53 protein-coding genes (2 of these 53 running past the window's edge) are annotated in these 55874 nt (G+C 73.8%); 24 read left to right on the top strand and 29 right to left on the bottom strand.

Features of this window, described 5'->3' with window-relative positions; all coding sequences use genetic code 11:
• The 4 genes from ACGF1Z_RS12875 to ACGF1Z_RS12860 all read right to left on the bottom strand — a co-directional run.
• On the bottom strand, positions 1–27 hold the 5' portion of the coding sequence (locus ACGF1Z_RS12875; RefSeq protein ID WP_393003018.1) for a GH1 family beta-glucosidase. The gene continues 1419 nt to the left of window position 1, outside the view; the window shows 27 of its 1446 coding nt (coding positions 1–27); its start codon is at positions 25–27; the stop codon falls past the left edge of the window.
• Between the two features lie 75 nt (positions 28–102).
• Positions 103–981, bottom strand: a complete 879-nt coding sequence (locus tag ACGF1Z_RS12870; protein WP_393003016.1) for a carbohydrate ABC transporter permease — start codon at positions 979–981, stop codon at positions 103–105.
• A gap of 5 nt (positions 982–986) precedes the next feature.
• Entirely contained in the window at positions 987–1997 is a 1011-nt protein-coding gene (locus tag ACGF1Z_RS12865; protein WP_393003014.1) for a carbohydrate ABC transporter permease, read from the bottom strand.
• A 98-nt stretch (positions 1998–2095) separates the two neighbouring features.
• Entirely contained in the window at positions 2096–3445 is a 1350-nt protein-coding gene (locus tag ACGF1Z_RS12860) for an ABC transporter substrate-binding protein (protein WP_393003012.1), read from the bottom strand.
• A 282-nt stretch (positions 3446–3727) separates the two neighbouring features.
• Between ACGF1Z_RS12860 and ACGF1Z_RS12855 the strand changes: the two genes are divergently transcribed.
• Entirely contained in the window at positions 3728–4759 is a 1032-nt protein-coding gene (locus tag ACGF1Z_RS12855; RefSeq protein WP_393003010.1) for a LacI family DNA-binding transcriptional regulator, read from the top strand.
• 75 nt (positions 4760–4834) lie between these two features.
• Here the strand turns inward: ACGF1Z_RS12855 and ACGF1Z_RS12850 are convergent, their stop codons facing one another.
• The 3 genes from ACGF1Z_RS12850 to ACGF1Z_RS12840 form a co-directional block, all read right to left on the bottom strand.
• The gene (locus ACGF1Z_RS12850) at positions 4835–5581 is read right to left on the bottom strand and encodes a GNAT family N-acetyltransferase (protein WP_393003008.1); all 747 of its coding nucleotides are present in this window, start codon (positions 5579–5581) and stop codon (positions 4835–4837) included.
• A gap of 648 nt (positions 5582–6229) precedes the next feature.
• Positions 6230–7957: a glycoside hydrolase family 6 protein gene (locus tag ACGF1Z_RS12845; protein ID WP_393003006.1), complete on the bottom strand. Its 1728-nt coding sequence runs from the start codon at positions 7955–7957 to the stop codon at positions 6230–6232.
• Positions 7958–7972: 15 nt separating this feature from the next.
• Positions 7973–9529 (bottom strand): cellulase family glycosylhydrolase, encoded by a 1557-nt coding sequence (locus ACGF1Z_RS12840; RefSeq protein ID WP_393003004.1) that lies wholly within the window; start codon positions 9527–9529, stop codon positions 7973–7975.
• A 263-nt stretch (positions 9530–9792) separates the two neighbouring features.
• On the opposite strand from ACGF1Z_RS12840, the gene ACGF1Z_RS12835 reads away from it, so the two are divergent.
• From ACGF1Z_RS12835 to ACGF1Z_RS12820, 4 genes are all read left to right on the top strand, one after another.
• A complete protein-coding gene (locus ACGF1Z_RS12835) occupies positions 9793–12714 on the top strand; it encodes a glycoside hydrolase family 48 protein (RefSeq protein WP_393003002.1) in 2922 nt (973 codons plus the stop codon).
• Between the two features lie 215 nt (positions 12715–12929).
• Positions 12930–13415 carry a DUF1269 domain-containing protein gene (locus ACGF1Z_RS12830; protein WP_393003000.1) on the top strand — a complete coding sequence of 162 codons (486 nt, stop codon included), beginning with the start codon at positions 12930–12932 and terminating at the stop codon, positions 13413–13415.
• A gap of 76 nt (positions 13416–13491) precedes the next feature.
• Positions 13492–14586, top strand: a complete 1095-nt coding sequence (locus tag ACGF1Z_RS12825) for a chemotaxis protein (RefSeq protein WP_393002998.1) — start codon at positions 13492–13494, stop codon at positions 14584–14586.
• A 55-nt stretch (positions 14587–14641) separates the two neighbouring features.
• Positions 14642–15139 (top strand): DUF1269 domain-containing protein, encoded by a 498-nt coding sequence (locus ACGF1Z_RS12820; RefSeq protein ID WP_393002996.1) that lies wholly within the window; start codon positions 14642–14644, stop codon positions 15137–15139.
• A 186-nt stretch (positions 15140–15325) separates the two neighbouring features.
• Here the strand turns inward: ACGF1Z_RS12820 and ACGF1Z_RS12815 are convergent, their stop codons facing one another.
• From ACGF1Z_RS12815 to ACGF1Z_RS12805, 3 genes are all read right to left on the bottom strand, one after another.
• The gene (locus tag ACGF1Z_RS12815; RefSeq protein ID WP_393002994.1) at positions 15326–16249 is read right to left on the bottom strand and encodes a poly-gamma-glutamate hydrolase family protein; all 924 of its coding nucleotides are present in this window, start codon (positions 16247–16249) and stop codon (positions 15326–15328) included.
• 86 nt (positions 16250–16335) lie between these two features.
• A complete protein-coding gene (locus ACGF1Z_RS12810; protein ID WP_393004157.1) occupies positions 16336–16893 on the bottom strand; it encodes a TetR family transcriptional regulator in 558 nt (185 codons plus the stop codon).
• A 5-nt stretch (positions 16894–16898) separates the two neighbouring features.
• The gene (locus tag ACGF1Z_RS12805) at positions 16899–17261 is read right to left on the bottom strand and encodes a DUF1304 domain-containing protein (RefSeq protein ID WP_393002992.1); all 363 of its coding nucleotides are present in this window, start codon (positions 17259–17261) and stop codon (positions 16899–16901) included.
• Between the two features lie 199 nt (positions 17262–17460).
• On the opposite strand from ACGF1Z_RS12805, the gene ACGF1Z_RS12800 reads away from it, so the two are divergent.
• Complete coding sequence (locus ACGF1Z_RS12800; protein WP_393002990.1) at positions 17461–18108, top strand: exonuclease domain-containing protein; 648 nt, start codon at positions 17461–17463, stop codon at positions 18106–18108.
• A gap of 9 nt (positions 18109–18117) precedes the next feature.
• Here the strand turns inward: ACGF1Z_RS12800 and mmsB are convergent, their stop codons facing one another.
• The 6 genes from mmsB to ACGF1Z_RS12770 all read right to left on the bottom strand — a co-directional run bounded on the left by mmsB (position 18118) and on the right by ACGF1Z_RS12770 (position 25818).
• Positions 18118–19347, bottom strand: a complete 1230-nt coding sequence (mmsB, locus tag ACGF1Z_RS12795) for a multiple monosaccharide ABC transporter permease (RefSeq protein WP_393002988.1) — start codon at positions 19345–19347, stop codon at positions 18118–18120.
• An 8-nt stretch (positions 19348–19355) separates the two neighbouring features.
• Entirely contained in the window at positions 19356–20948 is a 1593-nt protein-coding gene (locus tag ACGF1Z_RS12790; protein WP_393004155.1) for an ATP-binding cassette domain-containing protein, read from the bottom strand.
• A gap of 20 nt (positions 20949–20968) precedes the next feature.
• Positions 20969–22078, bottom strand: coding sequence for a multiple monosaccharide ABC transporter substrate-binding protein (gene chvE / locus ACGF1Z_RS12785; RefSeq protein WP_393002986.1), 1110 nt, complete (start codon positions 22076–22078; stop codon positions 20969–20971).
• 3 nt (positions 22079–22081) lie between these two features.
• Entirely contained in the window at positions 22082–23008 is a 927-nt protein-coding gene (locus ACGF1Z_RS12780; protein WP_393004153.1) for a hypothetical protein, read from the bottom strand.
• A gap of 348 nt (positions 23009–23356) precedes the next feature.
• A complete protein-coding gene (locus ACGF1Z_RS12775; RefSeq protein ID WP_393002984.1) occupies positions 23357–24370 on the bottom strand; it encodes a zinc-binding dehydrogenase in 1014 nt (337 codons plus the stop codon).
• A 293-nt stretch (positions 24371–24663) separates the two neighbouring features.
• A complete protein-coding gene (locus ACGF1Z_RS12770) occupies positions 24664–25818 on the bottom strand; it encodes a mandelate racemase/muconate lactonizing enzyme family protein (RefSeq protein ID WP_393002982.1) in 1155 nt (384 codons plus the stop codon).
• 190 nt (positions 25819–26008) lie between these two features.
• On the opposite strand from ACGF1Z_RS12770, the gene ACGF1Z_RS12765 reads away from it, so the two are divergent.
• Both ACGF1Z_RS12765 and ACGF1Z_RS12760 read left to right on the top strand, forming a co-directional pair.
• Entirely contained in the window at positions 26009–26782 is a 774-nt protein-coding gene (locus tag ACGF1Z_RS12765; RefSeq protein WP_393002980.1) for an IclR family transcriptional regulator, read from the top strand.
• A complete protein-coding gene (locus ACGF1Z_RS12760; RefSeq protein ID WP_393002978.1) occupies positions 26779–27627 on the top strand; it encodes an SMP-30/gluconolactonase/LRE family protein in 849 nt (282 codons plus the stop codon). Before ACGF1Z_RS12765 ends, ACGF1Z_RS12760 begins: the two co-directional genes overlap by 4 nt.
• A 45-nt stretch (positions 27628–27672) precedes the next feature.
• On the opposite strand, the gene xylA is transcribed toward ACGF1Z_RS12760, so the two are convergent.
• Entirely contained in the window at positions 27673–28842 is a 1170-nt protein-coding gene (gene xylA / locus ACGF1Z_RS12755; RefSeq protein ID WP_393002976.1) for a xylose isomerase, read from the bottom strand.
• Between the two features lie 108 nt (positions 28843–28950).
• On the opposite strand from xylA, the gene xylB reads away from it, so the two are divergent.
• Together xylB and ACGF1Z_RS12745 are read left to right on the top strand one after the other, a co-directional pair.
• Positions 28951–30426, top strand: a complete 1476-nt coding sequence (gene xylB, locus ACGF1Z_RS12750) for a xylulokinase (protein ID WP_393002974.1) — start codon at positions 28951–28953, stop codon at positions 30424–30426.
• 357 nt (positions 30427–30783) lie between these two features.
• Positions 30784–30933 (top strand): hypothetical protein, encoded by a 150-nt coding sequence (locus ACGF1Z_RS12745; protein WP_393002972.1) that lies wholly within the window; start codon positions 30784–30786, stop codon positions 30931–30933.
• A gap of 230 nt (positions 30934–31163) precedes the next feature.
• On the opposite strand, the gene ACGF1Z_RS12740 is transcribed toward ACGF1Z_RS12745, so the two are convergent.
• Complete coding sequence (locus ACGF1Z_RS12740) at positions 31164–31625, bottom strand: MarR family winged helix-turn-helix transcriptional regulator (RefSeq protein ID WP_393002970.1); 462 nt, start codon at positions 31623–31625, stop codon at positions 31164–31166.
• Positions 31626–31846: 221 nt separating this feature from the next.
• Between ACGF1Z_RS12740 and ACGF1Z_RS12735 the strand changes: the two genes are divergently transcribed.
• The 6 genes from ACGF1Z_RS12735 (at position 31847) to pcaD (ending at position 37358) form a co-directional block, all read left to right on the top strand.
• Positions 31847–32599 carry a CoA transferase subunit A gene (locus ACGF1Z_RS12735; protein WP_393002968.1) on the top strand — a complete coding sequence of 251 codons (753 nt, stop codon included), beginning with the start codon at positions 31847–31849 and terminating at the stop codon, positions 32597–32599.
• Positions 32596–33318 (top strand): CoA transferase subunit B, encoded by a 723-nt coding sequence (locus ACGF1Z_RS12730; RefSeq protein WP_393002966.1) that lies wholly within the window; start codon positions 32596–32598, stop codon positions 33316–33318. The genes ACGF1Z_RS12735 and ACGF1Z_RS12730 overlap by 4 nt, the downstream gene beginning before the upstream one ends.
• A 32-nt stretch (positions 33319–33350) precedes the next feature.
• A complete protein-coding gene (gene pcaH, locus ACGF1Z_RS12725) occupies positions 33351–34085 on the top strand; it encodes a protocatechuate 3,4-dioxygenase subunit beta (RefSeq protein WP_393004151.1) in 735 nt (244 codons plus the stop codon).
• The gene (gene pcaG / locus ACGF1Z_RS12720; RefSeq protein ID WP_393004149.1) at positions 34082–34657 is read left to right on the top strand and encodes a protocatechuate 3,4-dioxygenase subunit alpha; all 576 of its coding nucleotides are present in this window, start codon (positions 34082–34084) and stop codon (positions 34655–34657) included. Before pcaH ends, pcaG begins: the two co-directional genes overlap by 4 nt.
• Positions 34658–34884: 227 nt before the next feature.
• On the top strand, positions 34885–36192 hold the full coding sequence (gene pcaB, locus ACGF1Z_RS12715; RefSeq protein ID WP_393004147.1) for a 3-carboxy-cis,cis-muconate cycloisomerase: 1308 nt from the start codon (positions 34885–34887) through the stop codon (positions 36190–36192).
• A complete protein-coding gene (gene pcaD / locus ACGF1Z_RS12710; protein WP_393002964.1) occupies positions 36189–37358 on the top strand; it encodes a 3-oxoadipate enol-lactonase in 1170 nt (389 codons plus the stop codon). Before pcaB ends, pcaD begins: the two co-directional genes overlap by 4 nt.
• Before the next feature lie 274 nt (positions 37359–37632).
• On the opposite strand, the gene ACGF1Z_RS12705 is transcribed toward pcaD, so the two are convergent.
• Complete coding sequence (locus ACGF1Z_RS12705) at positions 37633–39285, bottom strand: IclR family transcriptional regulator C-terminal domain-containing protein (protein ID WP_393002963.1); 1653 nt, start codon at positions 39283–39285, stop codon at positions 37633–37635.
• A gap of 214 nt (positions 39286–39499) precedes the next feature.
• Here ACGF1Z_RS12705 and ACGF1Z_RS12700 point away from each other — a divergent pair, with 214 nt between their 5' ends.
• Positions 39500–40684 carry a 4-hydroxybenzoate 3-monooxygenase gene (locus ACGF1Z_RS12700; protein WP_393002962.1) on the top strand — a complete coding sequence of 395 codons (1185 nt, stop codon included), beginning with the start codon at positions 39500–39502 and terminating at the stop codon, positions 40682–40684.
• Here ACGF1Z_RS12700 and ACGF1Z_RS12695 read toward each other — a convergent pair.
• From ACGF1Z_RS12695 to ACGF1Z_RS12675, 5 genes are all read right to left on the bottom strand, one after another.
• Entirely contained in the window at positions 40657–41586 is a 930-nt protein-coding gene (locus ACGF1Z_RS12695) for a tellurite resistance/C4-dicarboxylate transporter family protein (protein WP_393002961.1), read from the bottom strand. The genes ACGF1Z_RS12700 and ACGF1Z_RS12695 overlap by 28 nt on opposite strands.
• Before the next feature lie 98 nt (positions 41587–41684).
• Complete coding sequence (locus tag ACGF1Z_RS12690; protein ID WP_393002960.1) at positions 41685–42350, bottom strand: lactate utilization protein C; 666 nt, start codon at positions 42348–42350, stop codon at positions 41685–41687.
• Positions 42347–43765 carry a LutB/LldF family L-lactate oxidation iron-sulfur protein gene (locus ACGF1Z_RS12685; RefSeq protein ID WP_393002958.1) on the bottom strand — a complete coding sequence of 473 codons (1419 nt, stop codon included), beginning with the start codon at positions 43763–43765 and terminating at the stop codon, positions 42347–42349. The genes ACGF1Z_RS12690 and ACGF1Z_RS12685 overlap by 4 nt, the downstream gene beginning before the upstream one ends.
• Positions 43762–44484 (bottom strand): (Fe-S)-binding protein, encoded by a 723-nt coding sequence (locus tag ACGF1Z_RS12680; RefSeq protein WP_393002956.1) that lies wholly within the window; start codon positions 44482–44484, stop codon positions 43762–43764. The genes ACGF1Z_RS12685 and ACGF1Z_RS12680 overlap by 4 nt, the downstream gene beginning before the upstream one ends.
• Positions 44485–44556: 72 nt before the next feature.
• A complete protein-coding gene (locus ACGF1Z_RS12675; RefSeq protein WP_393002954.1) occupies positions 44557–45024 on the bottom strand; it encodes a MarR family winged helix-turn-helix transcriptional regulator in 468 nt (155 codons plus the stop codon).
• 142 nt (positions 45025–45166) lie between these two features.
• On the opposite strand from ACGF1Z_RS12675, the gene ACGF1Z_RS12670 reads away from it, so the two are divergent.
• On the top strand, positions 45167–45517 hold the full coding sequence (locus tag ACGF1Z_RS12670; protein WP_393002952.1) for an SDR family oxidoreductase: 351 nt from the start codon (positions 45167–45169) through the stop codon (positions 45515–45517).
• Positions 45518–45702: 185 nt separating this feature from the next.
• Here ACGF1Z_RS12670 and ACGF1Z_RS12665 read toward each other — a convergent pair whose 3' ends face one another.
• Positions 45703–46470: a LysR family substrate-binding domain-containing protein gene (locus ACGF1Z_RS12665; protein ID WP_393004145.1), complete on the bottom strand. Its 768-nt coding sequence runs from the start codon at positions 46468–46470 to the stop codon at positions 45703–45705.
• Between the two features lie 151 nt (positions 46471–46621).
• Between ACGF1Z_RS12665 and ACGF1Z_RS12660 the strand changes: the two genes are divergently transcribed.
• Both ACGF1Z_RS12660 and ACGF1Z_RS12655 read left to right on the top strand, forming a co-directional pair.
• Complete coding sequence (locus ACGF1Z_RS12660) at positions 46622–47029, top strand: DUF5997 family protein (protein WP_393002950.1); 408 nt, start codon at positions 46622–46624, stop codon at positions 47027–47029.
• Positions 47030–47280: 251 nt separating this feature from the next.
• Complete coding sequence (locus tag ACGF1Z_RS12655; RefSeq protein ID WP_393002948.1) at positions 47281–48294, top strand: aminoglycoside phosphotransferase family protein; 1014 nt, start codon at positions 47281–47283, stop codon at positions 48292–48294.
• Between the two features lie 27 nt (positions 48295–48321).
• Here ACGF1Z_RS12655 and ACGF1Z_RS12650 read toward each other — a convergent pair whose 3' ends face one another.
• Complete coding sequence (locus tag ACGF1Z_RS12650) at positions 48322–48465, bottom strand: hypothetical protein (protein ID WP_393002946.1); 144 nt, start codon at positions 48463–48465, stop codon at positions 48322–48324.
• A gap of 324 nt (positions 48466–48789) precedes the next feature.
• Here ACGF1Z_RS12650 and ACGF1Z_RS12645 point away from each other — a divergent pair, with 324 nt between their 5' ends.
• Positions 48790–49320 carry a GNAT family N-acetyltransferase gene (locus ACGF1Z_RS12645; RefSeq protein WP_393002944.1) on the top strand — a complete coding sequence of 177 codons (531 nt, stop codon included), beginning with the start codon at positions 48790–48792 and terminating at the stop codon, positions 49318–49320.
• A gap of 92 nt (positions 49321–49412) precedes the next feature.
• Here ACGF1Z_RS12645 and ACGF1Z_RS12640 read toward each other — a convergent pair whose 3' ends face one another.
• Positions 49413–50318 (bottom strand): LysR family transcriptional regulator, encoded by a 906-nt coding sequence (locus ACGF1Z_RS12640; protein WP_393002942.1) that lies wholly within the window; start codon positions 50316–50318, stop codon positions 49413–49415.
• A gap of 72 nt (positions 50319–50390) precedes the next feature.
• On the opposite strand from ACGF1Z_RS12640, the gene ACGF1Z_RS12635 reads away from it, so the two are divergent.
• Positions 50391–51296, top strand: coding sequence for a dihydrodipicolinate synthase family protein (locus ACGF1Z_RS12635; RefSeq protein WP_393002940.1), 906 nt, complete (start codon positions 50391–50393; stop codon positions 51294–51296).
• A 351-nt stretch (positions 51297–51647) separates the two neighbouring features.
• Here ACGF1Z_RS12635 and ACGF1Z_RS12630 read toward each other — a convergent pair whose 3' ends face one another.
• Positions 51648–53057 (bottom strand): MFS transporter, encoded by a 1410-nt coding sequence (locus ACGF1Z_RS12630; RefSeq protein WP_393002938.1) that lies wholly within the window; start codon positions 53055–53057, stop codon positions 51648–51650.
• A gap of 122 nt (positions 53058–53179) precedes the next feature.
• Between ACGF1Z_RS12630 and ACGF1Z_RS12625 the strand changes: the two genes are divergently transcribed.
• Positions 53180–54118 carry a LysR family transcriptional regulator gene (locus ACGF1Z_RS12625; RefSeq protein ID WP_393002936.1) on the top strand — a complete coding sequence of 313 codons (939 nt, stop codon included), beginning with the start codon at positions 53180–53182 and terminating at the stop codon, positions 54116–54118.
• Positions 54119–54360: 242 nt separating this feature from the next.
• Here ACGF1Z_RS12625 and ACGF1Z_RS12620 read toward each other — a convergent pair whose 3' ends face one another.
• Positions 54361–54723, bottom strand: a complete 363-nt coding sequence (locus tag ACGF1Z_RS12620; protein ID WP_393002934.1) for a YrdB family protein — start codon at positions 54721–54723, stop codon at positions 54361–54363.
• Between the two features lie 432 nt (positions 54724–55155).
• On the opposite strand from ACGF1Z_RS12620, the gene ACGF1Z_RS12615 reads away from it, so the two are divergent.
• A protein-coding gene (locus ACGF1Z_RS12615; RefSeq protein ID WP_393002932.1) for a S8 family serine peptidase crosses the window boundary here: on the top strand, positions 55156–55874 show its 5' end (the start). The gene runs 1078 nt beyond the window's last position; 719 of the gene's 1797 nt are visible here — the first part of the coding sequence; its start codon is at positions 55156–55158; its stop codon lies beyond the right edge, outside the window.

The raw sequence follows: 55874 nt of genomic DNA, 5'->3' as shown, positions 1-55874 counted from the left end.
GAGCGGCCGGGTTTCGGACGCGGTCATGAGAGAGCGCTCCCAACGCAGAGACGGGTGGATGACGAGGAGGGAAGGGCGTGCCGGAGCGGTGGGCGGGTGCCGTCAGCTCTTGACGGCGCCCGCGGTGATCCCGCCGACGATGTGCTTGCCGAGCACGGCGAACACCAACAGCAGCGGCACGGTCGAGATCAGCGCGCCGGTGAGCACCACCGCCTGGTCGACGGTGTGGTTGCCGGCACCGAGGCCGGCGAGCGCCACCTGGAGGGTGGGGCTGCCGTCGGGGGTGAGCGCGATGAACGGCCAGAAGAAGTCGTTCCAGGCCTGGACGAACACCAGCATCCCCAGGACCGCCATCGCGGGCCGGGCGACCGGGAAGACCACGTGCCAGACGATCCGCAGCGAGTGCGCGCCGTCCATCCGGGCCGCCTCCACCAGTTCGACCGGCAGGGCCTCGACGAGGTACTGGCGCATGAAGAACACGCCGAACGCGGCGACCAGGGAGGGCAGGACCACCGACTGCAGCTGGTCGACCCAGCCGAGGTCCGTGATGATCCGGTACAGCGGGATGACGCTCAGCTGCGGCGGGATCGTCATCGTCGCGACCACGAGCATGAGCAGCATGTTGCGGCCCTTGAACGGCAGCTTGGCGAAGGCGAAGCCGGCGAGCGTGGAGAAGAGCACCGTGGACAGGGCCACGAGCCCGGCCACGACCGTCGTGTTGACCAGCGCCTCGCCCATGTCGACCTGGTTCCAGGCGAAGGAGAGGTTGTCGAGGAGCCGCGGTCCGGGCAGGAGCGGCGCGGGGGCCGTGACCACCCGATCGCCGCTGTGCGAGGCGGCGACGAGGTTCCAGTAGAGCGGGAAGAGAGACAGCAGTGCGGCGCCGCCGAGCAGGACGTACGTCAGGGGGCCGGCGTGGTGCTGCCGGCCGGCCGACTGCCGGAACCTGGCCCGGGGGCGGGCAGGGGTAGGGGTACGCATCCGGGTCAGTCCCCCAGCTTCTTGCGGTTCACGCGGGAGATCAGCGCCTGCAGGCCGCCGATGAGGAGCAGGAGCAGCAGCATCACCCAGGCGATGGCGGAGGCCTGGCCGAGCGCGCCGGTGACCCAGCCCTTCTCGTACATGAGCAGGCTCAGCGTCTGGAATTGGTTGCCGCTGCCGCCGGAGATTCCCACGCTGCCGCCGTACAGCATCGGCTCGCCGAAGAGCTGGGTGGCGCCGATGGTCGAGACGATGACGGTGAACAGGATCGTCGGGCGGATCGACGGGATCGTCACGCTGACGAACTGGCGCCAGCGCGAGGCCCCGTCGAGGGCGGCCGCCTCGTACAGGTCCTGCGGCACCGCCTGCATGGCGGCCAGGTAGATCAGCGCGTTGTAGCCGGTCCAGCGCCAGGTCACGATCACCGAGATGGCGATCTGCGCGGGCCACTTGGACGACTCCCAGTCGACCGGGTCGAAACCGACCAGGCCCAGCGCGGAGTTGATCAGTCCGTAGTCGGTGTTGAAGAGCTGGGTGAAGACGAGCGTCGCCGCCGCGATCGAGGTCGCGTACGGGGCGAGGACGGCGACCCGGAAGAAACCCCGGCCGCGCAGCTTGTAGTTGAGCAGGTGCGCGAGCCCGAGCGCCATCAGCAGCTGCGGGACGGTGGAGATCACGCCGATGGTGAAGGTGTTGGCCAGCGCGTTCCAGAAGAAGTCGCTGTCCGCCAGGTCGGTGTAGTTCTCCAGACCCTTCCACTGCGGATCGCCGCCGAGCTCCACCCGGTTGAGCGAGAGCCAGCCCGTGTACAGCAGCGGGAAGAGGCCGAAGGCGGCGAAGGTCAGGAAGAAGGGGGCGACGAAGACGTACGGCGTCGCCTTCAGGTCCCAGCGGTAGAGCCTGCTGCGCCGGGCGGACGGGCCGTCCGGCCGGCGGGTGCCGGGGCGCGGGGAGCGGGAGGGCGGTGCGTCGGGCGACGGGGGGCCGCCGTTCCTCGCCCGTACGGAGGTGGCCACGGGGGCGTCCTTCCAGATCGGTGCGTACGGGTGGCGCGGTCGGTGGGTCAGGGGTGTCCCGCCGGCCGGCCCGGCGCGGCGGGACACCCCCGCTCCCGCTACTGGTCGATCTTGTCGTCGACCAGCTTCCTGACGTTCTCCCAGGCCTTGGCCGGGTCGGTGCCGCGCTGCTCGATGTCGAGGATGCCGTTGTCGGTGAGGAAGGTCTTCACCTGTCCGTCCCAGCGGCTGATCGGGGCCGGCCGGATGTGGGCCGCGGCGGCCGCGTAGATCTCGCCGACCGGGGTGTCGCCGAAGTACGGCAGCTTGGCGCCGACCACGGCGGCCGAAGAGAGGGTGTCCTTGGTGGACGGGATGTTGCCGTTGACCGCGAACACCTTGGCGTGCTGCGCGGGAGCCGTCAGCCAGGCGGCCAGCTCGGCGGCCTCCTTGGTGTGCTTTCCGGACTTCGGCACGGCCAGGAAGGAGCCGCCCCAGTTGCCCGCGACCGGAGGCGCGGCGATGTCCCACTTGCCCTGGTTGGCGGCGCCGGCCTGGTCCTTGATGATGCCGGTCATCCAGCTCGGGCAGGCGACCGTGGCGAACTTCGAGTTCTTGAAGGCGGCGTTCCAGGTGCCCTTCTCGTCGAACTGGCGCAGCTTGGCGGTCAGGCCGCCCTGCACCGCCGCGACGGCCGTGTTCCAGGCCTTCTTCACACCCGGGCTGGTCTCCCAGGCGAGTTCGCCGCTCGTGTTGGCGTACTGCTCCGGGTCGCTGTTGACGACGGCGTTGAAGAGGCCGCTGCCGGAGTCGTGGAAGAAGGTCCCGGCGGGGGCGTTCTTCTGGTAGGTCTTGCCGACCTCCAGGAACTTCGCCCAGTCGCCCGACCACAGCTTGCCGACCTCGGTGCGGTCGGTCGGCAGCTTGGCCTTGGCGAACAGGTCCTTGTTGTAGCAGATGGCCATGGGGCCGATGTCGGTGCCGAGACCGATCACGCTGCCGTCGGCCGTGGTGGCCTGCTTCGTCTTCCAGTCCAGGAAGGCGCCGATGTCCGCGCCCCCGTTCTTGGAGAGGTCGACCCACTTGCCGGCCATCGCGGAGCCGGTCGCCTCGGCGATGTAGCCGACCTCGATCGCCTGGATGTCGGCCAGGCCGCTGTTGCGGGAGAGGCGCAGCTTGAGGGTGTCCCAGTACTTCTGTCCGTCGGCGACGTTGGACTCGACGATCTTGATGTTCGGGTGGGTCTTCTCGTACTCGGCGTAGAGCTTGGCGCCGGTCTTGTTGTCGTAGCCGAAGGAGCCGAAGGTGCCGACCCGCAGCGTGATCGTCCCGCCGCCGGCGGCGTCCCCTCCGTCGCCGCCGTCACTGCAGCCGGTGAGCAGGGCCGTGCCCGCCGTCAGGGCCGCGACCGCCGCCAGTGCGGTGCGGCGGGTGCGGCCGGGCGCCGGTCTGCTGCTGGTAGTACGCATTCCACTCTCCTCGTCCAAAAGGTGGTGTCAGCGATGGGAGCGCTCCCACGTCGTCGATGCCGGAAGGTTCCTGCCTTGCGGGTGGGGGTGTCAAGAGATGAACGCGAATTCGTCGCCGTCGGCGTTCCGCTACTGTGGGAGCGCTCCCACCCTTCGGTCGTCGAAGGACGGCGGTTCTGACGGGGCCGGGGGGCGTGGCCTATCTTGACCTGATCGCCGCGGGCGCGCGGAGCGGTCGTACGAGGAGAGTACGAGGCACATGGCGAGGGGAGCACGAGAGACGTGAACGGCGGACGGCACAGCGGCAGGCCCACGCTCGAAGAGGTCGCGGCCCGGGCCGGGGTCGGCCGGGGCACCGTGTCCCGGGTCATCAACGGCTCGCCCCGGGTGAGCGCACAGGCCCGCGCGGCCGTCGACCGGGCCATCGAGGAACTCGGCTACGTGCCCAACCAGGCGGCCCGCGCGCTCGCCGGCAGCCGCACCGACGCGATCGCCCTCGTCATCCCCGAGACCGAGGCCCGCCTCTTCGCCGAGCCGTACTTCCTCGACATCATCCGCGGCGTCAGTGCCGAGCTCGGCGAGGCCGACAAGCAGTTGCTGCTCACCCTCGTGCGCACCGAGCGGGAGCGGCAGCGCTTCGAGCAGTACCTCGCGGCCCAGCGGGTGGACGGAGTCCTGCTGGCCTCCGTGCACGCCGACGACCCGCTGCCCGACCTGGTGCGTGAACTCGGTCTCCCGGTCGTCCTCAACGGGCGCCGTTCGGCCGACGAGTCCGCCGCCTACGTCGACTCCGACAACGCGGGCGCCGGGCGCGCCGCCGTCGCCCATCTCGCCGGGCGGGGCCGCCGCCGGATCGCGACGATCACCGGACCGCTCGACATGGACGTGGCCCGGGCCCGCCTCGACGGCTACCGCGAGGGCATCGCGGCGGCCGGCCTGGCCCCCGACGACCTGCTCGTCGCCACCGGCGACTTCACCGAGGAGGGCGGCCGGCGCGCGATGCGCGAACTCGTCGACCGCGCCCCGGACCTGGACGCCGTCTTCGCCGCCTCCGACGTCATGGCCGCCGGTGCCCGGGGCGTCCTGCGCGAGGCGGGCCGCCGCGTCCCGGAGGACGTCGCCCTCGTCGGCGTCGACGACTCGGCCGTGGCCCGCCTGATGGACCCGCCGCTCACCAGCGTCCGGCAGCCCATCGAGGAGATGGGCCGCACGATGGCGCGGATGCTGCTCGACCGGATAGCCGCCCCGGCCGAGACGCCGGACGTGCAGCGGCACGTGCTGCCCACGGAGCTGGTGGTGCGGGACTCGTCCTGAGGCGATGTCACGGTGAGGGCGGCGGGGGCCGCCTCCCTCCCGGTGACGTCCCGTTCCGGCCGTACGCCGTCCCGGTCAGGGGACCAGGACGGTGAGGGAGGTCCGGGTGAGCGTGAAGCCGAGCCTCTCGTAGAGGGAGCGGGCGGGATTGCCCTCGCTCACCACCAGTTCGATCTCCCGGAGGCCGCGGGCCGCCGCGTCCGCCAGCACGCGGCGCAGGAGCACCGAGCCCAGTCCCGCTCCCTCGGGGCCCGGCACGCGGAAGACGGTCGCGATCCACGGGAGGCCGTCCCGGTCCGTGACGACGGCACCGGCGACGACGCGGTCCGCCGCGTCGACGGCCAGCGTGCTGCAGGGGAGGACCGGCCCGATGCGGTCGCCGGCCAGGAGCGGGGCCAGGAGCGTGCCGAGCACGTCCGCGTCGCCGCCCTCGTCGTGGTCCGGATGGCCGGGGGCGAAGGCGGCGCGCCACGCCGGGAACAGGTCGGCGGCCGGGCGGTCGCACGGGGCGAGGCGCAGCCCGTCCGGGAGGGCGAGGGACGCCCACTCGGCCGGGGGCGGGTCGGCGACCAGGTCGCGGCGCATGCCGTGGGCGTGGCGCAGGGTGCGCGCGCCGTGCCGGACCAGCGCCTCACCGAGCTCCACCGAGCCCGACACGGCCCATCCGGACATGCCGCCGAGGACGGCCGGCACGGGATCAGGGCCGACCACCTCGGCCAGGTCCGCCCAAGGGTGCCCGTCCCGGGTACCGGGGACGTAGGTCAGTACCGGCCTGCCGTCGGGCCCGGAGAAGGTCCGGCGTTGTTCGTCGTACGAAGTCACCTGTGCGCCTGTCGGTAGCGGGATCGCGCTGAGCGGCCCCATGCTCCGTCGCCCGCTCCGGTGGGGCAACGCATTTACGCGGCCCGGGGCGTGGCGCGGCAGAGGGAGGCCCGGTGGCATCGCGGTTCTGCCGGGGGAGCGGCCCGGCGCGGACCCCGGGACAGGCTCCGGGACCTATGGCCCCGTCGAGATGCGGAGCCCGTGGCCCGGGCCGGCGGTCTGGGGCCGTGCGACGAGCAGGGAGGTCCCCCGAGGAGAGGTGCGCGAAGGGCTGAGCGCGGCGGCCCCGCTGGAGGCCACCGGACCCGCGGGAGCACGCCGGATCGCGACGATCACCGGACCGCTCGACATGGACGTGGCCCGGGCCCGCCTCGACGGCTACCGCGAGGGCGTCGCGGCGGCTGGCCTGGCCCCCGACGACCTGCTCGTCGCCACCGGCGACTTCACCGAGGAGGGGGGGCCGGCGCGCGATGCGCGAACTCGTCGACCGCGCCCCGGACCCGCCGGACCTGCCGGACCCGGAGCGCACCGGACCCGCCGGAGCGCACCGGGCCCGCGGGAGCACGCCCGACCCCGCCCGGGCACGCCGGAGGGCGGGCCGGGACCGCGGAGGGTCCGGCCCGCCCCGCGGGCGTGCTCAGGCGCCGGTCACAGCGCCGGGTACGCGTTCTTCAGGAGCTCCTGGAACTGGGCGGAGAACCACTGGCCCGACAGCGGCGCGTTCGGGAGGGCGCCCGACATGCTGTTGCCGTTGCGGGCGTTGCCCGTGTACGTCGGGTCGCACATGCGGTCGAAGCCCTTGCCCTCGTTGTTCGGGATCTCCTTGCTCGCGCCGTCGGACTCGCCCGGCGGCTTCATCCAGACGTACGCGTCGATGCCCGCGGCCGGCGCCGCCTGGGGCCGTTCGCCGAGACCGGCACCGGACTGGTTGCACCAGTTGCCGAGGTGGATGCGCCGGTCGTAGCGGCCCCCGTTCACATAGGTGTCGACGCTGGTCGAAGCGCCGGGTCCGGTGGGCCGCGCCGCGCCGCCCCAGCCGTTGCGGGAGGTGTCGATCAGCATGCCGATCTTCGAGTCGAAGCCGATCGAGACCAGCTTCTCGCGCATCGCCTGGGCGTACGACAGCTCGTCGGTGTAGCGGTTCCAGTCCACCCACTTCGACTGGCGCACCGAGACCCCGTTCACGGAATCGTTGATGGTGAAGTGGTCCTCCTTGAGGGCGCTGTAGTTGGCGGTGTTGACGATGAAGCCCTGGACGTTGGCGACGGTCGAGCCCTCGGCGGTCGCGGCCGTCTTGAAGAGCTCCGCGGAGGCGCCGAAGTTGTCGTCCCAGCCGAGCCAGCCGTGGTGGCCGGCGTCCACGTAGTTGTAGACGTTGGGGATCGCGCCCAGCTTGTTCAGGGCGTAGCCGACGCCCTTGATGTAGTTGCCGTTGGCCTTCATCACGTCGCAGTTCGCGGTCGCCGTGGGGCGGCCGGAGACGTTGGTGACGAGGTTGGGCAGCGAGTCGATCTCGACGGTGGTGACGATCCGCAGGCCCGCGTAGGCGGGATCGGCGAGGACGGCCGCGATCGGGTCGATGTACTGCGACTTGTACTTGTCGATCTCCGTCGGGCCGAGCTCGCCGTTGGACGCGAGCGCGGCGCAGTCACGGCCGGGCAGGTTGTAGATCACCAGCTGGACGACGAGCTCGCCGTTCCCCTTCTGCCTCAGGGCCTCGTCGAGGTGGGCGCGCAGCCCCATGGAGGTCGCGGAGCCGTTGATGGCGGCGATCCGGTCCAGCCAGACGCCGGTGGGCTGGTGGGACACCTTGGTGCCGCCCGGTTCGGCGGCGGCCTTGGCGGACCACTCCGGGTTCACGTACACCTTGGCCCCGGCGTAGGGGTTGTCGGCCCTGGTCCCGGGCGGGGGCGTGGTCGGAGGCGTGGTGGGCGGGGTCGTCGGGGGAGTGGTGGGCGGGGTGGTCGCGCCGTTGCACACGACGCCGTTCAGCGTGAAGACCGCCGGCACGGCGTTGGTTCCGCTGTAGGAGCCGTTGAAGCCGAAGGAGGTCGAAGCGCCGGTGGCGAGGGTGCCGTTGTAGGAGAGGTTCTTCGCGGTGACCGCGGCCCCGGACTGGGTCAGCGCGGTGTTCCAGGACTGGGTGACCTTCTGGTCGCCGCCGTAGGACCATTCCAGGGTCCAGGCGGACACGGGGTCGCCGGTGTTGGTGACGGTGACGTTGGCGCCGAATCCGGTGTTCCACTGGCTGGAGATCTGGTAGTCGACCCGGCAGCCCGGGGTGGCGGCGCCGGCGGCGGCCGTGCCGAACACGGTGGCGGTGGCGCCCGTCGCCGTGATCAGGCCGAGGGCCGCGAGCAGGGTGGTGCGGCTCATGGAGGGGTAGCCCTTTCAGTTCGCGTTCAGGGAGCGCAGGTGGTCGCGCAGCCCGATGCCGAATGAGGTGGGAGTGCCGTCGTACGAGGTGATCAGGGCCGGCCCGGAAGCGCAGTTCCAGGTGTTCCAGGTCCAGCCCAGGTAGGACAGCCCGTGCTCGTCGAACCACTTCATGACGCGGTCGACGAAGGCGTGTCCGCAGGTGTTCTCGCCGATCTCGCCCGCCACCAGGGGGACCCGGGCGGCGACCGGGGCGAGCGTGCCCGTCCAGCACGTCTCGTCGGCGCAGGTGTTGAAGTTGTAGACGTGCCAGGCGGCGGCGACACGGCCCGCCGGGTCGGCGGGGGCGTGCGCGAGCCACTGGCTCAGGTCGTTGGCGTACGCGAGGCCCGGGACCAGGAGCACGTTCTGCGCTCCCGTCGCGCGGACCGCGTCCACCAGGTCCTGCATGCCGGCGACCTCGTAGCCGATCCCGGGACAGTTCCCGCCGTCGCGCCAGCAGGTCCAGGCCTGCGCGGCGGTGGGGGCGGCCCGGTCCGGGTAGGGCTCGTTGAAGAGGTCGAACACGACCCGCCGGTCGTTCTTGAAGGTCTCGGCGACCGAGGTCCAGAACGCCGGCGTGTACCGGGCGTCGGGCATCGGCTTCTGGCAGCTCGCGTGGACGTCGGCGCAGCCCGCCGAGTTTCCGGTGTACTGCCCGTACGTCCAGTGCAGCTCGACGATCGGCGTCATGCCGTGCGCGATCACCCGGTCCACCAGGTCCCTGACCGCGGAGACGTAGTTCGCCCCGCGGTACTCGGGCTTGATGTTGGTGAGGCCGAGCCAGCACTCCTCGTTGAGCGGGATGCGGACGGCGTTGGCCTTCCAGTCGGCGACGGCCTGGACGGAGGCGTCGTCGACCGGGCCGTCGAAGATGCCGTACCCCTGCACGCACATGAACTCGCCGCCGGAGCGGTTCACGCCGAGCAGGCGACGGGTGGCGCCGTTCTGGTCGGTCAGCCGGTTGCCGGTGACGCCGAGCTGGGGCGCGCCGGTGACCGGGGTCGGGGGTGTGGTCGGGGGAGTCGTGGGCGGTGGGGTGGGCGGGGTCGTCGGAGGCGTGGTCGGTGGAGTGGTCGGGGAGGTGGGGGTAGGGGTCGGTGAGGGGACGGGGTCCTGGTCGCAGACAATGCCGTTGAGCGTGAACGTGCTCGGCGCCGGGTTGCTGCCCGACCACGAGGCGAGGAAGCCGGTGGTGGCCGCCGCCCCGGTGGCGAGCGAGCCGTTCCAGCTCTCGTTCACGGCGGTGACGGCCGCGCCCGACTGGGACCACGTGGCGCCCCAGCCCTGACCGAGCACCTGGCCGGCCGGGAAGTCGAAACCGAGTCTCCAGGAGCTGACGGCCGGACCGTTGTTGGTGACGGTCACGGCGCCCTGGAAGCCGCCGGACCAGGATCCGGTGACGGAGTACTGCACGGTGCAGAGGGGTGCGGCCGCGGCTCCCGAGGCCGTACCCGAGACGGCGAGAGCGGTGCTCGCCGCCGTGAGCGCCGCTCCCGCGAGCAGCGCCGTCAGACGTGGGGGATGTCGCATGAGCGAGTCCTCACAGCGAGGGCACGCCCCGGTGGCGTGCCGACTGGATGGAACCGCTCCCACTGGTCGGGCAGACCGTAGCGGCAACTGGCGCCAAGGAAAAGAGGAGTTGGCCAAATTCTCGGACCGGCTGCCTTCGACTCTTCGCGTCTCTTGACGGCGTCTCGTCAGGTCTGCACAGTGGGAGCGCTCCCACTGGTTCAGAGCTTGACCACTCGCCCTCGCACCACCCCACCTTCCGAGCCGCGAGGAGAACCACCCGCATGCCACCACGCCCCCACCGGCCCCACGGCCCACGCCCCCCGGTCCGGCCCCTCACCGCGCTGGCCGCCGTACTCGCCCTGCCGGCCGCCCTGCTGACGGTCGGACCACCCGCCCAGGCCGCCGCCGTGCAGTGCAGCGTCGACTACCGGACCAACGACTGGGGCTCCGGCTTCACCGCCGAGCTCACCGTCACCAACCGCGCCACCACCGCCCTCGACGGCTGGACGCTGAGCTACGCCCTCACCGGCGACCAGAAGCTCGGCAACGGATGGAACGGCACCTGGAGCCAGTCCGGCAGGACCGTCACGGTCACCAACGCCGCCTGGAACGGCACGGTCGCCGCGGGCGCCGCCGTCACCACCGGCGCCCAGTTCGCCTACACCGGCACCAACACCGCGCCGACCTCCTTCAGCGTCAACGGAACCCCCTGCACAGGCGCCCACCAGCCCCCCGTGACCGTCCTCACCAGCCCGGCGCCCGGCGCCGTGTACACCGAGGGCGACGCCGTCCCGCTCGCCGCCACCGCCGCCGCCGCCGACGGCGCCACGGTCGCCAGGGTCGAGTTCTACAGCGACACCGGCCTCATCGGCACCGACACCACCGCGCCGTTCACCCTCGGCGCCACCTCCCTCCCGGCCGGCGCCCACTCCCTCTACGCCAAGGCGTACGACTCCCTCGGCGCCACCGGCGAGTCCACGCCCGTGGGCATCACCGTCGCCGCGGGCCCCGCGCTCGTCGCCACGCCCGCCCGGCTCTCGGTACGCCAGGGCGAGAGCGGCGCCTTCGACCTCAAGCTCTCCACGCAGCCCGCCGCGAACGTGACGGTGGGCATCGCCCGCACCTCGGGCGTGGCCGGCCTCACCGCGAGCCCGGCCACGCTCACCTTCACCCCGGCGAACTGGAACACCGCCCAGAGGGTGACCGTCGCCGCAGCGGCCACCGGCACCGGGACAGCCGTCTTCACCGCGACCGCCCCCGGCCATGCCAAGGCCGAGGTCACCGTCGCCCAGCTGGCGGCGAACTCCACCTACGACGCCCGCTTCCTCGACCTGTACGGGAAGATCACCAACCCGGCCAACGGCTACTTCTCGCCCGAGGGCATCCCGTACCACTCCGTCGAGACCCTCATCGTCGAGGCTCCCGACCACGGCCACGAGACCACCTCGGAGGCCTACAGCTACCTCGTCTGGCTCCAGGCCATGTACGGGAAGGTCACCGGCGACTGGTCCAAGTTCAACGGCGCGTGGGACACCCTCGAGAAGTACATGATCCCCACCCACGCCGACCAGCCCACCAACTCCTCCTACAACGCCGCCAAGCCCGCCACCTACGCGCCCGAGTGGGACCTGCCCTCGCAGTACCCGGCGAAGCTCGACACCGCCGTCACGGCCGGCGCCGACCCGCTCGCCGCCGAGCTGAAGAGCGCGTACGGCACCGACGACGTCTACGGCATGCACTGGATCCAGGACGTCGACAACGTCTACGGCTACGGCAACGAACCCGGGAAGTGCTCGACCGGCCCCACCGCCACCGGCCCCTCGTACGTCAACACCTTCCAGCGCGGTCCGCAGGAGTCCGTCTGGGAGACCGTCCCCCACCCCACCTGCGACCGCTTCGCCTACGGCGGCCGGAACGGCTATCTGGACCTGTTCACCGGCGACAGCTCGTACGCCAGGCAGTGGAAGTTCACCAACGCCCCCGACGCCGACGCGCGCGCCGTCCAGGCCGCCTACTGGGCCGACGTCTGGGCCAGACAGCAGGGCAAGGGCGCCCAGGTCGCCACGACCGTCGGCAAGGCCGCCAAGATGGGTGACTACCTGCGCTACGCCATGGTCGACAAGTACTTCAAGAAGATCGGCGGCTGCGTCGGACCCACCGCCTGCCCGGCGGGGAGCGGCAAGGACAGCTCCCACTACCTGATGTCCTGGTACTACGCCTGGGGCGGCGCCACGGACACCTCGGCCGGCTGGGCCTGGCGCATCGGCTCCAGCCACGCCCACGGCGGGTACCAGAACCCGCTCGCCGCCTACGCCCTCAGCTCCTACGCCCCGCTCAAGCCCAGGTCGGCCACCGGTTCCGCCGACTGGGCGACCAGTCTGACCCGGCAGCTGGAGTTCTACCGCTGGCTGCAGTCCGACGAAGGGGCCATCGCGGGCGGTGCCACCAACAGCTGGCAGGGCCGCTACGCCACCCCGCCGGCCGGCACACCGACCTTCCACGGCATGTTCTACGACGAGAAGCCGGTCTACCACGACCCGCCGTCCAACCAGTGGTTCGGCTTCCAGGCCTGGTCCATGGAGCGCGTGGCCGAGTACTACCAGCAGACCGGAGACCCGGCCGCCGGGACCGTGCTCGACAAGTGGGTCGCCTGGGCGCTGTCCCGGACCACCGTCAACCCCGACGGCACCTACCGCATCCCCGCCACCCTGCAGTGGTCCGGCGCACCCGACACCTGGAACGCCGCGAGCCCCGGCGCCAACAAGGGGCTGCACGTCACCGTCGCCGACTACACCGACGACGTCGGCGTGGCCGCCGCCTACGCGAAGACCCTGACCTACTACGCGGCCAGGTCCGGCCACGCCGAGGCCAAGCGGGTCGCCAAGGCACTCCTCGACGGCATGTGGAACCACCACCAGGACGCGCTGGGCATCGCGGTCCCGGAGACCCGTGCCGACTACAACCGCTTCGACGACCCCGTGTACGTCCCGAGCGGCTGGACCGGCACCATGCCGAACGGCGACGCGGTGAACGCCACGTCCACCTTCGCCTCGATCCGCTCCTTCTACCGGAACGACCCCGCCTGGCCGAAGATCGAGGCCTATCTGGCGGGCGGCGCCGCCCCCGTCTTCACCTACCACCGGTTCTGGGCCCAGGCGGACATCGCCCTGGCCATGGGCTCGTACGCGGAGCTGCTCGAATAACCGCCGCCCCGCGAAAGCGAGCCGGCTCCGCGTGCGACGACGCCGGGCGGACCCTCCCACGGGGTCCGCCCGGCCTCCTCTTCCCGTCCCCGCCCGCCCCGGTCGCGGGAAGGGGGCGGCCGGGGCACCATGGGATCTTGTGAACCCCGAGGGGCCGGCGCACCGTGCGGCTTCGGTCTCCGTGGCGCGCGCGCCCGAGCAGGAGGCGTCAGTTGGTGGAGCTCATCGTGATCGGATACGACGCCCCCGGCGTGGCCGAGGAGGCGTTCGGCACGGTCCAGGACCTGCAGCGGGACCACGTCGTCCACCTCAACGGCCTCGCGGTCGTCTCCGTGGACGAGGACGGCCGGACCCATGTCGACTCGTCGAGCCGCGTCATCGGGGTCTCCGCCGCCTCCGGGGCCCTGTGGGGCGCCATCTTCGGCGTGCTCTTCCTGGTCCCCGGGCTCGGCCTGCTGACCGGGGCGGCGCTCGGCGGCCTCGTGGGCAGGCTCAGCAAGTCCGGTGTCGACGAGCGGTTCCGCGCCCAGGTCGGTGATCTGCTCAGGCCCGGCTCCGCAGCCGTCGTGATCATGGCGTCGAAGGTCACCGACGACAAGTTCGCGGCCGCCATGCAGCGGCACGGAGGCACCGTCCTGAAGACGTCGCTCAGCGACGCGGACGAGAGGGAACTGGCCGAGCAGCTCACCGGCACGCCGTAGCCGCCGCGGCACCCGTGACCCCCTCGGCGGCGCACCGGGCACCCGAACCGCCGCCACCGCCCAGGAAGGCCATCCCATGGACCCCGTTCTCACCCCGGACTCGCTCGCCAAGCTCCGGCAGCCCCGGCCGTACCCCGCCCTCTCCCTCGTGATGCCGACGCACCGGCGCGAACCGGACAACACCCAGGACCCCGTCCGGCTGCGCAAGCTCATCGCCGAGGCGGAGAAGGCGCTCCAGGAGGACCCGGCGGTCTCGCGCGAGAAGCGGGCGGACGTCCTCGACCAGCTGCGGCGTGCCGAGGCGGAGATCGACCTGGCGCACGCCGAGGACGGACTGGTCGTCTTCGTCGCCCCGGGAGAGCGGCACGTCTGGTCGGTGGCCCGCGAGGTCCCGGAACGCGTGGTCCTGGCGGACACCTTCCTCACCCGGAACCTCGTCGCCGCGCAGGCCGCCGAGCAGCCGTACTGGGTGCTGGCCGTGGCCGCCGACCGGGTGTCCCTGTGGGACGGCGGCTCCGAGCGGGCCACCGAGCACACCGGGGACGGCTTCCCGCTCACCCGCAGCCTGGAGGACCCGGACGCGGAGCGCAAGGAACGCATCGGCGACCTCCCCAGCACCTTCCAGGACGAGGCCACGCGTCAGTTCCTGCGCGAGGCGCACGAGAGGCTGCGGGTCGTGCTGGCCTCCGAGCCCCGGCCGCTCTACGTGACCGGATCGTCCGCCGCGCTCGGGCTGCTGGCGGACCTCGGCTCCCTGGGCCCGGCCACCCTGACCGTCGAGCACGGCGGACTCGCCGCGGGGCCGGCCGCCGCCGTGTGGGAGGCCGTCGAGCCGATCCGCACCGCCCGCGACGCCGCCGCGACGGCCACCGTCGTCGCCGAACTCGACGCGGCCCGGGGCCGGCGCGAGTACGCCGGTGGCATCGACGAGGTGTGGCAGGCCGTGAAGGACGGCCGGATGCGCCTGCTGGCCGTGGAGGAGCACTACCGGGAGGTCGTCCGGGACTCGGGCGGCCATCTGGAGCCCGCGGAGGCCGCGGAGTCGGGCGCGAGGGACGACATGGTCGACGAGATCGTCGAGCAGGCCCTCGAGACCGGGGCGGAGGTCCGCTTCGTGCCCGACGACTCGCTGAACGGCCGGGGGCGCATCGCCGGAGTGCTGCGCTACTGACGCGGTACCGGCCCGGAGCGCCGAGTCACCGGCACCCCCTGTGAAGGAGAAACGGATGTCCGAGCTCATCGTCATCGGCTACGAGGACCAGTCGGTCGCCGACAAGGCCTTCGCGGAGGTGCAGAAGCTGAAGGACGCGCACGTCGTCGACCTGACCGGTCTGGCGGTCGTCACGGTGGACGAGGACGGCAAGACCCATGTGGACACTCCGGCCAGGACCGAGGAGGTGGCCCTCTCGGCCACGGCCGGCGCCCTGTGGGGCATGGTCTTCGGCATGGTCGTCCTCACGCCGGCCATGGGAGTGGTCGGCGCCGCTGTCGGCGGCCTGATCGGCAAGCTGAACCAGATGGGCGTCGACGGGAGGTTCCGCGGGAAGGTCCAGGAGCTGCTCAGCCCCGGCCACTCGGCGGTCGTCATCATGGCCTCCAAGGTCACCGAGGACCGGTTCGCCGCCGCGATGGCGCCCTTCGGCGGGACCCTGCTCAAGACCTCGCTCTCCGAGGAGAGCGAGAAGGAGCTCGCGGAGCAGCTGGCCGGTCCCGAGGCGGCCTGAGCCCTCCCGGGCCGGGACCTCCGCGCTCCGGACCGCCGCGGCCGGGCGGCCGCCGTCCCCTCACTGCGGGTCGGCGGCCGCCCGGCGCGGGTCCGGGGCGCGGGGTGGCGACGTGAGCGCGTCACGGACCGGGGGGCGGGCCGTTCGGTGCACCGCGTCGAACAGCCGCCGCGGCACGGGTGAGGCTCAGGCCTTCGGGTAGTACTGCGGGTCCTGGCCGAGCTCGTGGTTCCTCATGGCGTCGCGCACGGCCTTGACGAAGCCGTTCCAGAGGCGGTCCGCGTAGGGGCTGTCGGTGCTCGGCCGGCCCGCGGTCTTCCTGCGCTGGGAGCCGGTCGAGAAGTCGCCGAACATCGCGCTGCGCAGCGCCGTGGACATCTCCAGCTGGGCGCCGCCGCCGGTGCGCGTCCGGTTGATGATGTTCGCGGGGTCGTCGCCGTTGATGGGGTCGTCCGCCCCCGCAACCTCGACGACCACGTTCCAGTCGGTGTTGCCGACGTAGGGGCTGATGCCGCAGTTCTCGAAGGAGGCGGCGAGGTTGCGCTTGAGGCGCTCGTCCCGCCCCCCGATGATGACCTTTCGCTGCCCCGTGTCGCTGTAGCCGTGCAGGGAGACCGCGTACAGGTTGTTCGCACAGACGGCGAGGGCGGCCGGGTCGTCGCAGTGGGTCGAGGTGACGTGCTGGTCGCTCGAATGCGTCAGGGCCTCGAACATCCAGAAATCGCGCTGCACCTCGCCCGCCACCGCTGCGGAAGAGGGATCGACGTCGAGGCCGTAGTCGAAGGGGGTGTAGCCGGCCACGGCCATGCACAGCTCGCTGGTGCCGGCCTCGATGCCGCCGCCGTGCGGCGCGAGCACCGCCGTGCTGTTGAGGGGGACGCTCGCATAACGGTCGTTGTCGGTGACCACGGGGGCGCCGATGCGGTACCGGCGCATGTAGTCGACCCCTTCCTTGTACGTCCCGTCGCTGTACAGCTTGGTGTTGGAGACGAACGTGTCGGCCGCGGCGGCGGGTGTCGCGCCGTTGCCGACGACGGCGTTGAGGGTGGGCAGGCCGGCGGCCACGGCGGCCACGGAAGCGAGGACGGTACGTCTGCTGGTGTTGGTCATGACGCGATCTTGCACGACCTCCGCCGGCTCCGTCGACGGAGGCATGACATTCCCGGGCTCCGACGCCGCCGTGCGGCGCGGCGAGCTCAGGGCAGCGGGGTGCGGTGCAGGCTGATCAGCAGCCGCCAGACCCTCCCGGCGATCTCGGCGGGGGTGCCCTCGATCATGCCGTGCAGCCAGTCGGCGAGCACCCCGGCGAAGGCCGAGGCCACCGCGGAGGCGACCAGCTCCGGCTCCGGCGCGCCGGCCAGTTCACGCTCGGCCCGGCTGCGGGCGCGCAGGTCGCGATGGAGGACCTGACCGAGCGGACCGCCGCCGCCGGGCCGGAGCAACTGGGCGTAGAGGGCTCGGCGTTGCGGCAGGCCTTCGAAGAAGGCGACCAGGGCGGGCGGCGGGTTGGCGGGGTCGGCGACGCCACGCCAGGCGTGCAGGGCGTCCACTGCCTCGCGGACGATCTCGGCGCAGGCGTCGACGGCGAGCGCCTCCAGGTCCGCGTAGTGCACGTAGAACGTGGCACGGCCGACTCCGGCCCGGCGCGCCACGGCCGCGACGCCGGCCTTCTCCAGCGGGCCGTTGGCGCACTCCTCCCACAGGGCCTCGCGCAACCGGGCCCGGGTCCGCCCGGCGCGGGGATCCTCCGGCATCTCGTTCACCCGGCCGACAGGACGGCGCCGAGCGCGAGGGCGCCGGGCAGGGCCTGGGCGATCAGGATGCGGCGGTTGGCGGTGAGGCTGCCGTAGACGCCGGCGATCACGACGCAGACGAGGAAGAACACCCGGACCCGGAAGCCGGTCGGATCCCCGGCGAACAGCCCCCAGACGAGGCCGGCCGCCAGGAAGCCGTTGTAGAGCCCCTGGTTCGCGGCGAGCGGGGCGGTGGCGCGGGCCAGGTCCGCGTCGAACCCGGAGAGCTTGCGTCCCGGTGCGCGTTGCCACAGGAACATCTCCAGGGCCATGAAGTACAGGTGCAGGACGGCCACCAGGGCCACCAGCACGTTCGCGGTCGTCTCCATCGGTGCGGTCGCTCCCTCGCGTCGCGCGGGACCCCGTTGCCGGCAACCGGGAAGGATCTCGCCATTTCATGGACAGGTGTCTCGAATATATGGACACCTGTCCATGAAGTCAACGTGGGTGACCGCGGCGGCGTAGCCCGCCCCGGGGTCCGCGCAAATTCGGATGCCCCGGCGCTGCGCGCCTCCCTACGCTGCCGCCATGGACAGCGGACCCGCACTACTGAACGTCGTCGACGTGGAGGCCACCTGCTGGGAAGGGCAGCCCCCGCCCGGCCAGGTGAGCGAGATCATCGAGATCGGGCTCACGGTCGTCGACCTCGCGGCCCGTCGCCGGGTCTCCCGGCACCGCGTCCTGGTCCGGCCCGCCCGTTCCGAGGTGAGCTCCTTCTGCACCGAGCTGACCGGTCTCACCCCGGCCGAGGTCGCCGCGGGCGTCGCCTTCGACGAGGCCTGCCGGCTGCTCGCCGACACGTACGACGCGCGGCGCCGGCCCTGGGCGAGCTGGGGCGACTACGACCGCCGGCAGTTCGACCGCCAGTGCCGGGCCACCGGCGCCTCGTATCCCTTCGGGCGGCCCACGGAGCTCGGGCACACCAACGCCAAGGCGGTCTTCACCCAGGCGTACGGCCTGCGCAAGCGGCCCGGCATGGCGGGCGCGCTGCAGATCGCCGGACTTCCCCTGGAGGGGCGCCACCACCGGGGCGTGGACGACGCGTGGAACATCGCCGCCCTCGTCCTCGACCTGGTGGACCGCGAGGCCTGGCCCGCTGCGGGTCCGACCGCGGGAGAGCCCTTCCAGGCCCTGTCGTCAGACTCCCGCCTGCCCTCCGGGCAGCAACGTCCATGATCCATACACCTAGCGGCCTGCCCGGCGCTTGTTCCAGACGTCGAAGCCGACCGCCGCGAGCAGCACCAGGCCCTTGATGACCTGCTGGTAGTCCGTGCCGATGCCGACGAGCGACATCCCGTTGTTGAGGACGCCGAGGACGAGCCCGCCGATCACGGCGCCGGTCACCCGGCCGATGCCGCCGCTCATCGACGCCCCGCCGATGAACACGGCGGCGATCGCCTCCAGTTCGAAGTTGAGGCCGGCCTGCGGGGTGCCCGCGTTGAGCCGGGCCGCGTAGACGCAGCCCGCGAGCGCGGCGAGCACGCCCATGGTGACGAACACGAGGAAGGTGACCCGCCGGTCCTTCACCCCGGACAGCGTGGCCGCGGCCCTGTTGCCGCCGAGCGCGTACACATGACGCCCGATCACCGCGTTGCGCATCACGTAGCCCAGGCCGACGAGCAGCACGCACATGACGAGCATGACCACCGGCACGCCGTGGAAGCTGGCGAGGGTCAGGGTGAAGGCCACGACGGCGGCCGTGATCGCCGCGCACTTGAGCAGCCACAGCCCGGTGGGCAGCGGGTCGAGCTCGTACTCCGCCCGACGCCGGCGGTCCCGCACCTCACGGGCGAGCAGGGTGACGAGGGCGGCGAGACCGAGCAGGAGCGTCGGGTTGTGGTACTGCGTGTAGGGTCCCACCTCGGGCAGGAAGCCCTTGGCGATGTTCTGGAAGCCCTCGGGGAACGGCGCGAGCGAGCGGCCCTCCAGGAAGATCTGGGTGAGTCCGCGGAACAGCAGCATCCCGGCGAGCGTGACGATGAACGACGGGATCCCGAGGTACGCCACGAACCAGCCCTGCCAGGCGCCCGCGGCCGCTCCCACGAGCAGCGAGAGGGCGAGCGCCAGGATCCACGGCACGTCGTGGCGGACCATGAGGACCGCCGCGAGGGCGCCGACGAACGCGGCGAGCGAGCCCACGGACAGGTCGATGTGACCGGCGACGATCACGATCATCATGCCCATGGCGAGGATGAGGATGTAGCTGTTCTGCTGGATCAGGTTGGAGACGTTGTTCGGCAGCAGCAGCGTCCCGTCGGTCCAGATCTGGAACAGCACGACGATGAAGGCGAGCGCGACGAGCATGCCGTACTGCCGCATGTTCGCCCGCAGCCCCGTGAGCAGCAGCGCGCCCGCGGACGGGCGGTCCGGCCGCCCGGCCCGGGCGTCCCGTGCGGTAGGCGTCGTGGTGGTCATGTCGGGCCTCAGCTTCCGCTCGGGTTCGGTTGTGATGTCTGGTGCGGGACCGGGTGCGGCTTCGCCGTCGGGCCGCTCGGGGTCATGTGGCGCATCAGGACTTCCTGGGTGGCGTCCGCGCGGGCGACCTCGGCGGTGAGCCGGCCCTCGGCCATCGTGTAGATCCGGTCGCACATCCCGAGGAGTTCTGGCAGCTCCGAGGAGATGAGGAGCACGGCCCGGCCCTCCGCGGCGAGCCGGTCGATCACCGTGTAGATCTCGTACTTGGCGCCGACGTCCACACCCCGGGTCGGCTCGTCGAGGATCAGCACCCGGGGATCGGCGTGGATCCACCTCCCGAGCACCACCTTCTGCTGGTTGCCGCCGGACAGGCGCCCGACCTCCTCCAGGACGGACGGCGTCCGGATGCCGAGGCTCCGGCGGAAGCCCTCGGCGACCCGCCGCTCCTCGTGCTCGTCGACCGTGCCGCGCCGCACCATCCGGTGCAGCGAGGCCAGCGAGACGTTGCGGTGCACCGTGTCGACGAGATTGAGCCCGTACCGCTTGCGGTCCTCCGTGACGTACGCGAGCCCCGCCGCGATCGCCTCCGGGACGCTCGCCAGGCTCGCCGCCCGCCCGTCCACCGCCACCGAGCCGGCCACGTGGTGCCCGTAGGAGCGTCCGAAGAGCGACATCGCGAGCTCGGTACGCCCCGCTCCCATCAGCCCCGCGATCCCGACGATCTCGCCCCGGCCCACGGTCAGCGAGACGTCGTCCACGACGGTCCGCCGCCGGTCGGCGGGGTGGCGGACCGTCCAGCCGCGCACCCGCAGCGCCTCCCGCCCGGCGTCCTCGCCGGCGTACCCGGTCCGTTCGGGGAAGCGCCGGTCGAGGGACCTGCCCACCATCCCCTGGATGATGCGGTCCTCCGACACGTCCGGCTCGGCGTCCGGCGCCGCGCGGACGACCAGCGTCTCGACGGTGCGCCCGTCCCGGAGCACGGTCACGGCGTCGGCGACCCGGCGGATCTCGCCCAGCTTGTGGGAGATCAGCACGCAGGCGATGCCCTGGGCGCGCAGTTCCAGGACGAGTTCGAGCAGCGCCGCGCTGTCGGCGTCGTTGAGCGCGGCCGTCGGCTCGTCGAGGATGAGCAGCCGGACCTCCTTGGCGAGCGCCTTCGCGATCTCCACCAACTGCTGCCCGCCGACGCCCAGTTCCGAGACCTGGGTGCCCGGGTGCGCGCGGAGGCCCACGCGCCGCATGAGCGTGGCCGCCTCCCGCATGGTGGCCCGCCAGTCGACGACCCCGCGCCGGGCACGCTCGTTGCCGAGGAAGATGTTCTCGGCGATCGACAGGTGGGGCACCAGCGCCAGTTCCTGATGGATGATCACGATGCCGTGCCGCTCGCCGTCCCGGATGTCCCGCAGGGCCAGCGGCTTGCCCTCGAAGAGGATCTCGCCCTCGTAGCTGCCGTGCGGGTGGACTCCGCTGAGCACCTTCATCAGGGTCGACTTGCCCGCCCCGTTCTCCCCGCACAGTGCGTGGACCTCGCCGGCGCCGACGCTCAGCCGCACGTCATCGAGCGCCGCGACACCCGGAAAGGTCTTGGTGATGCCCCGCATCTCCAGGACGGGTGGCCGGCTCACGACAGCTGTCCCGCCGTGAAGTACCCCTCGCGGACGAGCAGCTGGGTGTTGGCGCGGTCGATGCTCACCGGGTCGAGGAGGTACGCCGGCACGGTCTTCTTCCCGTTGTCGTAGTCCTTGACGTTGTTGACCTCGGGCTTGCGGCCGTTGAGCACCGCGTCTCCCATCGCCACCGCCCGCGCGGCGAGCTTCCGGGTGTCCTTGAACACGGTCTGCGTCTGCTCCCCGCGGATGATCGACTTCACCGAGGCGAGCTCCGCGTCCTGCCCCGTGACCACCGGCAGCGGATGGCCCGCCGTGCCGTAACCGGCGCTCCGCAGCGCGGAGATGATCCCGATCGAGATCCCGTCGTACGGGGAGAGGACCGCATCGACGCTCTCCTCGCCGTAGTTCCTGCTGATGAGGTCGTCCATCCGCTTCTGCGCGGTGCCGCCGTCCCAGCGCAGCGTCGTCGCCTGGTTCAGCCGCGTCTGCCCGCTCCGGACGACGAGCTGCCCGCTGTCGAGGTACGGCTGGAGCACCTTCATGGCGCCGTTCCAGAAGTAGCGGGTGTTGTTGTCGTCGGGGGAGCCCGCGAAGAGCTCGATGTCGTACGGCTTGCCGCCCCCCTTGGCCGGGGCGCCCAGCTTCAGGCGCTCCACGATGTAGCGGGCCTGGAGCACCCCGACCCGCTCGTTGTCGAAGGAGGCGTAGTAGTCGACGTTCTCGGTGCCCATGATGAGCCGGTCGTACGAGATCACGGGGATGCCCGCGTCATGGGCGCGCTGGAGGACCTCCGTGAGCGCCGAGCCGTCGATCGCCGCGACCACCAGGAGCCGGCGCCCCTTCGTGATCATGTTCTCGATCTGGGCGATCTGGTTCTCGACCTTGTCGTCGCCGTACTGCAGATCGGTCTCGTAGCCGGCCTTGCGGAACTGCTCGGCCATGTTCTCGCCGTCCGCGATCCAGCGCTCGGACGCCTTGGTCGGCATGGCGAGCCCGATGGTGCCTCCCTTTCCGGCATCGGGCCGGTAGCGGCTGCCGCCGCGGGCCTCCTGGCCGCAGCCGGCGACCAGCGTGGTGAGCAGCGCCGCCGCGGCGACGGCGCGCAGGGTGGGGGTGCGCATGGGTCAGTTCCCTTCGGTCACGGGAAAACGCCGGAGCTCGCCGGGCAGCCGGGAGCCGAGCGGGGACATGCCCCCGTCGGCGCCGTGCCGGGCCAGCAGATCGAGGACGAGCCGGCCCCGCCGCACCCGCTCCCGCGCGGTGGCGAGGGCGTGCTCGCGCAGATGGGCCCCGTACGGGTAGAGGCCGGCCGACCGGCTCAGGCCGAACTTCAGGTAGAGCGGCGCGCCCCGCCGGACGAGCTCGGCCGCCTCGTACATGCGGACGTGGCCGCCGAGGTCGTCCGGCGCCTCCACGTACAGGTCCATCGGAGCGCGGCTGGCCCGGCGGATCTCGGTGAGGTGCGCGAGGGTCAGGTCGGACGGCACGTTGAGCGAGTCGGCGCCCAAGTGCTCGTACACCGCGTACGAGGCGGGGTTCACCGGCCCGATCAGCGCGGACACCTTGAACGTGGTGTCGGCGGGCAGGCCGCCCGCCGCGCGCAGCCGGTGCAGGGTCCACAACACGCCCTCGTCGGCGACGAGAAGACAGCGCACGCCGAGCCCGGCGGCGCGCACCGCGTCCTCGACGCACCCGGCCAGGGCGTCGTGACCGCGGGCGCGCGGGCCGGCGCCGCCGGAGTCGGTCCGGGTCGCGGCGCCGATGTCCCAGGAGCCGCGCGGCCCGGTGAACAGGCAGAGCTCCACGGAGCGTTCGGCGCAGGCCCCGGCCATCTCGGCGATCTCCGCGTCGGTCAGCATCCACACCCCGCTGCCCTGGCTGATCCGGTGCACCGGAACGTCGAGCCGGGCGCTCTCCCTCAGCACCTCGGCCAGCGCCTCGGGACCCTCCACGGACGGGATCTCGGTGCGCCAGGTCCCGCCGTCGGGGAAGGCGTGCGGGGAGGAGTCGGCGTCCTGGACGGGAGGCAGGGGATGGGCGATCAGGTCCAGCGCGGCGGCGCCGGGGCGGCGGGCCGGTGCGGGGGGAGTGAGCGGGGCGGAGGGGAGCGGCGGAGCGGGCGGGCGGGGCGGAGTGGATGGCGCGGGTGGAGCGGACACGGGAGGTCCTCCGTCTCTGCTGAGCGGCGGGCGGGCGGGCGGTCCGGCGGAGCGAGGTGTTCGAGATCTCGGACGGTGTTCGCGAGTGTGGGCGAGCGGGGGCGAGCGAGGGGAGCCGGGGCGAGCGGGGGTGTGCGGAGGGCCCGGGGAAGGTGACGACGGGGCGGCACGAGCGGCCGTGCGGCCCCGGGGCCACCCGGCGAGGCGCCGGTGCGGCCCTCACCGCGCCGGCGGCGCCGGTCAGGGGCGCAGCAGCACCTTCCCGGTTCCTGGATCGCCGCCGCCCACCAGCGCCAGCGCCTCCGCGAAGCCCTCCAGTGGGAACTCGTGGCTGATGAGCGGGCCCGGGTCGATCAGGCCCAGTCCGAAGGCGCGGACCGCCTCGGTCCAGTCGGCGGACGACGCACCGAACACACTGCGCACCTCCAGCTGGCTCAGCGAGAGATGGACGGGATCGATGCCTGCGGCCCCCGGGGTGAACATCCCGGTGAGGACGACCCGGCCGCCCCGGCGCGCGAGCAGACACGAGGACGCGGCGGTGCTCGGCGCCCCGGCGGTCTCCACCACCAGGTCGAAGCGCCCCCGCGCGTCCCGCTCCGCCTCATTCGGCGTCAGCAGACCGGTCGCCCCGATGCGCAGCGCCTGCTCCCCGCGTCCGGCGCGGGGCTCGACCACGGCCAGGACGGCGGGCGAGGACGCGGCGAGCAGCTGGACGGCGAGCATGCCGAGGGTCCCGGCGCCGACGACCGCGACGCGCTCGCCCGGGCGGGGGCGGCCCGCCCGTACGGCTGCGGCGACCACGGCCGCCGGTTCCAGCAGTGCTGCGCCGCGCAGGTCGGCGCCGTCCGGCAGGAGGTGCAGGAGCCGGCCGGGGACGAGGACGTGGTCGGCGAAGGCGCCCGGCTCGGTGAAGCCGGTCTCCGCGTAGCCGCCGTCGCACAGGCTGGTCTCGCCACAGCGGCAGCGCTCGCAGCTTCCGCAGCTGCGGAAACCCTCCGCGACGGCCTTGCGGCCGACGAGCGCCGGGTCACCGCCGGGGCCCACGGCCTCGACGGTGCCCGACCACTCGTGTCCGGGTACGACGGGGTAGCGGACGTAGCGGCGGTCGCGGTGACCGGTGTACAGCTCGCGGTCGCTCAGACAGATCCCCGCGGCGGCGACCCGCAGGCGCACCTCTCCGGGGCCGGGCTCGGGCAACGCCCGCTCCACGAGCCGGTGCCGCCCGGGCGCGAGGACCTCGACGGCCCGGCTCACCCCCGCTCGCGCGGCTGTCGCGATCACCGGGCCGGCGGCGGTGACGGGGGAGCCCCCGTGCGGGCCGGGGGCTCCCGGGGCACCTGCCGGGGCACTCTGGGGGCGGTCGGGACCGTCGGCCGAGGGCTCCGGAACGCCCGCGGAGACCGGAAAGCCCGCAGAGACGCTCCCGGGCTCCGGAGTGCCGGCCGCGACGCCCTCCGTGTCCGGAACACCGGGGCGGCCGGCGACGCCTGCGGTGCCGGTGCCGGCGGTCGCGCTCGGAGCGTGGGCGCCCGGGATGCGCGGCGTGCTCACTTCGGGGCCCGCCGTTCCCAGCCCTCGGCCCACAGGTCGAAGCGGGCCCGCTGTTGCGGGAACTCGGCGGCGGCGTCCACGTCCAGTTCGACGCCGAGCCCGGGGGCGTGCGAGATGGCGAAGCAGCCGGTCTCCGGGTCCACGCGGGGCGCCCCGCGCACGATTCCGGTGATCTCCGCGTCCGCGAAGTCGTTGAAGTGCTCCAGGATGCGGAAGTTGGGTGTGCAGGCGCCGAGTTGGAGCGAGGCGGCGGTGAGCACCGAGCCGCCGACGTTGTGCGGGGCGACCGTCACGTAGTGGGTCTCGGCGGTGGCGGCGAGCTTGCGGGCCTCCAGGATCCCGCCGATGTGCCCCAGGTCCGGCTGGATGACGTCCGCCGCCTGGGACTCGAAGAGCTCACGGAACTCGATCCGGTCGTGGATGCGTTCCCCGGTCGCGATCGGCAGTTCCACCGTGTCGGCGACCTTCTTCAGGGCCTTGAGGTTCTCCGGCGGGACCGGCTCCTCCAGCCATGCGGGCCGGAACGGGGCGAGCTCGCGGGCCAGTCGTACGGCGGTGGCGGGGGAGAAGCGTCCGTGCATCTCCACCATCAGCTCGGTGTCCGGACCGATCGCGTCCCGGACGGCCTCGATCAGCGCGACGGCGTACCGCGACCGCTCGGCGTCCAGTTCGAGGTGCCCGTTGCCGAACGGGTCGATCTTCAGGGCGCGGTAGCCCCGCGCCACGACCTCCCGTGCGGCCTTGTGGTAGGCCTCCGGGGTGCGTTCGGTGGTGTACCAGCCGTTCGCGTACGCCTTGACGCGGTCGGTCACCCGGCCGCCGAGCAGCTGCCACACGGGCACGCCGAGCGCCTTGCCCTTGATGTCCCAGCAGGCGGTCTCGACGACCGCGATGCCGGACATCACGATCTCCCCGGCGCGCCCGAAGTCCCCGTACTTCATGCGCCGGACCAGGTCCTCGACCGCGAACGGGTCCGATCCGGCGATGTGGTTGACCTCCGCCTCGCGGAGATAGCCGAGGAGGGCGTCCGTGTGCCCGAGCATCCGGGTCTCCCCGACCCCGGTCAGCCCCTCGTCGGTGTGGACGAGGACGTACGTGAGGTTCCGCCAGGGTGTTCCGACGACATGAGTGGTGATTCCCGTGATGCGCACGGCAGTTGCTCCCATGTTGTTCGAGATTTCGTCACACGTTCGAAATGGTGGCGCGACCGTATGCAGCAGCCCCGGGCGTGTCAATGGTGTGCGCGGCCATTGCCCGGCGAACACCGGCCTGGCTAGCCTGAGTTCGCCATGCCGGCCGATGGTCGGGATATCGAACGGACAGAGGGGCGGGGTGACGGCCATGGGGCGTCTCGTACCGGCGGTGACCAGAGCTTTCGACATACTCGAGCTGTTCCTGCAGAGCGACGACACGCTCTCCGCCCCGGAGATCACCCGGAGACTCGGGCTGCCACGCACCACCACCCACGAACTGCTCACCACCCTGGCGGCCCGCCACTACCTCACCCCCGCCCCCGGGCAGCCGGGCCGCTACCGCCTCGGCGTCCGCACCCATCAGCTCGGCAGCCGCTACGCCGAACAGCTCGACCTCGCCGCCGAGGGCCGGCTCGTCGCCCAGGAGATCGCCGAGACCTGCGACGAGACCGTCCACGTCGCCGTGCTGGAGGACCTCGACGTCATCTACATCGCCAAGGTCGACTCCACCCACGCCGTCCGCATGGTCTCCGCCGCCGGACGCCGCCTTCCGGCCCACTGCACCTCCGTCGGCAAGATGCTGCTCGCCGCCCTGCCCGCGGCCGAGCTCGACGCGCGCATCGCCGGCCGCGCACTCACCGCCATGACCCCGCGCAGCATCACCGACCCGGCCGCGCTGCGCGCCGAACTCGCCGCGATCCGCGCCCGCGGCACCGCCACCGAGCACCGCGAGTCCAACCCCGACGTCTCCTGCGTCGCCGCACCCGTACGGGACGGCTCCGGACAGGTCGTGGCCGCCCTCTCGATCTCCGTGCCCGTCATCCGCTGGAGCGAGGAGCGCGAGGGCGAACTCGCCGCGCTCGCCGCCAAGGGCGCGGTCGACCTGTCGCTGCGCCTCGGCCACCGGGGAGGCCCGCGGTGACCCGGGTCGAGGTCGCCTTACCGGCGGACGACGTCCTCGGCGAGGGGCCCACCTGGGACACGGCCGCGCGCCGCCTGATCTGGGTCGACATCCTCGGCTCGCGCGTCCACTCCTACGACCCCGCCGACGGCGCCCACCAGGTCACGGACGTCGGACAGCACGTCGGCGCCGCGAAGCCGCGGGCCGGCGGCGGACTCGTCGTCAATCTCCGGGACGGCGTCGGACGCTACGACGCCGACGGCGGCTTCGGCTGGCTGCACCACGACCCCGTGCCCGGGCGCCGGGCCAACGACGCCGCCGTCGCGCCCGACGGCAGCCTGTGGGCCGGCACCATGCGCTACGACGAGGGGGAGGGCGGCGGCAGCCTCCTCCGCATCGCCCCCGACGGCGGCGTCACCCGGCTCCTGGACCGCGTGACGGTCAGCAACGGCATCGGCTGGAGTCCGGCCGACCCGGGCCTCGCGTACTACGTCGACAGCCCGACCCGGCGGGTGGACACCCTTCGGGTCGAGGACGGCCGCGTCGTCGAGCGGCGCCCCTTCGCGACCGTCGACCCCGGCGCGGGCTTCCCCGACGGGCTCGCCGTGGACGCGGAGGGCTGCGTCTGGATCGCCCTGTGGGACGGCGGGCGCCTGCACCGCTACACACCGGCCGGCGCGCTGGAGCGGACCGTCCCGCTGCCCGTGCGCCGGCCGACCGCCTGCGCCTTCGGCGGCCCCGGTCTGCGGGACCTCTACGTCACGACCGCACGCACCGACCTCCCCGGCCGGGAGCCGCTCGGCGGGTCCCTGCTCGTCCTGCCCGACATGGGGGAGGGCCTGCCGGGCGCGGCGTTCGCCGGCTGAACGGGGCCGCGGCGCCGACCGCGCGGGCGGTCCGCTCGGGGCGGCTCAGCGCACCGCGAGCAGATGCTCCAGGGCGAGCTGGTCGAGCCGCTCGAACGCCATCGAGCGCTCGGCCGCCGCGCCCGCGTCGAAGGTCTCGTACGCCGTCGGGTCGGCGAGCAGGCCCGCGAGCCCGTCGGCGGCGGTCGGGGCGGCGAGTTCGTGGAGGCGGGAGGCGGTCAGGGCGGCGGCGACCTCGGGGTCGGCCCGGAACGCGGCGGCGCGCTCCTTGAGGATCAGGTAGTTGCGCATGCAGTTCTTCGCCGACTCCCACACCCCGTCGAAGCCGTCGGTGCGCACCGGCTTGAAGTCGAAGTGGCGCGGCCCCTCGTAACCGGCCGTCTCCAGGAGGTCGACCAGCCAGAAGGCCTGGCGCAGATCGCCCGCGCCGAACCGGAGGTCCTGGTCGTACTTGATGCCCGACTGGCCGTTGAGGTCGATGTGGAAGAGCTTGCCCGCCCAGAGCGCCTGGGCGATCCCGTGCGGGAAGTTGAGCCCGGCCATCTGCTCGTGGCCCGTCTCGGGGTTGACGCCCACGAGCTCGGGCCGCTCCAGGCGCTCGATGAACGCGAGGGCGTGCCCGATCGTCGGCAGCAGGATGTCGCCGCGGGGCTCGTTCGGCTTGGGCTCGATCGCGAAGCGCAGCTCGTAGCCCTGCTCGGTGACGTACTGGCCGAGCAGGTCGAAGGCCTCCTTCATCCGGTCGAGCGCGAGCCGCACGTCCTTGGCGGCGCCCGACTCGGCGCCCTCGCGGCCGCCCCAGGCCACGTACACGGAGGCGCCGAGCTCGACGGCGAGGTCGATGTTGCGGATCGTCTTGCGCAGCGCGAAGCGGCGCACGTCACGGTCGTTGGCGGTGAAGGCACCGTCCTTGAAGACCGGGTGCGTGAAGAGGTTCGTCGTGGCCATCGGCACCGTGAGGCCGGTGCGGTCGAGCGCCGCACGGAAACGCTTCACCGTCCGCGCGCGCTCGGCCTCCTCCGTGCCGAAGGGGATCAGGTCGTCGTCGTGGAAGGTGACCCCGTACGCGCCGAGGCCGGCGAGGCGCTCGACGGACTCGACCGGGTCCAGGGCCGGCCGGGTGGCGTCGCCGAAGGGGTCACGCCCCTGCCAGCCGACCGTCCAGAGGCCGAAGGTGAAGCGGTCGGCGGGGGTGGGGAGGAGATGCTGCGGCATGTCCGGCTCCTTCGTGAGGCTGGCCACCAGATTTGTTTTCTGAGATAACTAATACCGTCAGGGGAGGCCGGGCGCCAGAGCCCGCACCCGGGAAAGGAGACCTGGCCCATGCCCACAGGCCCGGTGGTGATCGGCGTCGACAGCTCCACCCAGTCCACGAAGGCGGCGCTCGTGGACGCGGGGACCGGCGCCCTGCTGGCCCTCGGCCGCGCGCCCCACACCGTCACGGGCACGGAAGGGGCGCGCGAGACCGACCCCGAGGAGTGGTGGACCGCGCTGGTCCGCGCCGTCGCGGACGCCCTGCGGCAGGCCGCCGTGCCGCCCTCGGCCGTCACCGGCATCGCCGTGGCCGGTCAGCAGCACGGCCTCGTCGTCCTCGACACCGCCCACCGCCCCCTGCGCCCCGCGCTCCTGTGGAACGACACCCGCTCCGCCCCGCAGGCCGCCGCGCTGACGGGCGCACTCGGCGGGCCCGACGCCTGGCTGGCCCGCACCGGCTCCGTCCCGGTGGCCGCCATGACCGCCGCGAAATGGCAGTGGCTGCGCGAGACCGAACCGCTCACCGTAAGCCGTGCCGCCGCCGTCCGGCTCCCGCACGACTTCCTCACCGAGCGGCTCTGCGGCGCCGCCGTCACGGACCCCGGCGACGCCTCCGGCACCTGTTGGTACGACACCGGCCGCGCCGCCTACGACCCCGAGTTGCTCTCCCTGCTCGGCCTCGACCCCGCCCTCCTCCCGCCCGTCGCCCGCACCGCCGGCACCCGGGTCGGCACCCTCACCTCCGCGGCCGCCGACGCGCTGGGCCTCCCGGCAGGCGTCGCCGTCGCCGCCGGCACCGGCGACAACATGGCCGCGGCCGTCGGACTCGGCCTCGGCGGAACCGGGCTCCTCGACCGGCCGGTCGTCAGCCTCGGCACCTCGGGCACCGTCTTCGCCACCACCCGCACCCGCCCCGCCAGCCCCGGCATCGCCGGCTTCGCCGCCGCCGACGGCGTCCACCTCCCGCTCGGGTGCACGCTCAACTGCACCCTCGCCGTCGACCGCATCGCCGCGCTCCTCGGCCTCGAACGCGAGGACGCCACCCGCGGCGACGGCCTCGTCCTCCTGCCGTACCTCGACGGCGAGCGCACCCCCGACCTGCCGCACGCCACCGGCCTGCTCACCGGCCTGCGGCATGCCACCACCCCCCAGGGGCTGCTCGGCGCCGCCTACGAGGGTGCCGTGTTCACCGTGCTGCGGGCCCTCGACGAACTCCTCGCCGCTTGCGGCCTCGACCCCGCCGCGCCCTCCGTGCGCGAGCTGCCGCTGCGGCTGATCGGCGGCGGTGCGCGGGGCCGGGTCTGGACCGACACCGTCCGCCGCCTGTCCGGCCGCCCCCTGGTGGTCCCCGCAGCCACCGAACTCGTCGCCCTCGGTGCGGCCGCGCTCGCCGGGGCCGCCGCGAACGGTGTCGACCCGGTCGCCCTCGCGACCGCCTGGGGCGCGGGCGCGGGCCGTGAACTCGACCCGGTCGAGCGGGACGAGGACACCTGGCAGCGGATCTCCGGAGTCCTCGACCGCGCGACCCCCACGCTGCTCTGCTGACCCCGAGGGCGGTGCTGCCCGGCGCTCCCGCCCGGACTGTTCGCTGCCGGTCGGGCTCGCACCGGGCCCTCCCCGGGCCGTGCGGGGCGGGCACGCCCCGTGCGGCGTGCCCGCGCCCGCCCGCACGCAGTCGCGAGATCGTCAGTGCACCAACGGTTTTCTGCGGCGACCGTTGACACTCGACCGATCCGTGCGGACACTCGTGCCGTCTATCGAGTGAAAGGGGTTTCACCAGGCGAACAGGCTGGTCGTCCAGAGCCGCCGCACGAGCCGCGTCACCAGGGAAACCCGTGACGAACGCTTCCGCTCCGCCCCCACGCCCTCCGCTCCGTCCTGCCCGTCCCCGCCCTCTGCTGGGTGGCGGTCTTCTTCGACGGGATGGACGCCCCCATCTACGGCGCCGCGCTGCCGTGCACGCTCGACGACCCCGGTCGGGGCCTCACGCCCGCGCGTGCCGGCGTCATCGGCGGCTGGACCACCGTCGCCGCGCCGATTGGTGCACGGTGACGGCCGGCATCGCCCTCTTCTTCCCGGGCTTCCCGGGCTCCGCGGGCTCCGCGGGCTCCGCCCTCGCCGGGGACCTCGCGCTCTTCGGTGGCCGGGATCGCCGGCTCCGTCGCCGTCGTCCTGGTCCCGGTTCGCCGCACGTCCGGCCCGTCCGGCCGCGCCCGCCGGAGCCCCGGCGGCGACGGCGGCCGCCATACGGGAGTGACTCCGCCGGACCCGCGACCGGTGTCTCAGGGGGCGGGGAGGGGATCCGCCGGGTTCCGGAGCTCCTCCGCCGCATCCGACACCCGGCGGAGCAGGGACAGGAAGAGGGCCTGCTCCTCGGCGGAGAGCGGGGCCAGGAAGACCTGGTTCATCCGTGCCGTGCGCACCGTCAGTTTCCGGTGCGCGCGCGTCCCTTCGGGCGTGAGGCGCAGCAGGAAACGGCGCCCGTCCGCGGGGTCCCGCACCTTGTCCAGCAGGCCCCGCCGGATCAGGCGGCCGACGACCTCGGCGATCGTCGAGCGGTCGAGGGCCACCCGCTCGCCCACCGTGCGCTGGTCGAGGCCGGGTTCGGCGGTCAGTGCGTTCAGGACGCCGAACTGGGGGGAGGTGATCTCCTCCGAGACCATCGTCGTCCACATCAGGTGGTGCGCCTGCTGCAGCCGCCGGGCCAGATGCCCGGGATGCGTGGCCAGATCCACCGCGGCCATGAGCGCCTCCTCCTGGGGTTTCGTCGGTGCACGGAACGATACCGCTCTCCATGGCGTCCGGTCGGAGCCCGTTGACGACCGGGCGGACGCCTGCCAGCATGACCCCGTCATCGAAAATGGTCAGTGCACTGATTAATGCACGAGCCACTCTTCATGTCACCGCACTCGGGCGGTCCGGACACCCCGGGTCCGTCCTCTCGCTCGGAACGAAGGGCTATCCCATGGACAAGGTGGTCGCCACCGCCGCGGAGGCGGTGGCGGACGTCCCGGACGGAGCGTCGCTCGCGGTGGGCGGCTTCGGCCTCAGCGGCGTGCCGAACGCCCTCATCCAGGCCGTCCACGAGCGGGGCGTCGGGGGCCTGGAGGTCGTCTCCAACAACTGCGGCGCCCTGGACTCCGGTCTCGCGGTGCTCCTCGCCGCGGGCCGTATCGCCCGGGTCACCGGCTCGTACATCGGTGCCAACAAGGAGTTCGCGCGCCAGTACCTCGCCGGCGAGCTGGAGGTCGAACTCATCCCGCAGGGCACCCTCGCCGAACGCCTGCGCGCCGGCGGCTGCGGCATCCCCGCCTTCTTCACCCCCGCCGGCGTCGGCACCCTCGTCGCCGACGGCGGACTGCCCTGGCGCTACGACGGCGAGGGCGGCGTCGCGCTGGCCTCTCCGCCGAAGGAGGTACGGGACTTCGACGGCGTCCCGCACGTCCTGGAGCACGCCATCCGCACCGACTACGCCCTCGTCCGCGCGGCCAGGGGCGACCGCCACGGCAACCTCGTCTTCCACGCCGCCGCCCGCAACTTCAACCCGCCGGCCGCCATGGCCGGGCGGATCACCGTCGCCGAGGTCGAGGAGCTCGTCGAGCCGGGTGCACTCGACCCCGACCACGTCCACCTGCCCGGCATCTTCGTGCAGCGCGTCCTCGCCCTCACCCCCGGGCAGGCCGCCGACAAGGCGATAGAGAAGAGGACCACGCGATGAGCTGGACCCGCGAACAGATGGCCGCCCGCGCCGCCCTCGAACTCCGCGACGGGCAGTACGTCAACCTGGGCATCGGCCTGCCGACCCTCATCCCGAACCACCTTCCCGCAGGCGTCGAGGTCGTCCTCGAGTCCGAGAACGGCATCCTCGGTACGGGCCCCTACCCGGCCGAGGGCGAGGTCGACCCCGACCTCATCAACGCCGGCAAGGAGACCGTCACCGTCCTGCCCGGCGCCTCCTACTTCGACTCCGCCCTCTCCTTCGGCATGATCCGCGGCGGTCACATCGACGTCGCCGTCCTCGGTGGCATGCAGGTCTCCGCCCGCGGCGACCTGGCCAACTGGGCCGTCCCCGGCCGCCTGGTCACCGGAATCGGCGGCGCCATGGACCTCGTCCACGGCGCGCGCACCGTCATCGTCGTCATGACCCACACCGCGAAGGACGGCACCCCGAAGATCGTCGAGGAATGCGACCTGCCGCTCACCGGGCGCGCCTGCGTCGACCGGGTCATCACCGACCTCGCCGTCCTCGACGTCACGCGGGACGGGCTCGTCCTCGTCGAGACGGCACCCGGCGTCACGGCCGAGGAGGTCGTCGCGCGGACGGCCGCGCCCGTGCTCGGCCCGGAGCTGACGGCAGTACCCGTGCCGGACCCGGCAGCGGCGCGACACCGCCTCCGTCCCCGCCCCTCCCTCTCCGACCCGCTGGAGTTCTCGTGAACGACCTCACGCAGGACCGCGTCGACGCCGAGATGCGCGTCCTCCAGGACGTCTACGACAGGGCCCTGGCCGGCGGCGCCCCGCCCCGCCATCATCCGGCGCGGGACTACCCCCCGTACCGCAGCTCCCTGCTCCGGCACCCCCGCCGCCCGCCGGTCGCCGTGGACGGCGACCCCGAGGCCGTCGAGCTCGCCGGGCCCGTCTTCGGTGTCACCGACGTCACCGAGCACGACAACGACCTCACCCGGATGCACACCGGCGAACCCCTCGGTGAGCGGATCACCGTCGCCGGGCGCCTCCTCGACCGGGCCGGCCGACCGGTGCGGGGCCAGCTGATCGAGATCTGGCAGGCCAACGCGTCGGGCAGGTACGCCCATCGGCGCGACCGGCACCCGGCACCGCTCGACCCCCACTTCACCGGCGTCGGACGCACCCTGACGGACGACCAGGGCCGCTACTCCTTCACGACGATCAAGCCCGGCGCCTACCCCTGGCGCAATCACACCAACGCCTGGCGCCCCGCCCACATCCACTTCTCCGTCTTCGGCACGGCCTTCACGCAACGGCTCGTCACGCAGATGTACTTCCCCGGCGACCCGCTCGTCGCCCACGACCCGATAATCCGCTCGGTCACCGACGCGGCCGCCCGGGACCGACTGGTCGCTCGCTACGAACACGGCCTGTCCGTACCGGAGTTCTCCCTCGGCTACGCCTGGGACATCGTCCTCGACGGACCGGCCGCCACCTGGACCGAGGAAGGACGCTGACCGCCGTGCAGTCCACGCCCCCGCTTCCCACACCGTCCCACACCGTCGGACCCTTCTACGGCTACGCGCTGCCGTTCCCCGGCGGCGAGCGCATCGCGCCCGACGGACACCCCGAACGCCTCACCCTCCACGGGTACGTGCTCGACGGCGCAGGCGCCCCCGTTCCCGACGCCCTGCTCGAATTCTGGCAGGCCGCGCCCGACGGCTCCCTCGCCGGTGCGCCCGGCTCGCTGCGCCGGGACCCCGTCACCGGCGGCCACCTCGGCCGGGCCGGCACCGGATTCACCGGCTTCGGCCGCGTCGCCACCGACGCCGACGGCCACTACGCGCTGCACACCCTTCCTCCCGGCAACCCGGGCCGGCCGTACATCAGCGTCTGCGTGTTCGCCCGCGGTCTGCTCCACCACCTCTACACGCGCGCCTACCTCGGCGGCGGACCCGACCCGCTGCTCGACCGGATCCCGGCCGGCCGGCGCGGCACCCTGATCGCCGCCGAGGAGCCGTACCGCACCCATCGCTTCGACATCCGGCTCCAGGGTGAGGGCGAGACGGTGTTCCTGGAGTTCCCGTGACCGACTCCGAGCCCGACGGCACTCCGCCCGGCACCGAGGCGACCGGCGCGGGTCCCGCCGACCCCGCTCCCCCCGGCCCCGCTCCCACGGGCCCGGCGACGCCCGGCCCGGCAACGCCCGGCCCCGCCAGGGCCGGACGCGCTCCCGCCGACGCCGAGCCGCTCGCCCGCGCCCCTGACGCCGGGCCGCCCGCCCACGCCCCCGGACCGGCCGGCCCCGACGCCGGGCTGCTCGATCCCGTACGGGCGGGCTCGCCCGCCGAGGCCGCCACCGGGGACACGGCCTTCCTCCAGGCACTCCTGGACGCGGAGGCCGGGCTGACCCGCGCCCAGGCGGCCACCGGCGCCGCGCCCGCGGAGGCGGCCCGAGCGGTCACCGAGGCGGCCCGGGCGGGGCGCCTCGACGTCCGGTCGGTGGCCCTGCGGGCGCGCGGCGGCGGCAACCCCGTCATCCCGCTGGTCGCGGACCTGACCGAGGCCGTGGGGGAGTGGGGTGCGTACGTGCACCGCGGTGCCACGAGCCAGGACATCCTGGACACGGCCGCCATGCTGGTGGCCGCCCGCACCCTCGGTCTCGTCCTCGACGCCCTCGCCCGGTCGGAGCAGGCGCTCGCCGCCCTCGCCGCCGCCCACCGGGACACCGTGATGCCGGGCCGCACCCTCACCCAGCACGCCGTCCCCACGACCTTCGGCCTGAAGGCGGCGGGCTGGCGCTCGCTCGTCCTCGACGCACGGGACCGGATCGAGCGGGTACGCGACGGACTGCCCGTCCAACTCGGCGGCGCGGCGGGCACCTTGGCCGCTTTCGCCGACTTCGGCGGCGGCGCCGAGGAGGCGATCGGGCTGCCCGCCGCGTACGCCCGGGAACTCGGCCTCGCCGTACCGCTCCTGCCCTGGCACGTGCTCCGCACCCCCGTGGCCGACCTGGCGGGCGTCCTCGCCTTCACGGCCGGGGCGCTCGGCAAGATCGCAGCCGACGTCCTCGTCCTGTCCCGCACCGAGATCGCCGAGGTCGGCGAAGGGACCGGCGGCGGGTCCTCCGCCATGCCCCACAAGGCGAACCCGGTGCGCGCCACGCTCGTCGCCTCCGCCACGCGACGGGCCCCGCACCTCGCCGCGAGCCTCTACGGCTGCCTCGCCGCCGAGGACGAACGGCCCGCCGGCACCTGGCACGCCGAGTGGGAGCCGCTGCGCGACCTGCTGAGGCTCGTCGGCGGTGCGGCCCACCACGCCGCAGCCCTCGCGGAAGGACTCCGCGTCGACCCGGCGGCCATGCGGACCCACCTGGACGCCACCGGCGGACTGCTCGTCGCCGAACGCCTCTCGGTGGCGCTCACCCCGCTGCTCGGCCGGGCCCGGGCCCGGGACCGGCTCGCCGAACTCACCGCGCGCAGCCGGGCCGAGGGCCGATCGCTCGGCGAACTCCTCGCCGAGCAGCCCGAGTCGGCCGGGCTCGACCTGGCCGCCCTGACCGACCCGGCCCGCGCCACCGGCTGCGCCGGCCCCCTCACCGACCGAGCCCTGGAGCGACGATGAGCCCCCGCACCCCGCACCACCTCGTCGAAGGTCCCGCCACGGCGCCGGTCGTCGTCCTCGGCCCCTCGCTGGGCACCTCGACCGCCCTCTGGGACGCCGTCGCCCCCGAACTCTCCGTCACCCACCGGGTCGTCCGCTGGGACCTGCCCGGGCACGGCGGTTCACCCGCGGATCTGATCGGCGCGGGGGCCACCGTGGCCGATCTGGCCCGGCTGGTCCTCGACCTCGCCGACACCCTGGGCGCCGACCGCTTCTCGTACGCGGGCGTGTCGCTCGGCGGCGCCGTCGGACTCCACCTGGCGGTGCACCACCCGCAGCGGGTCGACCGCCTCGCCGTCCTCTGCTCCTCCGCCCACTTCGGCGGCTCCGCCCCCTGGGAGGACCGGGCCGCCACCGTCCGCCGCGAAGGACTGGAGAAGCTGGCCGCGACGGCCGACGCCCGCTGGTTCACCCCGGGGTTCACCGTGCCGCGCCTGGTGGCCGACCACCGGGCCGCCGACCCGGAGGCGTACGCCGCGTGCTGCGACGCGCTGGCCGCCTTCGACCTGCGCGACCGGCTCCCCGACATCACCGCGCCCACCCTGCTCGTCGCCGGCCGGGAGGACCCGGCGACCCCTCCCGCCCACCTCCGGGAGATCGCCGACGCCGTCCCCGGCGCCGCGCTGACCGAACTCCCCGGCGCCTCCCACCTCGCGCCCGCCGAACAGCCGGAGGCCGTGCTCGCCGTCCTCCGCTCCCATCTCGCCGGCACGCCCGCCCGAAGCGGCATGGCAGTGCGCCGTCAGGTCCTCGGCGACGTCCACGTGGACCGCGCCCAGGCCCGGCAGACCCCGCTCACCGCCCGCTTCCAGGACTTCATCTCCCGCTACGCCTGGGGCGAGGTCTGGACCGACCCCACGCTGTCCCGGCGCGAGCGCAGCCTGATCACCCTGACCGCCCTGGTCGCCCACGGCCATCACGACGAACTGGCGATGCACCTGCGCGCGGCCCGCCGCAACGGCCTGACGGACGACGAGATCGCGGCGGTCCTGCTCCAGACCGCGGTCTACTGCGGAGTCCCGGCGGCCAACACGGCCTTCGCCGTGGCCCAACGGGTGCTGGGGGAGGAGGACCAGGCCGACTCCCGCGGACAGGACCGGCCCCGGGCGGCCGGACCGGGGGCCTGAGCCCTGGGGTCCGCCGACGTGGTGCGGGCCCCGCGTGTCGGTCGGCGGCGACCCGTCGGCACGCGCCCGTGCGTGGTCCTGCGGGGGCTGTGTGTCGCTGACGCACAGCAGCCCGCCGCAGAGCAGCCTGCCGACAGCAGCCCGCCGGACAGCGGGCCGCCGTGCGGTTCGGCGGCCGGAGCCCGTCCCCGGCGTCGGCCGCGTGCCGCCCGAGCCCCGTCGCGCTCGGGCGGCACGCGGCGCCCGCCGGCGACCGCTCGGTCCTGGAACGCGCTCAGTACGCCGGAACCCGGGCGAAGCGTTCCGTCACGTGCAGGTCCGCCTCGATGCCGCAGATCGCCGTCGCCAGTTCCGGGAGGACGTCGCGCACGCACTCCTCCGCGGACCTGCGGCTGGCGTGCAGGGCCACGTTGACGGCGGCGACGACGCGGCCCGTACGGTCGTGGACCGGCAGCGCGATCGACCGCAGGCCCTCCTCCAGCTCCTCGTCGACCAGTGCGTACCCCTCGCGCCCGACCCGGTCGAGGAGCGCGTCGAGTTCGGTGCGCCCGGTCACCGTGTACGGGGTGAGGGCGCGCGGCTCGGAGGCGTCGAGGCGGGCCGCGCGCTCCTCGGGCGGCAGGCCGGCGAGCAGGACGCGGCCCATGGAGGTCGCGTACGCGGGGAAGCGGGTCCCGATCGTGATGTGGACGTTCATGATGCGGCTGGTCTCGACCCGCCCCGTGTACTGCACCTCGTCGCCGACCAGCACGGCCAGCGACGTGGACTCCCGTACCCGCTCGGCCAGGTCCGCGAGATGCGGCTGGGCGATCCGGGTGAGCGTGGTCCGGGACAGCGGCGCGAAGCCGAGGGAGAGCACCCGGGGGGTGAGGCGGAACTCCCGCCCCTCCACCGCCACACAGCCGAGGTGTTCGAGGGTGATCAGGGCCCGCCGGGCGGTGGCCCGGGCGAGCCCGGTGGCCTCGGCGACCGCCGTCAGCGGCAGCGCGGCGCGGCCCTCGCCGAAGGCCGTCAGGACCGTGAGCCCGCGCGCCAGCGACTCCACGAACTCCCGGCCCAGTTCCTGCTTCGAGGCGCCCGTCCACGCGGCGAGCCCGCTCGGCGCGGCCGGCGCCGCCGCCGGCGCCTCCCGCAGCACGCGTTCCATCGCGGCGGCCGTCGTCCGCAGCCGTGGCAGTAGCGCTTCCCGCAGCGCGGCGGCGTCGTGCCGGCTGGTGTGGCTCACGGTGCTCAGCGCACACGCGATCCGCCCGTCGCCGCCGCGCACCGGCACCGCGAGGGCCACGAGTCCGGGCTCGACCAGCTGGTCGTCGAGGGCCCAGCCGGCCGTCCCCGCCTCGGCGGCCCGCTCGGCGAAGTCCACCGCGCCCGCGGCGCGGGAGGGTGCGGCCGGGAAGTCCCGGCCCTGCGGGTCGGCGGCCCGCCGGGCCCGCCATCCCTCCCACGCGGCCGCGTCCCACTCGGAGGCGAACAGGGCTCCGGGGGCGGTGCGTTCGGCCGGGAGCAGGTCGCCGATGCGGAAGCTCACCGACATCGCGCGGCGCCGGGTGGCCTGGTGCACGAAGCGGATCCCGTCCCCGTCCGGGACGGCGATTGACACCGACTCGTCCAGCTCGTCGGCGAGCGCGTCCGCCCGCCCGCCGAGCAGGTCGGGCAGCCGTACGGAGGCCAGATAGGCGTTGCCGAGCTCCAGGAGGCGCGGCGCGAGGAGTACGTCGCGCCCCTCGATCCGCACGTAGCCCATGCGTGCCAGCGTGCCTGTGACGCGATCCACCGTGGACCGGGCGAGCCCGGTGGCCCGCTCGAGTTCGCCGACCGGCATCCGCCCGCCGGCATCGGTGAGCCGGCGCAGCACGCCGACCCCGCGCAGCAGGGGGGTCACGGCCTCGGGCGGCGTCTCGGCAGGCGCATCGTAGGCAGGGGGCATCGGCTCTCCGTCGCTGATCTTCGGTCCACCGTAGCGAACGGGGCCGGGCGCCCCGTTGACAGGCGGGCCCGCCCGCGACCAGACTCCCAGCATAGTGAAAATCTCTTCACTATGCGAACGCCTTGAAGGCCCCATCCGCGCTGACGCGCCTGCGGATCCGCTCCGCGACCGCCCAGCGCCCGGACCGCCCGGTTCGACGCGACGAGGAGACCCCATGCACACCACCGTCGGCATCATCGGCGGAGGCCCCTCCGGCCTGCTCCTGGCCCGCCTGCTGCACCAGGCGGGCATCGACAGCGTCGTCCTGGAGAGCCGCGACCGCGACTACGTCGAACGGCGGCAACGGGCCGGCATCCTCGAACAGGCCACCGTCGACGCCCTCCGCGCCGCCGGCGCGGGCGCCCGCCTCGACGCCGAGGGACTCCCGCACGACGGCATCGAGCTCCGCCACGACGGCCGCGCCACCCGCATCGACTTCCCCGCCCTCACCGGCGGCCGGCGCGTCTGGGTCTACGCCCAGACCGAGGTCGTCAAGGACCTCGTGGCCCTCCAGCTCGCCGAAGGCGGCCCGCTGCACTTCGAGGCCGAGGTCACCGCCGTCGAGGGCGCCGACACCGACCGCCCCCTGATCCGCTACACCCACGAGGGCCGCGAGAAGACCCTCACCTGCGACTACGTCGTGGGCTGCGACGGCTACCACGGGGTCACCCGGCACGCCGTGCCCGACACCGAGCGGCGCACCTTCGAGCGCACCTATCCCTACTCCTGGCTCGGCATCCTCGCCGAGGCGCCGCCCGTGTACGACGAGCTGATCTACGCCCACTCCGAGCGCGGCTTCGCCCTCGCCAGCATGCGCTCGCCCTCCGTCAGCCGGCTCTACCTCCAGGTCCCCAACGGCACCGACCCCGCCGACTGGCCCGACGAGCGCGTCTGGGACGAACTCGACGCCCGCCTCGCGCTGACCGCCGAACCCGGATGGCGCCTCACGCGCGGCACCGTCACCCAGAAGTCCGTCCTGCCCATGCGCAGCTCCGTCACCGAGCCCATGCGCCACGGCCGTGTCTTCCTCGCCGGGGACGCGGCGCACATCGTCCCGCCGACCGGGGCGAAGGGCCTGAACCTGGCCGCCGCCGACGTCATCGTCCTGGCCCGCGCCTTCGCCCACCACGCGAAGACCGGCTCGACCGAACTCCTGGACGCCTACTCCGACACATGCCTGCGCCGGGTCTGGCGGGCCGAGCACTTCTCGTACCTCATGACCACCACCCTCCACGCCGACCCGGACCAGTCGCCCTTCGACACCCGGCTGCAGCAGTCCCAGCTCGACCGGATCGCCCGCTCCCCGCACGCCGCCGCCGAACTCGCCGAGAACTACACGGGCCTCCCGGTCGACGCCTGACGCACCAGCCCGAACGCGGTGAGCAGCCAGGCCGCGGCGGCGATCCCCAGCAGCACCCGCCCGAGCGGGTCCGGCCACCCGATCCCCGCCGCGTCCGACACGGACAGACAGGCGACGGCGGTCATCCCCAGCGGGAAGACCGTCGCCCAACGCAGCACGTCGTAGGCCCTACGGGGCCGGGCCACCTCGGCTGCGAGCAGCACCGCGTACCCGAGCAGCGAGAGCCCGAGGGCGACCAGGGTGCCCGTCCGCAGCACCTCGCCCGTCCACACCCCGGTCGCCAGCAGCTTCGCGCCGCCGAGCGCCGAGATGGCGAGCGCGCCGCCCGCCACCCACTGGTCGCCCGCCCCCGTCACCACCTGCCGGAAGTCGAACCGGACCAGGGCGTCCACGTACAGCACGAGCCCCAGGACGAGCAGCACCAGACCCGCCCAGGCGAGCGGGCGGCCGTAGCGCGGCGCGAGCGTGCCCGACAGGACCGCCAGCCCCTCGGTCGCCACGCAGATCAGGAACACGCCTCCCGGCATACGGTGGCCCAGATGCCGCAGCACACCCGGGAGGAGTGCCACCCACGCGACGGCGGCGACCCCCAGCAGCACCAGCGCCACCGCCGCCCACCCCAGGCCCGAGCACCGCACCCCCAGGATGGTCGTCGCCGCCACGGCGGTGAGCGCGGGCGGCGAGTCCGCCCGCGCCTCCCACTCCCGTCGACGACCCAGCAGCAGGACCGCGAAGTCACCCGCGAGCAGGATCCACAGGGACCCCGCCAGCCCGAAGGCCAGCAGCGAGAGGACTTCCCGACCGACGAGATGCAGACCGACGGAGAGGATGCCGGTCGCCATGACCGCCGCCCCGGCGACCGGTGGGAACACGGCCCACCAGGGGGCGGCACGATCGTCCATGCTCCTCATCCCAGCGCCGGGCGCACCGCCCCGCCACCGGAGCGCCGGCCGTCCTGACCCGCCGGCCGGGCGGAACCGCACGGACCCGGCCCGGGCCCTCACCCCCCGTCGACGAGGACCACCTCGAGCCGGCGCGGACCGTGCACGCCCTCCACCCGGTCGAGCTCGATGTCGCTCGTGGCGGAGGGGCCGGAGATCCAGGTGAGCGGCCTGGCCGGGTCGAGACGGGCCAGTGCGAGCGGTACCGAGGCCACGACCTGCTCCGGCACCCGCACGACACACACGTGCAGGTCCGGCACGAGGGTGAGGGCGCGCCGGCCCTGGGCCGGCCCGCCGTCGAGGACGATCGTCCCGGTCTCGGCCACGGCCACGGCGCATCCCGTCACCACGGCGTCGGTCCCGTCCAGCCGGCCGGGCGTCAGCGATCCGTCGTCGGGCCGGAGCCCGACGTCCCGTGCCCGGCCCGACAGCCACGCGTCGGGCAGCCCGGCCGGTACGGCGACACTGCGCGCCCCGTGCTCCGCGAGCACCCGGCCGATGAGCCCGGGGAGCCCGGCGGCGTCCGTGCGCCGGACCACCGCCCGGTAGTCGGCGAGGTTCTCGTGCAGGAGGTCGACGAGCGCCGCCGGGTCGCCGGGCGCGTGCCGGTCCGGATAGCGGCGCTCCGCCTCGGGCGCCTCGGGCGCACCGGCCACGGCGGCGCGGATCCGGGCGAGGATCCGGTCCCGCGAGGAGGGGACGGCGGGCTGCGGGGCGGCGGTCACGTGCGGTTCCTCCTCCACCAGTCGCGGAACGGCTCCTGCGGCACCTCGGGCAGATCGCGCGTCCCGGTCCAGGCACCGGCGCCGGGCGGCTTCTTCGGGTGCAGCGCACGGGTGCGGGCCGCCAGGCGCTCCCCGGCGGCGAGCACTGCGGGCCGGTCGAGGACCCATCCGGCGGCCGTCATCGCCGCCCGTTCGAGCCGGTGGCCCGGACCGCCCTGCCCGGCGACGCGTTCGCGGAGATGCACCAGGACCTCGGGAATGTCGATCGCGACGGGGCACACGTCGTAGCAGGCGCCGCACAGCGAGGAGGCGTACGGCAGTGAGGCGTCGACCTCGCTCGCCGTACCGCGCAGCTGAGGCGTGAGGATCGCGCCGATGGGCCCGGGGTAGACCGAGCCGTACGCGTGACCGCCGGCCCGCTCGTACACCGGGCAGACGTTCAGGCAGGCCGAGCAGCGGATGCAGCGCAGCGCCTGCCGGCCGGTGGCGTCGGCGAGGACGTCGGTGCGGCCCGCGTCGAGCAGCACCAGGTGGAAGGTCTCCGGGCCGTCGCCGTCGGTCGTGCCGGTCCACATGGACGTGTACGGGTTCATGCGCTCGGCGGTCGAGGAGCGGGGGAGGGTCTGCAGGAAGACCTCCAGGTCCCGCCATGTGGGGACGACCTTCTCGATGCCGACGACGGAGATGAGGGTCTCGGGCAGGGTGAGGCACATGCGGCCGTTGCCCTCGGACTCGACGACCACGAGCGTGCCGGTCTCGGCGACCATGAAGTTGGCGCCGGAGATGCCGACCTTGGCACGCAGGAACTTCTCGCGGAGGTGCAGGCGGGCGGCCTCGGCCAGCTCGGCGGGGGTGTCGGTGAGGTCCTCGGGTGCGGGGCGGCCCCATTTCCCCATCTCGGAGCGGAAGACGTCGCGGATCTCGCTCCGGTTGCGGTGGATCGCCGGGACCAGGATGTGGGAGGGCCGGTCGTGGCCGAGCTGCACGATGAGCTCGGCGAGATCCGTCTCGTAGGCGCGGATGCCTTCCGCCTCCAGGGCCTCGTTGAGGCCGATCTCCTGGGTGGCCATGGACTTGACCTTGACCACCTCGGTCTCGCCGGTCGCCTTGACCAGGCCGGCGACGATCCGGTTGGCCTCGTCGGCGTCCTCCGCCCAGTGGACGGTGCCGCCGGCCGTGGTCACGGCCTCCTCCAGCCGGAGGAGGTAGCGGTCGAGGTTCCGGAGCGTGTGGTCCTTGATCTGCCGTCCGGCCTCGCGCAGCTCCGCCCAGTCGGAGAGCTCGGCGACCGCGCGGGCCCGCTTGTCACGGATGGTGTGGGTGGCGTGCCGGAGGTTGCCGCGCAGGCGCTCGTCCCGCACCGCCTCGCGGGCGGCCCGGGGGAAGGCGGGCATTCCGACGAACGTGCCGCTCATGCCAGGGGCTCCTCTTCGGTGCTCGCCAGGATCTCCGCCAGATGCACCGGCCGCATCTCCGGCAGCACCTGCATCCGGCTCATCGTGCCACCCAGGTGCATCAGACAGGAGTTGTCCGCACCGCACAGCACCTCCGCTCCCGTGGAGAGGGCATTGCGGACCTTGTCGGCGCCCATGGCGGCCGACACGTCCGGGTTCTTCACGGCGAAGGTGCCGCCGAAGCCGCAGCACTCCTCAGCCCCCGGCAGCTCGACCAGCTCCAGTCCCCTCACCGCCTCCAGCAGCCGGCGCGGCCGGTCGCCGAGGCCGAGGAGCCGCAGGCCGTGGCAGGAGGGGTGGTAGGTGACCCGGTGCGGGAAGAAGGCGCCGACGTCGGTGACGCCGAGGACGTCGACCAGGAACTCCGTCAGCTCGTAGGTGCGCGGGCCGAGTTCGGCGGCGTCCGGGCCGAACGGCGCGTAGTGCCGGCGGACCATGGCCGCGCACGACCCGGAGGGAGTGACGACGTGTTCGTATCCCTCGAAGGCGCGGACCGTGCGTCGCACGAGGGGAGCGGTCCGTTCGCGATAGCCGGTGTTGAACTGCGGCTGCCCGCAACAGGTCTGCGCGGCGGGGAAGTCGACGGTGACGCCGAGGCGTTCGAGGAGCCGGACGGTGGCCACCCCCGTGGCCGGGTACAGGGCGTCGTTGACGCAGGTGACGAAGAGGGCGACGCGCATGGACGGGTTCCTCCGGGTCGGGTGGCCTCGGGCGGGTCGTTGCGGAGTCGTGCGGGTCTGGGGTTCCGGCGGTCAGGGGCGTGGCCAGGGGCGCCCGTCGAGTCGTTCGATGTCGCGGTTGAAACGCTGCAGGGCGGCGGCGAAGTCGGCCACCTCTTCGGGGGTCCAGTGGGCGAGCACCCGCTCCAGGCCGCGGATGTTGAAGTCCCGGTCCGCGTCGAGACGCCGCTCACCCTCCTCGGTGATGCGGAACTTGCGGGCGATGCCGCCGTCCGGGTCGGGGATGCGCTCGACGACGCCGGCCCGCAGCATGGCCGCGGTCTGCCGGTTGAGCGTCGAGGTGTCCAGGCCGAACGCCTCGGTGAGCTGGCTGATGGACAGGGGGCCGTCCATCCGGATCCGGCTGAGCAGGACGTAGGCGCTGCGGTCGAGATTGCCGCCGGCCGCGCGGGAGCGGGGCGCGTACAGGTGCGAGTGACGCCCGAGGAGCATGGTCTCGAACTCGATCAGATGCGTGGGCTTGTCCTTCGCGTGGTCCATCGGGTTCCTGTTCCGGCGGGTCGGTCGGGCTCGTCCGGTCGGCGGGGCCGGGCCGGGGTCGGCTCCAGCATATGCAGCCTGCAGTACCGAGGCGGCGGCCTGCGGAACGCGCCCACGGTCGTCGGCGGCCCGAGCGAGCAGCGTGTCGTCGACGGTCGTCAGGACCGCACGGGACGCCTTGGGCGCGGTGGAGGTCATCGTCCACAACGCCGGGATCATGGACAGCCTGTCCGCCGGGTCGTCGGCCGTCGCCCACCGCCGCCGGGGCATCCGCACGAACGCGGTCGCCCCGGGCGCCACGATCACCGGCATCCGGCTGGACGCCGGCCCCGCGGCGGCCTGCCCGCCGGCCCTCGGCGCCTGTCTCGGCCACGTGGGACAGCCCGCCGACGCGGAGACCCGGGCCGCCGCGATCGTCTTCCTGGCCTCGGACGCGGCGAGCAACATCAACGGGGGCGTGCTGCCCGTGGACGGAGGGTGGTCGGCCGTGTGACGCGGCGGCGGCACGGGCCCACCCGGCCCCGGGGGTGGGCCGGCCACGGGGCCTGTCGCCTTGGCTGCCGGCCCCGGGGGTGTCCCGGCTTTGGGCCCGGTGGCCTCGGGGTGTGCGCGCCGCGGGGTGTGCCGGCCCCGGGGCCGGTGGCCTCGGGGTGTGCGCGCCGCGGGGTGTGCCGGCCCTCAGGACGTGCGGCGCGGCTTGCCCGTGCGACCGCTCTTGGGGGCCGGGCCGCCGCCGGAACGACGCCCGCGCCCGCCGGAGCCCTGGGCCTTCTGCCCCTGGCCCTGACGCTGCTGGCCTTGCTTCGCGGGACGCCCGCCCTTCGCCCCCTGCGGAGCCTTCGCGGCCTTGGTCGCCTTCTCGTCCGGCTTGCGGCCCCGTGAGCTGTTCACCGTCCGCCCGCGCACGATGCCGATGAAGTCCTCCACCAGCTCGGTGGTGGCGTCCTCCGGCCAGGACAGCGCGACCTGGGACTGCGGCGTACCGGTGATCGTCCGGTAGGTGAGGTCCTTGCGGTGGTGGAGCCGGGCCAGGGACTGCGGCACGACGAGCAGGCCGATCCCGGCCGCCACCAGCTCGACCGCGTCGGCGGTGGTGGCCGGCCGCTCGAAGGCGGGAAGCCCCGGAGGCGTCTCCCAGTCCAGGGTGTCGTCCAGCGGGTGCAGCACGATCTCCTCGGCGATGTCCTCGACGGTCACCTCCTCGGCGGCGGCCACCAGGTGGTCCTTCGGGACCACGACGACGGTCGTCTCCGTGTACAGCGGGATCGCGCTGAGCTCCGTGCGGTCCACCGGGAGCCGCACGAAACCGGCGTCCGCCCCGCGCTCCCTCAGCCGTGCCTCCGCGTCGGCCGCCGACACCTGCACCAGCTCGAGCGGAACGTCGGGCAGGCGCTCCCGCCAGATCCGCACCCACTTCGAGGGCGTCACGCCGGGCACGTAGACCAGCCGGAACGACGGCCCGGCGGAGGGCGCCGCCGAGGGCGCCTCGGGCGGAGCTGCGGAGGGAACGGGGGAGGAGGATGCGTCCGAGCCTGTCACCAGGCCAGATTACCGGCCGTGGTCGGCACCGGCGCACCTGGCCGATATTCTTGTCAGCATGACGCAGCACCAGACCGCCCAGACGATGAAGCCCGCCACCGCGGCGAAGAAGCTGGGCGTGTACCTCGATGCCACCCCCGCCGACTTCCGCGAGGGTGTCGTCTCCCGCGCCGAGCTCAACGCCCTTCAGACCGACCCGCCGGAGTGGCTGCGTGACCTGCGCCGCGACGGTCCGCACCCCCGCCCGGTCGTCGCGGCGAAGCTGGGTGTCTCCATCTCGGGTCTCGCCCGCGGCGGAGTCACCGAGGCCCTGACCACCGAGCAGATCGAGGCCCTCAAGGCCGAGAACCCGGAGTGGCTCCGGAAGGAGCGCGAGACGCAGGCCGAGGTCCGCAAGGAGTCCGTCCGCATCAAGGAGAAGCGCGCGGAGGAGGCGGAGAAGGCCGCCCGGGCCGAGCGCGACTGATCACGCCGATCGCCGGCGCGAGGAGCGAAGCACCGCGCGCCGGGCGGCACGGCGCGGCCCCGCCGAGGGCCGACCGGGAGCACGACGCCGGGCAGGGGCCACCCTGCCCGGCGTCTTCGCGTACCCGTGCGTCGCGCGCCTGGGGCCACCCGCCGCCCCCGCCCCGCCCCGCACCAAGAACCCGCCCCCAAAAAGAACCCGCCCCCATAAAGAAGATGCATTCCGCCGCACCCTGGTGGTGCAATCGCCGGATGCGACCCGACACCCAGCCCCCGTTGACCGTCGATCGCGGTCGGTTCACCGACGCGGTCACGCCCTGGGAGGAACCGGCCTGGCGCGAGGCCGCCCTCCGCTGGGTGGAGCAGCAGCTGGCTCGGCACGGGCTCGCCGAGACCGGGCCCCGGGAGGCGCGGGTGCGGCCCTGGTCGATCCTCGTACGGTTCCGGACCGGCGAGGGCGGGCGGGACGCCGTGTGGTTCAAGGCGAGCGCGCCGGCCGCCGGATTCGAGGCCGCACTCGGCGGGGCGCTCGCCGAGTGGGTCCCCGAGCACGTGCTCGCACCGCTCGCGGTCGAGCCCGGGCACGGCTGGACGCTCCTGCCCGACGGCGGCCCGCTCTTCCGCAACGTCCTCGACGCGGGCGGTGCCGGGCCTGCGGACTGGCTCGCGGCGGTGGCGCAGTACGCGCGGATGCAGCGCGCCCTGATCCCGTACGCGGACCGGATGACCGGCCTCGGTGTGCCCAGCGCGCGGACCCGGCACCTGCCGGGCATCTTCGACGGGCTCGTCGAGACCAATCCCACCCTCGCCCCGGACACCCGCCGCTCCCTGCGGGCCGGGCGGCCGCGGCTGCTCGACTGGTGCGCCGAACTCGACGCCGTGGGCATCCCCGACTCGCTCGACCACTGCGACCTGCACGACGGGCAGGTCCTCGCCCCGGGCGCCGGGAGCTTCACCTTCTTCGACTGGGGCGACGCGGCCGTGGGCCACCCCTTCTCCAGCCTCCTGGTCCCGGCACGGGACGTGCGCGAGCGCTACGGGCCGGAGGCCGTGGCCGGCGTCCGCGAGACGTATCTGGAGCCGTGGACCGACCTCGGCATCCCGTTGTCGGACCTACGGCGTGCCGCGACCCTCGCCGTCCGCCTCGCCGCCATCGGACGGGCCGTCTCGTGGTTCCGCCTCTTCCCCGGCACCCCGGCCGACGACTGCCACGAGGCCAGCGCCTACTGGATCGAGGAACTCTTCGCCGAGGGAGATCTGCTCTGATCCGCAGGCCGCGCTGAGCGCCCCGGGTCAGGCGCGGCCGTCCGCGTCTCGGAAGTGCCGGTCCAGGTGGGCCACCAGGCCCGCCTCCTCCCCGAGCAGGCGCCGCCTCCGGTCCTCGGGCAGGCCGGCGAGAACGTCGACGAGCACGCGCCGCCGCGGAACGTGGACCATGTCCCCCGTGTAGAGCCGACAGACGGGGCACCAGGCCAACACGATGCACCGCTCGTACGCATCGGACTCCGGCGGGTGGGCTCGGTGCACGTACGAGCGGATGGGCGTAGCGCAGTCGAGACAGACCCGCGTCTCCCCCTCAGTGGCGGTCTCCAAAGGGCCTTTGATCCACAGGTGTTGATCCTGGGGGCGTCGGTGTAGGCGCATACGGACCATCCTGCCGTGGCAGCCCGCTCGCCGCGGCAGCGGCGGTCCGCTCCCGCGTGGGATGCACCTCGACGGTCGGGCCGATACAGCCGCGGACGCTTGTGCGAAGATCGCGGCGTGAACGAACTGCGCTTCCGTCTCGCGGGCGATGCCGACCTCCCGGCCGTGGTGCGTCTGCGGGACGACGCCGCCCGCTGGATGCTGGGCCAGGGTGTCACCGGCCAGTGGCGGCCCGGTGAGCTGGGACGGGACCACTTCCGGCGGATCATGGACGGCGGGGAGGTCTGGCTCGCGGAGGCGGACGGCCGGGTGGTCGGGGCCTGGGAGCTGTGGTGGGAGGACGAGGACGCCTGGGGGCCGCAGCCGCCGACCGCCGGCTACGTGCACCGGCTGATGGTCGACCACGGCAGCGTTCCGCCCGGCACCGGGCGGGAGTTGCTGCGCGCTGCGGAGCGGCGCGTGGTCGAGGCGGGCCGGTCGTTGGTGCGCCTGGACTGCCTGGCCGGCAACGAACGCCTCACCTCCTACTACCTTGAGGCCGGTTACCGGGTCGTCGGACGCAAGGAGGGCAAGCCGCAGCCGGGAGGCACGGCCAAGTCGTTCACGCTTCTCGAGAAGTCCGTGCGGGGTGAAGGGGCTCCGGCCTAGCGTCGGGGGCGGGCGGTCGTGGCGGACGTCCGGCGGCGTGGACGCCGGTCGGCCCGCTCGTACGGCCCGGTCCGCGGGCCGGGGCCGTCGGCTCAGGCGTCACCCAGTCCGCCCGGCACCGATTCCCTCAGGGCGCGGGTGAGCGCCGTCACCGCCGGGTGCGATCCGGCGCCGCTGCGGAAGGCGATGCGGGTCCGGCGCCGGACCGGCAGCGGGGTCAGGAGCACCCCGGGCGGTGGGGAGGTCGCCCCCAACTCCGGTACAACGGCGCATCCTTGGCCTGCGCCGACGAAGGCGAGCACGGTCGCGAACGCGTCCACCTGGTGCCGTACCCGCGGCACGAACCCGGCGGCCCGGCAGACCTGTTCGGTCACCTGCCGGCACAGCGTGTCCGGGGCGGACATGATCCACGGCGCGTCCCGCCAGTGCGCGAGGAGCGCCAGCCCTTCGAGGCCGTCCGGCGCGGGGGCGTGCGAGGCGAGGTACATCGCCTCCTCGCACAGCGGCTCGGCCGCCAGCCCCGGCTCGAGGGGCGCGGGCACGAGGTCGTAGTCGTGGATCAGCGCCACGTCCAGGTCACCGGCCCGGAGCGCGTGCGCGACCCCCGCCGGGTCGGTCTCGGAGACCATCGGCTCCAGGGCGGGGTGCCGGGCCGCGAGCCGGGCGAGCGCTCCCGGCACGAGGGTGCGGGTCGCGGTGGGGAAGGCCCCGATCCGCAGGGGCCCGGCCGGACCGTGCCGGGCCTCGGCGAGTTCGGCCGCCGCCTGCTCCAGGCGTTCGAGGACGGCCTCCGCATGGCGGACCAGGTTCTCCCCGGCGGGCGTCAGCCGCACACCGCGCCCGGAACGTTCGAGGAGCGCGACCCCGGCCTCCCGCTCCAGGGTGCCCAGCTGCTGGGAGACCGCCGACGGGGTGAAGGACAGCGCCTCGGCGACCGCGGCGATGGTGCCCCGCAGGGCGAGTTCGCGCAGCAGGCGCAGACGGCGTACATCGAGCATCAGCTCAGCTTACGGTTCGCATCGGAAAAGCGAACTGGACCTGAAGGCTTCGGCTCGCCCACCCTCGACTCCATGGCACAGGACTTCACCCCGCACGGGGTTCACGTACCGCTCGTCACCCCCTTCGCGCGCGACGGCCGCCCCGACCTCGACGCACTGGCGGGTCTCGCACACGCCGCCCTCGACGAGGGCGCCGCCGGACTCGTCGCGCTCGGCACCACGGGGGAGGTGGGTGCCCTGGAACCCGACGAGCGCCACGCGGTCGTCGACACCTGCGCGGAGGTGTGCGGGGCGCGCGACGCCCAGCTCGTCGTCGGTGCGGTCGGGGGTGCCACCGCGCAGGCCGCCCGGGACCTCGCCGAGCTGGCCGGCCGGCCGGAGGTCCGTGCCGCGCTGGTGCCCGTGCCCGCGTTCGTACGGCCCTCACAGGCCGGCGTGGTCGCCCACTTCGCGCGCCTGGCCGCCGAGAGCCCCGTACCGCTGATCGTCTATCACATCCCGTACCGCACCGGCCGCCCGCTCGATGCCGCCACCCTGCGGGCCCTGGCCGCCGTCCCCGGAGTCGTGGCCGTCAAGCACGCCGTGGGCGGCGTCGACGAGGACACCGTCGACCTCCTGGGCGACGTACCGCCCGGCTTCGCCGTCCTGGCCGGCGACGACACCTACGCCTCGCCGCTGCTCGCCCTCGGCGCGGCCGGCGGCATCCTCGCCTCCGCCCACCTGGCGACCGCCCGCTTCGCTGCCCTCGCCGACGCCTGGCGCACGGGCCCCCCGAGCCGCGCCCGCGCCCTCGGGCACCACCTCGCCCGCCTCTCGACGCGCCTCTTCGCCGAGCCCAACCCGACCGTCCTCAAGGCCGTGCTCCACGCCCAGGGCAGGATCGCCACCCCGGACGTCCGCCTCCCGCTCCTCCCGGCCTCGGAGGAGTCGCTCGCCGCTGCCCTGAAGGAGCTGGCCGCGGTGGAGGCGCTCGGGTAGCGGGGGCGGGCGAGGACGGGACCGGCGCTTCACCGCGACCGCCGCCGGACAGGATGACCGAGGGCCCCGCTTCCCGGAGGGCGCACACCCCGGCGCCCGGCCGACGCTTCCTCTGATCCCGTCGGCGAGCCGATGTCAGCGGCACACGGGTGGCACAGCGGTTCACGGAGCCCATCGGCGTCACGCGCTCCGGTTTGGGCACAGGTGCGTGCCGCGGGTCCGGTCGACGAGGTGCGCGTGACGTCGCTCCCGTGGTGTCCGGGGCGGGCCGCGTTCTCCTCGGGTCGGGCAGCCGACGCCGGGGCGGACAGAGCCGTAGCCGGGACCTCCACGGCGTTTTCCTCCTCCGGGTCAGGCGACCGTGGCCCCTCGCTCCGCCGTCTCCCGTGCCGGCGTCCCATCCCTGTCGCGCCAGGGCAGCAGCAGCGGGGTCGCGAGCAGCAGGATCCCGGCTGCCGCGATGGCGGTGCGCGGGCCCACGGCGGCGGCGAGCAGCCCCCAGGCCGCGGTGAGCGCCGCGATGACGGCCCGGCCGCTGACGGTCCACGCGGACAGGGTGCGGGCCGTGCGTTCCTGCGGGGTCCGCTCCAGCCGCCGGGTCGCGAACAGCGGGTTGTACACCCCCGTGCAGGCGATGAGCCCGAACTCGATCACCATGACGAGCACCAGACCCGCCGCGCCGGGCCCGACGCACGCGAGCCCGATCGGCCACAGCGTCCGCAGCGACCCGCTCGCCAGCAGGACCCGCCGCGCCCCGAACCGGGCCGCCAGGGGGCGCGCGATCCGCGAGCCGAGCAGACCGCCCGCGCAGGGGAGCGCGAAGGCGAGCCCGTACTGCCAGGGGGCGAAACCGAGCCGGTCCAGGAGGAGGACGGCGAGCAGCGGCTCCGGGGCGAGGATCAGCCCGTTCACGAGGATCGTGTGGAAGAACAGCGGCCGCAGCACCGGATCGCCCAGGATGAACCGCCACCCCTCCGTCAGCCCGCCCTCCCGCGACCGCCGAGGCGGGCCGGCCGCAGGCGCGGGCGCGGGCGCGGCGCCGGACTGGTGCGGGGGAGGGGGCGAGGGGTCCGGTACGGCCCTGGCCGGGTCCGTGGTCCAATCTCCGCGCCTCCGGTCGGTCGGGGCCCGTCGTGCTGCACGGAGTGAGCGCTCCCCCACGGGAGAGGGCGTTGCCTTCCGGTCCGGGAGCGGCTCGTGGCCGCCGATCGCGCGGATGCCCAGCGCCGAGAGCAGGTAGCTCAGCGCGTCCGCCGCCACGGTCACCACCGGGCCGAGGGCACCCACGAGCGCACCGCCGAGCGGCGGGCCCAGGAGGATCGACGTCCAGGTGGTGCCCTCGAAGCGGCTGTTCGCGGTCAGCAGGTCGTCCGGCCCGACCAGCCGTTTGAGGTACGCGCCGGAGGCGGCGCCGAACGTGATGCCCGCCGCGGCCACGACCGCCGACACCACCAGGAGCTGGGCGAAGCCGAGCAGCCCGAGCGCGTACGCGGCGGGGACGCTCGCCAGCGCCCCGAACCGCAACAGGTCCATCGCGATCATCACCGGCCGCTTGCGCCGGAACTCCACCCACGGTCCCAGCGGTACCGCCAGCGCCGCGCCGACAGCGGCGCCGACCGAGGCCAGCGCCGCCACCCGGGTCGGCCCCGCGTGCAGCTCGCGGATCGCGAGGAGCGGCAACGCGTTGAAGGCGAGCGACGACCCGAACGCGCTCACCCCGTACGCCGCCCACAGCAACCCGAACCGTCGTCCCAGAGCCACCCGCTCGTACCCTTCCCACCGATCGTTGACCCGCGGAATCAAAGCGGCCGGAGGAGCTGCAGGTCAAACAACCCGGGTGCCGTCCCCCCACAACCTGTGGTTGTGTCCCTAGAGTGGCCCGTATGGATCTCGACGCCGTGCGCACCGTCGTCGCCACCGCCGACGCGGGAAGTTTCCACCTGGCCGCCGTCGACCTGTCGATCACCCAGCAGGCCGTCTCCAAGCGCATCGCGTCCCTGGAGAAGGACCTCGGCGTGCGCCTTTTCACCCGCACCCCGCGCGGGGCCCGGCTCACCCTCGACGGGCAGGCGTTCCTGCCGCACGCCCGTGCGCTCCTGGCCGCGGCGGACCGCGCCGTCGCCTCCGTCCGCCCCGGCCGGCGCGCCCTGCGCGTCGACGTGATCGGCTCACGGCTCGCCCCGTCCGCGCTCCTGCGTGACTTCCACCGGGCGCACCCGGACACCGAGCTCGACGTCGTGCACCTCTTCGATGTCGCGGAGGCACATGCCGCCCTCCTGGCCGGCACGATCGACGCCTCCTTCCGCGCCGCCCCGGCTCCCGGCCACCCCCTGCCCGAGGGCATCCTCGCGGAGCGCGTTCACGACGAGCCGCACGACCTCCTGACCGGCCCCGCACACGCCCTGGCGGGCGCCGCCTCGCTGACCCCGGAGCGGCTCGTGGGGCACCGGATCTGGATCCCGGGAATCGTGCCGGGCACCGAGTGGGCCGCGTACTACGAGGACCTGGCCGCCGCGTTCGGTCTGACCATCGAGTCCACGGGTCCCAATTTCGGCGTCGACGCGCTCCTGGACGTCATCGCCGACACGCCGTCCCTCGCGACCCTCGTCGGCGCGCAGACCCGTCTGGTCTGGCCCACCGGCCACGACCTGCGCCGCATCCCGGTCGCCGGCCCGGTGCCCATGTACCCGCACGCCCTCCTGTGGCGCCGGGACAACCCCCACCCCGCGCTCGCGGCCCTCCGCACCCACCTGGCCGCCGGGGCCGCAAATCGCCCTGCGGCTGCCGTCTGGGCGCCCGAGTGGGCTCGGGGATGGGCGTGAGGACGGGTACGGGAGGCCGCGCAGGGTTCTCGATCTGAAAAGATCTCCTTCGGCACCGGAGGCGACAAGAGCGGCGGCATCCCCAGCAAGACCGTCCTCCCGGCCCGGCCACGCGGCGCGGATCAGCTCGAACATGGCCGCGCGGTGGCGGAGCTCCGCGACAGGGCGGTGGTCATCGTCCCGACGGCGGCGGGGCAGGGCGTCGCGGCGTCCGGGCCGGCGGGGGTGTCCGAGGCGTCGAGTCAGCGGTGCACGGCCGCTCGCCGGTCCATCGTCGCCAACGCCGTGTTGACGACCGCCACGAGGCCGAACGCGACGGCCCCGGCATGCACGCCCACGGCGTGGAGGGCCGCCACGGCGGCGCCGAAGACCAGCGCCTTCACGGCGAGGACGCCCGCGAGCGGAACGCGTATCCGTGCCTTCGGAGCGGCGAAGAGGCCCCAGAGGGCGGCGGCCGCCGCGGGGGCCACGACGGCCAGAATGAGACGGAGCGCGATGTTCTCGACGCTCTGCCAGCCCCACCAGGCGAGTGCCGCGAGTGCCGCCAGTTCCAGGAGGAACGCGAGCCCCTCGTTGACCACGTGAAGGGGAGCGGGAAGTCTCATGGGGGCATTCTGTGTCATGGGGGTCACGCCCTGAAGTGCCCTGCGACGGCGCTCCACCGGCCCGCGCCGCCGTCGCCCCCGAGGCACGCCCGCCATCCGGCTTCGCCCGCCCGCCCGCTCGCCCTCCGGCCCACACCCCCACCCGCCATCCCCGCCCCGCTTTCCTCCGGCCCGCCCCCGACGGCCTGACCAGGCCATACCGCCGCGGAATGTCGTAACTGCACTCCTTCGTCCCCGACGTGGCGTGCCGTCAGATCAACAATGGGTAACGGAAAGGGATATGGCGGGCAGAATCCTTTCCTCCGGTCCTGGCCGCCTGGGATCTTGCGTCCACCCCACACAACACAGGGCCCGGCCGGTGCCACCAGCACCTCCGGGCCATCGGAGGACGCATTGTTTTCCCACATATCGAGTCGGCTGAGACTCCCGGTCGTGGCTGCCGCCGTCGTCGGCGCCACCGTCGCCATCGCCGCTCCCGCCCAGGCCACGGTCGAGCCCCAGGCGCGCGACCTGTCGCGGGCCAAGGCCCCGGTCCAGGCGGCCCCCGCCGCCCCGTCGGCCCGCACCGCGCCCGCCCTCGCCGGCGCCTGGGCCGCCGGTACGCGTGCGTACCTGGTGATCACGATGCCCGGTGACACCACCGCCGTCCGTAACGCCGTCGCCTCGAACGGCGGCACGGTCTTCGCCTCCTACGACGCCATCGGCGTCGTCGTCGCGCACTCGACCTCCGCCTCCTTCGCCGCCACCATGCGCGGTGTCGCCGGCGTCCAGCAGGTCGGCGCGACCCGCACCTCCGACGTCCCCGCCGACGCGTACAACCCGGCGCTGCCGGCGAACCCGTCGCAGTCGACCACGACGCTGACCGAGTCCAACCGCTGGGACATGACCCAGATCAAGGCCGACCAGGCCTGGGCCGTCACCACCGGCTCGGCCGCGGTCAAGGTCGGCGTCCTGGACACCGGCGTCGACGACCAGCACCAGGACATCGCCCCGAACTTCAACGCCGCCGACTCCGTCTCCTGCGCCTACGGCAAGGCCGACACCCGCGCCGGCGCCTGGCGCGACGTCGGCAGCCACGGCACGCACGTCGCCGGCACGATCGCCGCCGCCAAGAACGGCAAGGGCGTCATCGGCGTCGCCCCAGGAGTGAA

The organism is Streptomyces sp. NPDC048018 (assembly GCF_043202995.1).
Classification (GTDB): Bacteria; Actinomycetota; Actinomycetes; order Streptomycetales; family Streptomycetaceae; genus Streptomyces.
This window is presented reverse-complemented; position numbering and strand designations above follow the sequence as displayed.

Coding starts and splice junctions, on each gene's coding strand:
- ACGF1Z_RS12870 (WP_393003016.1), bottom strand. CDS start 981: ATGCGTACCCCTACCCCTGCCCGCCCCCGGGCCAGGTTCCGGCAGTCG.
- ACGF1Z_RS12860 (WP_393003012.1), bottom strand. CDS start 3,445: ATGCGTACTACCAGCAGCAGACCGGCGCCCGGCCGCACCCGCCGCACC.
- ACGF1Z_RS12845 (WP_393003006.1), bottom strand. CDS start 7,957: ATGAGCCGCACCACCCTGCTCGCGGCCCTCGGCCTGATCACGGCGACG.
- ACGF1Z_RS12840 (WP_393003004.1), bottom strand. CDS start 9,529: ATGCGACATCCCCCACGTCTGACGGCGCTGCTCGCGGGAGCGGCGCTC.
- ACGF1Z_RS12835 (WP_393003002.1), top strand. CDS start 9,793: ATGCCACCACGCCCCCACCGGCCCCACGGCCCACGCCCCCCGGTCCGG.
- ACGF1Z_RS12825 (WP_393002998.1), top strand. CDS start 13,492: ATGGACCCCGTTCTCACCCCGGACTCGCTCGCCAAGCTCCGGCAGCCC.
- ACGF1Z_RS12820 (WP_393002996.1), top strand. CDS start 14,642: ATGTCCGAGCTCATCGTCATCGGCTACGAGGACCAGTCGGTCGCCGAC.
- ACGF1Z_RS12815 (WP_393002994.1), bottom strand. CDS start 16,249: ATGACCAACACCAGCAGACGTACCGTCCTCGCTTCCGTGGCCGCCGTG.
- ACGF1Z_RS12810 (WP_393004157.1), bottom strand. CDS start 16,893: ATGCCGGAGGATCCCCGCGCCGGGCGGACCCGGGCCCGGTTGCGCGAG.
- ACGF1Z_RS12805 (WP_393002992.1), bottom strand. CDS start 17,261: ATGGAGACGACCGCGAACGTGCTGGTGGCCCTGGTGGCCGTCCTGCAC.
- ACGF1Z_RS12800 (WP_393002990.1), top strand. CDS start 17,461: ATGGACAGCGGACCCGCACTACTGAACGTCGTCGACGTGGAGGCCACC.
- mmsB (WP_393002988.1), bottom strand. CDS start 19,347: ATGACCACCACGACGCCTACCGCACGGGACGCCCGGGCCGGGCGGCCG.
- ACGF1Z_RS12790 (WP_393004155.1), bottom strand. CDS start 20,948: ATGCGGGGCATCACCAAGACCTTTCCGGGTGTCGCGGCGCTCGATGAC.
- chvE (WP_393002986.1), bottom strand. CDS start 22,078: ATGCGCACCCCCACCCTGCGCGCCGTCGCCGCGGCGGCGCTGCTCACC.
- ACGF1Z_RS12765 (WP_393002980.1), top strand. CDS start 26,009: ATGGGGCGTCTCGTACCGGCGGTGACCAGAGCTTTCGACATACTCGAG.
- xylA (WP_393002976.1), bottom strand. CDS start 28,842: ATGCCGCAGCATCTCCTCCCCACCCCCGCCGACCGCTTCACCTTCGGC.
- xylB (WP_393002974.1), top strand. CDS start 28,951: ATGCCCACAGGCCCGGTGGTGATCGGCGTCGACAGCTCCACCCAGTCC.
- ACGF1Z_RS12740 (WP_393002970.1), bottom strand. CDS start 31,625: ATGGCCGCGGTGGATCTGGCCACGCATCCCGGGCATCTGGCCCGGCGG.
- ACGF1Z_RS12735 (WP_393002968.1), top strand. CDS start 31,847: ATGGACAAGGTGGTCGCCACCGCCGCGGAGGCGGTGGCGGACGTCCCG.
- ACGF1Z_RS12730 (WP_393002966.1), top strand. CDS start 32,596: ATGAGCTGGACCCGCGAACAGATGGCCGCCCGCGCCGCCCTCGAACTC.
- pcaH (WP_393004151.1), top strand. CDS start 33,351: ATGCGCGTCCTCCAGGACGTCTACGACAGGGCCCTGGCCGGCGGCGCC.
- pcaD (WP_393002964.1), top strand. CDS start 36,189: ATGAGCCCCCGCACCCCGCACCACCTCGTCGAAGGTCCCGCCACGGCG.
- ACGF1Z_RS12705 (WP_393002963.1), bottom strand. CDS start 39,285: ATGCCCCCTGCCTACGATGCGCCTGCCGAGACGCCGCCCGAGGCCGTG.
- ACGF1Z_RS12700 (WP_393002962.1), top strand. CDS start 39,500: ATGCACACCACCGTCGGCATCATCGGCGGAGGCCCCTCCGGCCTGCTC.
- ACGF1Z_RS12695 (WP_393002961.1), bottom strand. CDS start 41,586: ATGGACGATCGTGCCGCCCCCTGGTGGGCCGTGTTCCCACCGGTCGCC.
- ACGF1Z_RS12685 (WP_393002958.1), bottom strand. CDS start 43,765: ATGAGCGGCACGTTCGTCGGAATGCCCGCCTTCCCCCGGGCCGCCCGC.
- ACGF1Z_RS12680 (WP_393002956.1), bottom strand. CDS start 44,484: ATGCGCGTCGCCCTCTTCGTCACCTGCGTCAACGACGCCCTGTACCCG.
- ACGF1Z_RS12675 (WP_393002954.1), bottom strand. CDS start 45,024: ATGGACCACGCGAAGGACAAGCCCACGCATCTGATCGAGTTCGAGACC.
- ACGF1Z_RS12660 (WP_393002950.1), top strand. CDS start 46,622: ATGACGCAGCACCAGACCGCCCAGACGATGAAGCCCGCCACCGCGGCG.
- ACGF1Z_RS12655 (WP_393002948.1), top strand. CDS start 47,281: ATGCGACCCGACACCCAGCCCCCGTTGACCGTCGATCGCGGTCGGTTC.
- ACGF1Z_RS12650 (WP_393002946.1), bottom strand. CDS start 48,465: ATGGTCCACGTTCCGCGGCGGCGCGTGCTCGTCGACGTTCTCGCCGGC.
- ACGF1Z_RS12640 (WP_393002942.1), bottom strand. CDS start 50,318: ATGCTCGATGTACGCCGTCTGCGCCTGCTGCGCGAACTCGCCCTGCGG.
- ACGF1Z_RS12635 (WP_393002940.1), top strand. CDS start 50,391: ATGGCACAGGACTTCACCCCGCACGGGGTTCACGTACCGCTCGTCACC.
- ACGF1Z_RS12625 (WP_393002936.1), top strand. CDS start 53,180: ATGGATCTCGACGCCGTGCGCACCGTCGTCGCCACCGCCGACGCGGGA.
- ACGF1Z_RS12620 (WP_393002934.1), bottom strand. CDS start 54,723: ATGAGACTTCCCGCTCCCCTTCACGTGGTCAACGAGGGGCTCGCGTTC.